Raw genomic sequence first — 53,882 nt, 5'->3', positions numbered from 1 at the left:
CCTGACGGGCGTGGGGCTGCGCAACACCGGCCTGGTGCATCCCTTCCTGGAGCTCTCGCGCCGGCTGCCTGAAATCCAGATTCCCACCCTCTGCCTGGGGCTGGCGTCCTGCGTGTTCCTGGTGGCCGTGAAGCGCTGGCGGCCCGCCTGGCCCGGCCCCATCCTGCTGGTGGTCGGCGCCTGCCTGCTGTCCTGGATCTTCAATTTTCCCGGCCTGGGCATCGCGGTGGTGGGCGAGGTGCCCGCCGGCCTGCCCGCACTGAGCCTGCCGATGCGCCTGGAAGGCCTGGACGGCATCCTGTTGGGCGCGGCGGGTGTCCTGGTGGTGAGCTTTTCCAGCGGCATCGTGACGGCGCGCAGCTTTGCCGCGCGCACGGGAGACCATGTGGACCCCAACCGGGAACTGGTGGGCTTTGGCGCAGCCAACGTGGCGACCGGCCTGTTCCAGGGCTTCGTCGTGACGGGCGCCGATTCGCGCACGGCCGTGGGGCTTGTGGCCGGCGGCTCGTCGCCGCTGGTCAGCGTCAGCGCCGCGGCCGCGCTGGCGGTCGTGGTGGGCCTGCTGAGCGCGCCCCTGTACTGGTTGCCGCAGGCGGTGCTGGCCGCCATCCTGTTGCTGGCGGCGGCCAGCCTGTTCGACGGCCACGCCTTCTTGCGGCTGGCCCGCATCTCGCGCATCGAACTGGCGTTCGGGATACTGGCAGCGGTGGGCGTGGTGGGGTTCGGCGTGTTGCAGGGCGTGGCCGTGTCGGTGGGCGCGACCCTGCTGTACGCCATGTACGTGTCGGGCAATCCGCGCGACGCCTTGCTGGGCCGCCTGCCGGGCGAATCGGTGCTGGGCAAGCTGCACCTGAATCCCGACGCGAAGCCGGTGCCGGGCACGGTGGTGTGGCTGTTCGAGTCGTCGGTGTGGTTCTTCAATGCCGACGCCTTCCGCCGGCGCGCGCGCGAAGTGATCGCGCAGGCCGGCGACGCGCAGTGGTTCGTGCTGGACGCCGAGGCCATGACCCAGGCCGATGCCGATGCGGTAGAGGCGCTGTATGAACTCAAGCGCGAGCTCGACAATCGCAACATCACCTTGCTGGTCGCGGGCGGACACGGCAAGTTCCGCACGGCGCTGGAGCGCTCCGGCCTGGTCAAGAAGATAGGCCGGGAGAAGATCTTCGGCAGTCCCGAGCAGGCGGTCGACGCCATCGAGCGCTGGCGCCTGGCCCCGCCGGACACGCTGGGCTAGGGCGAACAGCCCTAATCGATGATGTGGTATCCGCCGTCGATGTACAGCGTCTGCCCCGTCATCAGGCGCGCGGCGTCGGTGGCCAGCCAGGCGGTGGCCTCGCCCACGTCGTCGATGGAAACCAGGCTGCGCGCCGGCGCCTTGGCCTGGGCGCGGTCCAGCATCGCGTCGAACTCCGCGATGCCCGAGGCGGCGCGGGTTTTCAGCGGCCCCGGCGATATCGCATGCACGCGGATGCCTTGCGGGCCCAGTTCCGCCGCCAGATAGCGCGTGGCGGATTCCAGCGCCGCCTTGACCGGCCCCATCATGTTGTAGTGTTCCACCACCATCTGCGAGCCGTAGTAGCTCATGCAGAATAGGGCGCCGCCCTTCGGCATCAGCGGCTCGGCCAGCTTGGCCATGCGGATGAAGGACCAGCACGACACGTCCATCGCCTGCAGGAAGCCCGCGCGCGAGCAATCCGTCACGCGGCCGTGCAGGTCGTCGCGCGGCGCGAACGCGATGGAATGCAGCACGAAGTCCAGCGCGCCCCATTCGCTCGCGATGCGCTCGAAGACGGCTTCCAGCTCGCCCTCGTTCAGCAGGTTCAGCGGCATCAGCAGCGGCGCGTCCACCTGCCGCGCGAGCGGCTCCACGTGCGGTCGCGCCTTGTCGTTCAGGTAGGTCACGGCCAGCTCCGCGCCCATCGCGCGAAACGCCTTGGCGCAGCCCCAGGCGATGGAGTCGGCATTGGCGATGCCGGTCACCAGGCCGCGCTTGCCGGCCAGCGGAAGCAGCGCGTTCATCGCTGGCGCACCAGGGCCAGCGTGTGCTGCGCGATGATCAGCTCTTCGTTCGTGCGCACCACGTAGACGCCGACGCGGCTGTCGTCGCTGGAGATGCGCGGCCCGTGGCGGGCGTTGCGCTCCGGATCCAGCCTGATGCCCAGCCAGCCCCAGTGTTCGCTGATCGCCTGGCGGATGTCGGCGGAGTTCTCGCCCACGCCGGCGGTGAAGACGATGGCGTCGATGCCGTTCATGGCGCAGCCCAGCCCGATCATGCCTTCGGCCACGCGCCAGGCGAAATACTTGAGCGCCAGCTTGGCCGAGGGCGCGTCGCTGGCCAGCAGCTCGCGCATGTCGTTGCCGATGCCGGACAGCCCCTTCATGCCGCAGTCGTGATACAGCATGTGCTCGATCTCGTCGTGGCTCATGCCGCGTTCCATCATCCACAGCACCACGCCGGCGTCCAGGCGGCCGGGGCGCGTGCCCATCGGCAGGCCTTCCAGCGCCGTGAAGCCCATGGTGCTGTCCACGCTCTTGCCCTGATGCATGGCGCAGGCCGAGACGCCCGAGCCCAGGTGCGCGGCGATGATCTTGCCCATGGCGATGTCCGGCAGGGCCTGGCGCAGGCGCTGCGCGATGTACTCGTACGACAGCCCGTGAAAGCCGTAGCGGCGCACGCCGTCCTGGTACAGGTGCTCGGGCAGCGCGTAGCGGTCGGCCACGTCGGAGTGGCTGCGGTGGAATGCGGTGTCGAAGCACGCCACCTGCGGGATCCAGGGCCGGCGCTCGCGGATGACGCGGATCGGCGCCAGGTTGTTGGGCTGGTGCAGCGGCGCGAGCGGGGTGAAGGTGTCGAGCTTGGCCAGGACGGCGTCGTCGATCAGCACCGGCTCGGACAGGTCGGGGCCGCCATGCACGACGCGATGGCCCACCGCCAGCGGGGCGCCGCCCAGGTGGCCGCTCAGCCACGTGCCCACCACTTCCTGCCCGTTGGGCACGTCGGGGGCGTGGCTGGGCGCGATGTCGCGCTCGACCAGGGTCTGGCCGCCCGCGTCGCGCACGCGCAGCCTGGGGTGCGTGGTGCCGATGCCTTCAAGCTGGCCGCCCAGGCGCGGGGCGAGTTCCTGCTTGTCGTCGATGTCGTACAGGTAGAACTTGATGCTGGAACTGCCGGCGTTGATGACGAGGATGGTATCGCTCATGGCGTTGTGATTCCACGTTGAGACACTGCGGTTTCCCTTCAAGGGCCTTGTTCCCCCAATGCGTGCCGTATTCAATCCGGGGCACCGTGGATCCGGCTTCGCTGGTCCGCCCGTGCCGTCCCCTTGAGGGGGCCCGCGCAAGCGGCTAGGGGGAGGTTCCATACTTTAGGCCAGCGGGCGGGCCTGCTGCTGGTCCAGGTGATGGGCGTAGATCGCCGCCACCGCGCACGAGGCCAGGCGCGAGCGCGGGCTGTCGGCGCGGCTGGTCAGGATGATGGGCACGCGCGCGCCCAGCACGATGCCGGCCGCTTCCGCGTTGGCGAGGAACGTCAGGTTCTTGGCCAGCATGTTGCCGGCTTCCAGGTCGGGCACCACGAGCACCTGGGCCACGCCCGCCACCGGCGAACGGATGCCCTTGATGCGCGCTGCGTCGGGGCTGATGGCGTTGTCCAGCGCCAGCGGGCCGTCCAGCACGCCGCCCGCGATCTGGCCGCGGTCGGCCATCTTGCACAGCGCGGCGGCTTCGATGGTGCTGGGGATGCTGGGCGTCACCTGTTCCACGGCGGACAGGATCGCCACGCGCGGCTCGCCCAGGCCCAGCCCGTGATGCAGATCGATCACGTTGCGGATGATGTCGGCCTTGGTTTCCAGGTCGGGGAAGATGTTGATGGCGGCGTCGGTGATGAAAAGCGGCTCGGCATAGGTGGGCACTTCCATGATGAACACATGGCTGATGCGCCGGCCGCTGCGCAGCCCCGTGTCGCGCGCCACCACTTCGTGCATCAGTTCGTCCGTATGCAGGCTGCCCTTCATCAGCAGCGTGGCCTTGCCCCCGCGCACGAGGGCCACGGCGGTCGCGGCCGCCGCGTGGCTGTGCGGCGCGTCGACGATGCGGGCGTCGCCCAGGTTCAGCTCGTAGCGGGCGGCCGTATCCCGGATCTTGCCCTCGGGGCCGACCAGGATGGGCTGCAACAGGCCCAGGTCCCGCGCTTCCAGCGCGGCGGACAGCGAGGGCTCGTCGCAGGGATGCGCGATGGCGCAGCAGGCGGGCGCCAGCGTCTGCGCGCGGGCGATGAGCTTGTCGTAGTGCGTGGAGGTGGGCAGGCTCATGAGGTCTTGACCTTGGCGGGTTGGCGGGAAGAGGGCTTCCTGGCCGCGCGCTTGGACGGGGCCTTGGCGGCGGCCTTCGCCGCGGGCTTGCCGGCCTCGGCCTTCCTGGCCGCGGCGGGATGAGGCTTGGCGGTCTTGGCGGGCACGTCGGCGGCAGCCTCGACCAGGTCCTTTACCTGCCTGGCCGGCGTGGCCGACGTTGCGGGCGCCTCGTGCTTGGCTGCGGCCACCCGCAGGCGCTTGGGCGACGCGGCGGGCGTCTGGGCCTGCTCGCGCTTCTGCGCGCGGCGCTCGGCCGATTCAAAGATGCGCTCCATCTCGGCCAGGCTTTCGAGCGCCGCGTCGCTCAGCGGCTCGGCAGCTTCCAGCACGCCCTTCATCGCGTTCAGGGTGTGGCGGATCTCGGCGGCGGAGGACTCTTCCAGCAGGCGCGGCATGGCCTGGATCGCGGCGGCGGAGTCCAGCGTCATCATCAGGGCCTGGTCGCGCGTGACGTTCTTGAACTGCTGCAGCGTCAGCGCGTTGTCGGCCTCGGCGCGCATCTTGCGGATCAGCGCGAAGCTGCGTTCGTCCAGGCCGCCCTCGGCGCCCGAGACATACAGCAGCATCCGTATCGCGGCCACGCGCAAGCCGCCTTCCTGCATCAGCGAACGCAGCTCGGCTGCGCGCTCTTCCATGAAGCGGCGGTGTTCCGGCGATACGCCCGGATGCTTGCGCGGGGGGCCGGACTGCGCGCCCAGGCCCGCCAGGTCCTGCACCAGCGGCGAACCATATATGCCCATGAAGGCGCGTTCGTCGGCCGAGTCGCGCAGGTCCTGCCAGATGTTCAGGCTGGTCTCGATCATGTTCGAGAACATCTCCTGCGCCATCAGGAAGGGATTGGCGGGGGAGGCCTGCTGGCGGTTCTCGCGCACCTGTTCCGCCGCCTGCGCGATCGGGGCGATCAGCGGGTTGCGGTCGGAGATCAGTTCGTAGGGCAGGCGCAGCGGATGCAGGCGCTGCATCCATTCCGCCGATTGCGGCGTCGCCAGGGCCTGCACCCAGGGCTGCACAAAGCTGCGGTATATGCCCAGGTTGATGTCGGAGATGCGGGCGACGGCGGCAAAGCGGCGGTCGTCCTCTTCCTTGCGGTCCACGATGGCGCGCACGTCGTCCAGGCTGCGCTGCTCGAACGACAGCACATAGTTGCCGAAGGCCAGGTCCGCGTTGGGCGTGTCCGGCGTCTTGTCGGCGATCTCGGCCTGGTAGATGCCCGGGGGCAGCACGTCGATCATGTCGATGTTGGACGTGAATTCCTGGTGTTCCTTGCGGGCCACGCTGCCCGACACGAAGATGCCCAGGTGGCCGATGCTTTCATGCACGGCGTAGACGATGGTCTGGCCGTGGGCCAGCACCTCGGCTTCGTTCTGGTAGAGGTCGGGGATCCAGCCCAGCGCCTGCGGCGGCGGGGTGATGTTGTCGCCCTTGGAGCAAAACACCACGATGGGCGAGCGGATGTTGCGCAGGTCGATGCGGATGCCGTCGGAGGTCACCAGGCCCGCGGTGGCCAGGCGGTTGCCCACGAACAGGTTGTCGACGATGTACTGGATCTCGGGGCCGTTCAGGAAGACGTGGCCGCCCCACCATTTCTCGAAGCTCAGGTAGCGGCCGGCTTCGGTGTCCACCTTGGAGTACAGGTTGTACTGCTTGGACCACAGCGTATTGGCCGGATTCAGGTTCTCGAAGTTCTGCACCAGCCAGGCGCCGTCGAACTTGCCGTTGCCCAGGTCGCTCGTCATCGCGGTGAGCCAGCTGCCGCCCAGGAGGCCGCCGGCATAGCGCATGGGGTTCATGCCGCGCCAGCCGGCCCAGTACGACAGCGGGGCGCCCGCCACGATGATGGGGCCGAAGAGCTCGGGACGGATCGCGGCGGTCATCATGATCTGCCAGCCTGCCTGGCAGTTGGCCACCACCACCGGCTTGCCTTCCGCGTCGGGGTGCAGCGCGATGATCTCTTCCAGGAAGCGGGCCTCGGCCATCATCACGTCTTCGACGGTCTGGGTCGGCATGGGCTGGGGCAGGAAGGTGGCGAAGTAGCAGGGATGTCCCGCGCGCAGCGCCACGCCGATCTCGCTTTCCGGCTTGAAGCCGCCGATGCCCGGGCCGTGGCCGGCGCGCGGGTCCACCACCAGGAAGGGGCGCTTGATCGGGTCCGTTTCGACGCCGGCCGGCGGCTTGATGCGCAGCAGGCCGTAGTTGACGGGGCGCGGCAGCTCGCGGCCGTCCAGCACCAGCTCGGACTCCATGCTGAGCACATTGGGCGCGCGCTTGGCCATGTGGGCGTGGTATTGGTTGCCGCGCTGGCGCATCACATCCGCGTACAGCACGCCGCGCTGCCAGGCATCCACGGCGTATTCGTAGGCGGCCGTCCAGGGGTTGAAGGACGGGGCGGGTGCGTGATCGGTGCCGGATCCGGCCATGGCGATCTCCTGTTAGTTGCTGCCGGCGGCGAAAAACCGCCGGGCCGGTCCCAGAGTGGAACCGGCTGAGTTGACCTCCCCATTACACCGCAATGGATGCTGCGGTGCAACAAACGCAGATTTCAGGCAGGGCCGTGCCAGACGGCTTCGATGCGGTTGCCGTCGGGATCGAGCAGGAACGCGGCGTAATACTGCGCGTGGTAGTGCGGCCGCAGGCCCGGCGCGCCCCCGTCGCGCCCGCCGTGGGCCAGGCCCGCGGCGTGGAACGCGTCAACGGCGGCCCGATCGGGCGCCTTGAAGCACCAGTGGCGCCGGGCGCCGGACGCGGCATCCGGCGGCGCGCCGCCGGTGGCGAAGACGGACAGGTAGGTATGCTGGCCGCTGCCGGGACCGCAGCGTTCGCCGTAGCCCAGGGCGTCGGGACGGTCATAGACCTTTTCCGCGCCCAGCGCCTGCATGACGGCGTTGTAGAACGGCCGGGCGGCAGCCAGCCCGGAGACGGTGATGGAGACGTGATCAAGCAGTTGCATCGCGGCTCCGGAACGCGGCTAGGAGCGCGCGGTCGCGTTGTGCTCCAGCCATTTCTGGACGGAGGGCCGCTGCCATTGCACATCGGCATAGATGCGCAGGTGGTCGGGCAGGTCGTCGTGGGCCAGGCGCTTGAGCATGACCGCCAGGTCCGTGTCGGCGATGCACCACTCGTCGAACAGGCTGGTCTGGCCGATGCCCACGAGATAGCCGGCCACCTGGATCAGCTTGGCCGCGGCGGCATGGGCGGCGTCGGACAGCGGCTGGCCGACCTCGCCGTAGAAGACGGTTTCCGTGGGGCGCTCCTGGCGCAGCGCGCCCAGGTCGCTGCGCAGCCACGCTTGCAACTGGCGGGCGCGGGCGCGTTCGCGGGCGCCCGACGGGTACAGGGCGGCATGCGCGGGGGCGGGAAATATTTCGTCCAGGTATTCGGCGATGACGCTGGATTCGGTCAGGTTGAAGTCCGCGTGCGTCAGCGCCGGCACCCGCCCGGTGAGCGCGCGGCACTGGTAAGGCTGCATGCGCTGTTCGCCCGCCGCCAGGTCGATGGGGCGCACTTCGAACGGCAACTGCTTTTCGGTCAGCGCCACATACACCGACATGGCGTACGGACTGAGGAACAGGGAATCGACGTATAGCGTAAGCGGGGCGCCCAAAGCTTTTCTCCGGTCAGGCGGGGTAATGAATCGACAGGCGGCGCGAGGCCGCTTGAATTGCAAAGCGTAACGCAACTGCAATTCAGCGTGTCGCGCCGACGCGTCAGTCCACGATGAAGAGCTTGGCGCCGGTGGCGGTGGACGAGCGATGCGGCTCGGCCTGGTCGGCCACCTGGTAGCTCATGCCGGGGGTCAGCACGAACTGCCGGCCGTCGTCCAGCTCGGTGTGCAGCTCGCCTTCCAGACAGAACAGGATATGGCCCTTGCTGCACCAGTGGTCGGCCAGGTAGCCGGGCGTGTATTCGACCATGCGCACCCGCAGGTCGCCGAACTGCCGGGTCCGCCAATAGGCCATGCCGGTGTCGCCGGCGTGTTCGGTGCGTTCCACCTCGGACCAGTCCGTGGTGCCGAAAGGGATGTTGCTCATCTTCATCGTGAATCCTGCATCCTGGAAAAAAGCGCCCCTAGCTGCCCTGGGACGGCCCGGCGGCAAAACACAAATACTACGCCACTCAGGCGGCCAGCTTCTTCTGCCAGAACATGGCGCGGCCGGTGGCCTCGTCCAGCGCGTAGCCCTCGAAGCCCTGCTTGCGGTACAGGCCCTGGGCAACCGCGTTGCCTTCCAGCACTTCCAGCGTGATCTTGCAGCAGCCCAGCCGGCGCGCCCGCTCTTCCAGGGCGGACAGCAGGCGCTTGCCCACGCCCTGGCCCTGGAATTTCGCGGCCACGCCCAGGTCGTGCAGGTTGATCAGGGGGCGGCAGGCGAAGGTGGAGAAGCCCTCCAGGTAGATCGCCACGCCGGCGGCCTCGCCGTCGACGCGCGCCAGCAGCGCGTGCGCGGTGGGCCGGCGGGCCAGTTCGGCGATCAGGTTTTGCTGGGCATGGGCGGACAGGGGCGCGTTGCCGCCCATGGGACCGCTGGCGTATTCGTTCAGCATGGCCAGCACCTGGCTGCCGTGTTCGGGGTTGTTGAAGTCGGCGTCGATGATTTCCAGCACGGTCGGTTCCAGGAGGGGTTAGGCCTGCGGCGCAAGGGCCGGTCATGCGCGCGGATTTGCGGCAACCCGACATTATGCGCGCCCCGGATGACACGGCAAAGCGCATTGAAAAATCGGTCCATAACCCCTATCTTCTTGATATTCAAGGCCGAATCCGGCTCCGCCGGGCGCGGCCCCAACCCTAAAGGTGAGCTGGAACATGGAGTTCAAGGACTACTACAGCATTCTCGGGGTGGAGCAGAGCGCGTCTGACGACGAGATCCGGCGCGCCTACCGCAAACTCGCCCGGAAGTATCACCCCGACGTCAGCAAGGAAAGCGACGCCGAGGTCCGCATGCGCGACGTGAACGAGGCCTACGACGTGCTGCGCGACGCGGAAAAGCGCCAGGCCTACGACAACCTGGCGGCGGGCGTATCGCCCGAAGGCGGCTTTCAGCCGCCGCCCGGCTGGGACGAGGGCTTCGAGTTCCATCGCGGCGCGGCGCCCGGCGACGAGGCGCAGTTCAGCGAGTTCTTCTCGTCGCTGTTCGGCGGCCGCGGCCAGCGGCACGGGACGCGGCAACAGGAGTTTCGCGCGCGCGGCGAAGACCATCACGCCGCGATCGAGGTGGACCTGGAAGACGCGCTCCAGGGAGCCACGCGCGACATCAGCCTGCGGTCGATGGAGATGGACGGCCAGGGCCATCCCCATATGCAGACCCGCACGCTCAGCGTGAAGATTCCGGCCGGCGTGCGGGAAGGCCAATACATCCGGCTGGCAGGGCAGGGCATGCCCGGCTATGGCGGCGCCGAAAACGGCGACCTGTACCTGGAAGTGCGCTTCAAGCCGCATCCGCGATACCGCGCCGAAGGCCGCGACCTCTACATGACGCTGCCGGTGGCCCCCTGGGAAGCCGCCCTGGGCGCCAGCGTGAAGGCGCCCACGCCGGGCGGCACGGTCGAGGTGTCCGTGCCGGCGGGATCGGGCAACGGCCGCAAGCTGCGCCTGCGCGGGCGCGGCATCCCGGGGGATCCGCCGGGCGACCTGTATCTGGTGCTGGACCTGGTGCTGCCGCCGGCCGATAGCGAAGCGGCCAAGGCGGCCTACCGGAAACTGCAGCAGGAACTGCCCTTCAACCCGCGGCGCCACTTGGGGGTCTGACCATGAAGAAGATTGTCATCACCAGCGCCACCGTCGTGGGCAAGGCTCAGCCCCTGAGCGCGGACGACCTGGCCCGCGCCTGCGGCGCGGAAGTGGAGTGGGTGGCGCGGCTGGTCGATGTCGGCATCGTCAACGCCAGCGGACGCGGCCCCGCGGAATGGCGCTTCTACAGCGTGGACCTGCAGCGCGCGCTGCATGCGCGCCGCCTGGAGCACGATTTCGGCGCCGGCCTGGACGCCGTGGCGCTCATCCTGGACCTGAGCCAGGAGGTCCGGCGGCTGAAGTCGCAGCTGCGCGCGCTGGGGGCCCTGGACAAGCCGTAACGGGGCGGCCGGGGGTAGGTAAAATGGGCGCCTGCCGCAACACCAATAAGCGAAAAGCACCTTGGAGACTCCCCCCGCCGCCGCGCCCGTTCTGCCCGGCTCCGCGCGCATCGATGGCCTGAAATCCTGCCTGCCCGTGATGATCGGCTACTTCCCGGTGGCCGTGACGTTCGGCATTGCCGGCATCGCCGCCGGGCTGACCCCGCTGCAGGTCATCCTGATCTCCGTGCTGGTCTATGCAGGCGCCAGCCAGTTCCTGCTGCTGGCCTCGATCAAGGCGGGCACGCCCTGGCTGTGGGTGGTGGCGCTGTGCTCCCTGCTCAACGCCCGGCACCTGCTCTACGGGCCGCTCCTGTCGCGCTTTCTGCCCGCCGCGCTGCATGGCCGGCTGAAGGTGGCGTTCCTGCTTACCGATGAAGTCTTCGCCACTGCGTTCAACCGCCTGCAGAGCGTGGCGCCCGACCGGCGCCAGGGGTGGATGATCGCCCTGGGCCTGGGCGCCTGGCTGACCTGGATCGCCGGCACCGCGGTGGGCGTGTACGCGGGCGACGGCCTGGAACGCCACTACCCCATGCTTTCCCGGGTGATGCGCTTTGCCCTGCCGGCGCTGTTCATGGCGCTGGTGTGCCAGAGCGCCAGGCGCGGCATGGGCCTGCCCATCGTGGCCGCCGTGGCGGGCGCCGGGGTAATCGCCGCCCTGGGGCATACCAGCCTGGCCATCCTGGCCGGCGCCGTCATCGGCTGCGCGGCTTATCGCTTGAGGAGGCCCGCATGAACGCCGATGGACTGGGATTCTGGGGCGCGGTGATCGCCATGGCGGTCATCACGTACCTGACCCGCGCGCTGCCTTTCATGCTGTCCGAGCGCAGCCGCCTGCTGCGCCACCTGTCGCGGGAAGGCTCGGCGCTGGCCGCGCTGGGGCCGTCCCTGCTGGCGGGGATCGCGGCGGCGGTGATCGTGCCCGACCTGCTGGACGCGGGCGAGCAGGCCGCCCGCATCGCGCCGTACGTGGGCGGGCTGGTCGTCACGGGCGTGGCGGCGCGCCTGGTCAGCAACACGGGCGTCGCCGTGCTGCTGGGCATGGGCGGATACGGGATATTGCTGGCCTTGGCGGCATAGTGGCCCCAAGGCAAAATGGTCGGACCCCACAGGAGGCCGACCATGCTTACGCTCTACCATGCGCCGCGCTCGCGGTCGTTCCGGATTCTCTGGCTGCTTGAGGAACTGGGCGTGCCTTACGACACCGAGATGGTGTCGATCCGCGGAAGCGACAGCGCGGGCCACATGCCCTCGGACTACATCGACATCCACCCCCACCGCAAGGTGCCGGCGCTGGTGCATGACGGCGTCCCCGTGTTCGAGACGCCCGCCATCGCGCTGTACCTCACCGACCTGTATCCGCAGGCAGGCCTGGGGCCGCTGACGGGCGATCGCCAGCGCGGCCCCTACCTGACCTGGCTGGCCTATTCCACCGGGGTGTTCGAGCCCGCCATGGTCGAGCGCGCCTTCAAGACCCCGCACCAGGCCGCGCTGGGATGGGGCTCGGCGGACGAGGTCGAACAGGTGCTCACCCGGGTGCTGATGGCGCGTCCCTATTTCCTGGGCGACAAGTTCTCCGCCGTGGACATCGTGCTGGGCGGGTCGCTGCAGTACATGATGCAGATGAAGATTGTTCCCGAGACGCCTGTCTTCAGCGCGTATGCCGAGCGCCTGGGCGACCGTCCGGCCATGCACCGCGCCCTGCAGCGGGACGGCGACATCGAAGAGTCATGACGCGCCTCGCCCGGCCTCAGGCTCCCGGATGCGTTCCCGCAGGTGCGCCTGCCATTGCTCGGGGCGGCCCAGATAGCGGCTGGGCTCCAGCAGCGTGCGCACGCCGTCGCGCTCCAGCGCCAGCGTGGGAAAGCCCGTGCCGCCCACCTGGGCCAGCAGCTTGCGGCTGGCCGCGATGTGCGCGGCCGTCTCGGGGCCTGCCGCCGCCGCGTAGGCGGCGCCGAACGCTTCCGTGTCCAGGCCGATCTCCGCCGCCAGCGTCCTGAGCACGGCGGGATCGGCAATGCGCAGGCCCTGCACGTAATGGGCCTGCTGCAGGCGGTGGAGCAGGTCCAGGCCGCGGCCGGCCAGCGTTTGCGCGGCCAGGATGGCGGTGGTGGGCGGCTCGGAATCGAAGACGGCGCCGCTGTCGCGCAGCAGGCCGTCGAAATAGTCCGCGCCGAAGGGCTGGCCCGTCAGGCCGGCGATGCGTTCGTCATGCGGCATGACGTAGCGGCGTAGGGCCTCGGTGACCGGCTGGCGGTTGCCGCCCGTCATCATGCCGCCGCCATGGGGCACGACGGTCAGGCCGGCGATGCCGCGAGCGGCCGCGACGAGCGGCGCGGCGCCATAGCACCAGCCGCAAAGCGGATCAAAGATGTAATGCAGGGTGGGGGTTTGAGTAGCCATGGCGTCATCGTAGACGCGGGCCGGCGCAAGAAACAGCCTGGCGCGGTAGCCAGAGTGTTGCATCGGCCGTGCGGATTGCCCGCACGGCCGCGGAGACGTCAGCCGGCGATCTGCACGCCGATCCAGAACAGGCCGGCCGCCAGCAGCATCGAGGCGGGCAGCGTCAGCACCCAGGCCAGCAGGATGTTGCGCACCGTGTTGCCTTGCAGCCCGGTCTTGTTGGCGATCATCGTGCCGGCCACGCCGGAGGACAGCACATGGGTGGTCGATACCGGCAGGCTGAACACGTTGGCCAAGCCGATGGCGGCCACGGCGGTCACCTGCGCCGACATGCCCTGGGCGTAGGTCATGCCCTGCTTGCCGATCTTCTCGCCCACCGTCAGCACCACGCGGCGCCAGCCGACCATGGTGCCGGCGCCCAGCGCCAGCGCCACCGCCACGATCACCCAGAAGGGCGCGTATTCGGTAGTGGCGGTCAGGTCGGCGCGCAGGCGCTGCAGGTCGGCGCGCTCGCGCGCGGGCAGGCCTTCAATGCGCGCGACCTTCTTGGCGGTATCGTCCAGGCACAGCAGGTAGCGGCGCACGGCCACGCGCTTGTCGGCCGACAGGTCGGAATAGTTGTTCACGCCATGCAGGGCGGTTTGCAGCGCGATGATGGTCGGCACCGTCAGCGCCGGATCGCAACGGAAATTGGCCGGCAGCTCTTCCTGGATATCGATGCGCTTGAGCGCCAGGTAATCGCCCAGCATGGCTTCGTTGCGCTGGTAGAACACCAGCAGGTGGTTGGCCGCGTCGCGGGTGCGTTCGATCTGGTAGGTGGTGCTGTTGGTGTCCAGCACGAAATTCGCGGGCACGATGCCGATCAGCACCAGCATGATCAGGCCGATGCCTTTCTGGCCGTCGTTCGAGCCGTGCACGAAGCTCACGCCCATGGCGGACAGCACCAGCACCAGGCGGTTCCAGAAGGGCGGGTGCTTCTTGTTGTCGATGGCGCGGCGCTGCTCGGGCGTCTTGTGCATCTTCGACAGCGGCAGCCAGCGCTTGAGCGCCAGCAGCAGCCCGCCCGCCACCAGGAAGCCGGCCACAGGCGAGGCGACCAGCGACAGGCCGATATCGATGGCCTTGCCCCAGTTCACCCCTTCGCCCAGCGGCAGGTCGGTGATCAGCGCGTTGGCCAGGCCCACGCCCAGGATCGAGCCGATCAGCGTGTGCGAGCTGGACGCCGGGATGCCGAAGTACCAGGTGCCCAGGTTCCAGGCGATGGCCGCGGCCAGCATGGCGAACACCATGGCCAGCCCGCGGCCGGTGTCCACATTGATCAGCAGTTCGACCGGCAGCAGATGGACGATGGCGTACGCCACCCCCACGCCGCCCAGCAGCACACCGAGGAAATTGAAAATGCCGGACAGCACCACCGCCAGATGCGGGGGCATGGCCTTGGTGTAGATGACCGTCGCCACGGCGTTTGCCGTGTCGTGAAAGCCGTTGATGAATTCGAAGGCCAGGACGAATGTCAGGGCCAGCGCAAGACTGAGGCCAACCCAGAGGTCTAGGCCGTGGAAGAGGTCGAACATGGAGGCGGGGGGCGAGGTTCCGGCGAGAGGTGCCGATTATTGCAGATTTGTGACCTGTCCCCGGTTGCGTTCGGCTACTAGATGCCCCCACGCTTCCCGCGCTTCGTGCGCTCTCTGCCCCGAGGGGGCTCTTTTGTATGGGCCGGACGCTTCGCGGCCTAAAACTTCGAATACTGAAACTCGATCTCCATCGGCTTGCCCAGATTGGCGGCCGTGTCCGCCTGGATCAGCATGACGGCCAGGAGGCCCAGGTACAGCAGGCAGAGCCAGAGCGTTTTCTTCATGGACGGAACACCTCGGCGATTTTCTGGTTCACGCGCAGCCAGCCCAGTTCGCCCAGGTGCTGGACGTCGCGCAGCGTCCCCACTTCGAAGGGGGCGCCGTACATGTCCATGCAGGTCATGGCGTAGCGCCGGCACAGCTCCGCGACCTCGCGCTGGATGGGCTCGAAGCGGTCCAGGTCCTTGAACACCATGGGGTGCAGCGGCTGCATGACAAACAGCGCATTGACGTCCCGCTGGCGCAGCAGCGCCATCAGGGCGGCGAGTTCGCGCAGTTCGTCGCGGCCGGTCAGCGGCTGGGGCAGGTAGGCGGTCTTGCCGCCCTCGGGGATCGTCCGCAGGTATTTGTTGAAGAACTCGTCGCGCACGGCATAGCGGTTGCCGGCCATCAGGGTCTGCTCCGCGCTTTGCGCCTGGCTGGCCAGCGCGTCCCAGTCCACCACCCGGGCGGCGGCGGGCGGGCCCTCGCGTTCCGGCTCGGGGGCGGGCGCGGCAAAGGCCGGCGTCCACAGGTCCACCAGGCGCTGGCGAAGGACATAGGCCTGTTCGGCCGCCATGGACCACAGCACGCCGGCGTCGCCCTTGTCGCCCAGCCAGCGGACGACCTCGGCCCGGCCCTCGGGATGCTTGAGCAGGCGGGGCAGCAGGGGGTTGGCGTGTTCCTTGAATTCGTCCGGGCCCAGCCCGCCGTCGCCGTCGAACCACCCGGGCGACAGCATGACCACCACCCGCGAGGCCGGCGACAGGTCTTCGGCCAGCGCCGCCAGCACCAGCTGCATGCCCAGGGACTGGAAGCCCGAATGGCCATAGGCCAGCACCGGCATCTGCAATTCCTCGGCCAGGTAGCGGTAGGGCACGAACCGCAAGTCGTTGCTGGTCAGTTCCGATGAGCCCAGGATCACCAGGCGGTCCCCGGTGCGCAGCGCCTGGCTCAGCCGGGACAGGTTGCGCGTCTGCTCCTGCAGCGTGTTGCCCAGGTTGGGAATGTAGATGCCCGGCGCGGCGGCCGGAACCGGTCCGGTCTTCAGGGCCAGCGCATGCAGGGCGCCCCAGCCGGCGGCGGCGGCGGCGGACAGGGCCAGCGCCGCGGCCAGCGCATGCTGCCGGAGAGTGCGTTTGAACATGGGGGAACCCGAAAATGCGCGTCATGCCTCTCGCGGGAGGCCTAGATTGTTAGCGGATGTTATCGGCCGTCCATGACCGAAACAAGCGCGGGAAACCCGGGGCCGCGCCCGATTCGCTTTTTTGCCACACGGCGCAGGCCGCCGGCGGCTTGCGCCGCCGCGCTTTCTCGGGGGAAAGAATGCGATAGCATCGTTGTCGCGGGGTTCTTCTGGATTTCCATGATTGACCGCGCCACGAGCCGCTCGCGCGGCGCCCGCCTGTCCACTCCTATCCAGCCGCCCATGACCGCCGTTACCCGTATCGCCCGCAGCCACCCCGATGAACTGATCGTGGGGCTGGTGTCCGTCTCCGACCGCGCCTCGACGGGCGCCTACCAGGACCAGGGCGTGCCCGCGCTGCGCGAATGGCTGGGCGGCGCGCTGGCATCGCCCTGGCAGGCGGTGGAGCGGCTGATCCCCGACGAGCCCGCCCGCATTTCCGAAACGCTGATCGAGCTGGTCGACGCCTGCGGCTGCGACCTCGTCCTGACCACCGGAGGCACCGGTCCGGCCCGGCGCGACGTCACGCCCGAGGCGACGCTGGCGGTCGGCACCAAGGAAATGCCCGGCTTTGGCGAACAGATGCGGCAGATCAGCCTGCGTTTCGTGCCCACGGCCATCCTGTCCCGCCAGGTGGCGGTCATACGCGAAGCCGATGGCCATGCCGCCCTGATCGTGAACCTTCCCGGCCAGCCCAAGTCCATACGCGAGACTTTGGAAGGGCTGAAGGGCGAGGACGGCGCCGTGCTGGTCCCGGGCATCTTCGCCGCCATCCCCTATTGCATCGACCTGATCGGCGGCCCCTACGCCGAAACGTGGCCGGAAGTCATTGCGTCCTTCCGCCCCAAGTCCGCCCGCCGCGCGCCTCAGGCCTAGCGGACCGCTGCGTTATAGTTGGCCGCCCCCATTAATTTCCACCTGTTTGAGAGTCCCATGGTCATGAAGGTTCGCCTCGTTCTGTCCCTTGCCGCGCTGGCCGTCTTGTCGGCATGCGCCAACGTCAAAGACGTGCGCGCCCGCGATCCGGTCTTTTACGGTTCCACCCAGCGCACGGCCGAGGACTACACCCAATGCGTCGCCGACGCCTGGAAGAACATGGGCGTCAACTTCCAGCAAAAGGCGGTGCGCAACGGCTTCGAACTCATCCAGGAAGACAGCCTGGGCGTCGAGGCCGTGCTGTCGACCACCCACTGGAAGGGCAAGACGGAAGTGCGCCTGTCCACGCGCATCGCCCGCCGGGACCAGAGCATCATCGAGCCCGCCAACCTGTGCCTGTAAGCGCCATGCGTCAACGCCGCGACATCCTGCGCCTGGGCCTGGCCGCAGCCGCCGTCTGCCTGGGCCTGCCCGCGCGCGCGCAGCAGGAAGGCTTCATCACCCGCAAGCTCAATGCGCCCGTGCCGGGCGGCGTGGCCGTCTTGAACCTGGGCGACGCCGACCGCGCGCCCGAGGTCGCCTTCCTGGGCCGGCGCGTGCTGGTGGTGCGGGAAGAGGGCAGGCAATGGATCGCGGTGGTCGGCATTCCGCTCACCGTGAAGCCAGGCCGGCAGCAGGCCGAAGTTAAGGACGCGAAGGGCCAGCGCAAGGTGGCCTTCACGGTCGGCTCGAAGGAATACGTGGCGCAGCACATTACGCTGAAGAATCCGCGCCAGGTCGACCCGAATCCGGACGACATGAAGCGCATCGAGCGCGAGATGGCCGAGCAAAGCGCGGCCAACCGCGGCTACCGCGCCGGCGTCACGCCCAGCAATCTGCTGCTGGACCGCCCGGTCAACGGCGGGCGCCTGTCCAGCCCGTTCGGCCTGCGGCGCTTTTTCAACGGCCAGGAGCGCAACCCCCATTCGGGGCTGGACTTCGCCGTGCCCGCGGGCACGCCCATCAAGGCGCCGGCGGCCGGGGTGGTCGTGCTGGTGGGGGATTACTTCTTCAATGGCAAGACGGTGTTCCTGGACCATGGCCAGGGCTTCGTCAGCATGTTCTGCCATATGTCGGCCATCGACGTGAAGGTCGGCGACGAGGTGGCGCGCGGGGGCGTGGTGGGCAAGGTGGGAGCGACGGGCCGGGCGACCGGTCCGCATCTGCACTGGAACGTCAGCCTGAACGACGCGCGGGTCGATCCCGCCATCTTCATCGGGGCGTTCAAGCCCTGATGCGGGGCCCGGGCAGGGCCCCTGCCGCGCTTCAGGCCTGCGCGGCCTGCAGCGCGATCCGGTTCAGCACGTACTGGTGCATGCGTTCCGCGTACTCCATCTGTTGCCGGACATGGAGCTGTCCGGCTTCCTGGTCATCCAGGCAGTTGTCGTATTTGGTCTTGGCTTCGGCGTAGGTCAGGCCGGTATTGCGCAGGCTGTTGATGAACGCCTCGCGCGACTGATTCAGCAGGCGCAGGCCTTCCTCGCCCTTCACGAATCTTCTTCGCGCCAGGGCAAGCTGGTCTGCGGCGGCTTGCAATTCTTCTTTCAGATCCATCTTGCTTCATGCGTATGCCGCCGGGCGTCGCGCCAGGCGGGGAGCCATTCTTTCATGAACAGGCGTTCCACGCATTACGGCATTTCGCGATACGGGCTTAAGGCTCGCGCGAATGGGGGGCAGGGAGCCGGCGCCAGGCCGGCCCTGGAGCCCAGGCTTAACGGCGGTACTGCTGGGGACGATGCGGCGCGGGTGCGCGCTCGTCCTTGTGACGGAAGTTGATGCGGCCCTTGGTCAGGTCGTACGGCGACATTTCCAGGGTGACGCGATCGCCCGCCAGGATGCGGATGCGGTGCTTGCGGATGCGGCCGGAGGCGTAGGCGCCGACTTCGATGCCATTGTCCAGCTTCACGCGGTAGCGGCTATCGGGCAGCACTTCGTCAACGATGCCATCCAATTCGATGAGTTCTTCTTTAGCCATTTTCTACTCCTTGATCAATACGCGCAGCCACGCCGGCGGCATGACGCGCCGCGCAAGGCGGCAAGCGCGTTGGACACAGATAACCAGGTCCAGCGGTGTGAACGTAAAACGCCCGGGCAAGCGCGGGTTAGGGCCACGGCATCCCAAGCGGATGTCTGAAATGACGGATACTCGCGCCGCGAGGGCAGTGAGCGCGCGATGCGCGGCTTGGTCGCGGCCGTGGCGCTATGCGCGCATTGCCGGAAGAAGCGGGTTGGAGCGTCTGCTGCAATGCCGGGCGCCGCGGTTGTTGAGGGTGCGGCGCGCTTGGCAGTGACGGGTTTCGCCCAAAAAAACCGGATGCAGCCTGGATTGCTGGCAGTGCTGCGGCTGACAGCCCGAAGGCTGCTAGCCCCCGCTGGCGGTACAGGTTGGCACACAGAGTGACCGAAGCCCGGTTTTTGCGGAAAAATCACGGACTTATGTTACTTCAAAGCGCGTCGATTAGCCAGTTTTTATCCGCCGCCTGGCCGCGATAGTTGCTGTCGGACGACTCTAGGAGCGCGGGATGCGCGCCTGGTAATCGGCTTCCCAGGCGGCGTTGGCGGACCAGAAGGGGCCCGGCTCACGCCCGGCCAGCCTAGCCGCGAGCACATTCAGGTGGGTGTGCCAGCCGCCCGCCACGTCGACCATGTCGTCCCGGCTGGCGAGCTTGCGGTGCGTCAGCACCAGCAGCGTGCCTTCCTCATGGGGGGACAGTTCAAAAATCACCTCCGAGGGCGCGCCCTGCGATCCGCCCCAGGTGTAGCCCAGCAGGCGGGGCGGCTCGCAGCGGGTGATCAGCCCCTGGGTCGTGACGCCGTCTTCATAGGCCTTGTAGGCCTGGGGCGTCGGCTCGGGCACGGAAGAGAGGTCGGCGTGCAAGAACCGCAGGGTGACGCCGCCGCCTTCGAGCAGCTCCATATCCCCGGTCGCCAGCCAGCGGCCACGTTTGTCCGATTCGGTCAGCCAGGCCCAGACCTCTTCGATGCCGGCGGGCAGCACGCGCGTAAAACGCAGGGAGGTGGGGTCCAGTACGACACCGTGGTCATTCATGTTGATCTCCTGGGGCGTCCGGAGCCGGACGTTTGTTCATTTTCCGTGAGAAAAGGTCAGCGGGGCGATCTGCCGGCTGTGCTCGGGCGCGTCGTCCAGCGCGCCAGGGTGCTGCGGCAGCGTATCGGTGATGTCGAACCACGGCGCCTTGCTGGACACGTGGTAGTGCGCCTCGGGCTTGACGCCCGGGTCGTCGTCCAGCGCGCCCAGCGGCAGGCCGTAGACGTCGGGCGTCTGGTCGAAGCGGCTGAGCAGGGGCGTGCCGCAGGCCTCGCAAAAGCCCCGGTAGCTGCCGGGCGACGAGGCATACCAGGTGACGTGATTTTCCCCGCGAGTCCAGGCGAAGTCCTTGGCTTGGACGGTTGCCCGGCTGCGGAAGGCCGCGCCATGCGTCTTGCGGCACATGACGCAATGGCAATTGAGGGCGTTGGTAAGCGGACCGTTGATCTCGTACGCAATGCGGCCGCACAGGCAGGAACCTTTGATCATGATGAGCGCCAGGCGAGTGAGGGGAATAGTTTGAATATACCCGTGGCGCCGTTCGGGCGAGCCGCCTTTTTTATGACGAAGTTCTTTCAGTCCGGTCCCGTGTCCCTATTTTCCGCCAAATGTTTCGATCCTCGGGTCATCTCGCTGTCATGCCGCGAAAACAGAATGCGGCAATGAACACATCCAAGGGGATCCAACGATGACTTACGCCATCGAAGTACAAGGGCTCTGCAAAACGTTCCGCGCCGGCGCCAAGGCGCTGGACGGCGTCAACCTGCAGGTCGCCGACGGCGAGATGGTCGCGCTGCTCGGCGCTTCGGGTTCCGGCAAGTCCACGCTGCTGCGCCACCTGGCGGGCTTCGTGGCCGGCGACCCGGGCGCCGGCAGCGTGACCGTCAATGGCCAGTTGATCCAGCGCCATGGCCGCTTGAGCCGCAACGTGCGCGGCGCGCGGGCCGGCATCGGCTTCGTGTTTCAGCAGTTCAACCTGGTGGGCCGCCTGCCGGTCATCACCAACGTGCTGACCGGCATGCTGCCGCGGGTGCCGCTGTGGCGCAGCCTGACGCGCTGGTTCCTGCGCGACGAGGTGCGCCAGGGCCTGGACGCGCTTGCCCAGGTTGGTATAGACGACTATGCATTTCAGCGCGCCTCCACGCTGTCCGGCGGCCAGCAGCAGCGGGCGGCGATTGCCCGCACCCTGGTGCAGAACGCCCGCGTCATCCTGGCCGACGAGCCCATCGCCTCGCTGGACCCCGAATCGTCGCGCCGCGTGATGGATACGCTGGCCCAGATCAACCGCAGCCGCAAGGTGGCGGTCGTGGTGTCGCTGCACCAGGTGGACGTGGCGCTGCGCTATTGCCCGCGCGTGGTGGCGCTGCGCCACGGCAAGGTGGTCTACGACGGCCCCTCCGCCGACCTGACGCCTTCCATGCTGCGCGACCTGTATGGCTCCGAATTGAGCGAGCTGCTCCCCGAATACGCGCCGCAAGCCCCGGCCATGCCGGGAGTGGCGTCGCTGTCCCAACTGGCGCAAGCCGCCTGAATCCTGGCCCCACCCTTCCCCGGAGCTTTCCATGCTACGCAGAACTTTCTTCACCCTGATCGCCGCCGCGGCCCTTACCGCCCAGGCCTACGCGCAGGACGCCAAGACGCTGAACTTCGGCATCATCTCGACCGAGTCGTCCACCAACCTGAAGTCCGTCTGGCAGCCCGTCATCGACGACCTGAGCCGCTCGATCGGCGTGCCGGTCAAACCGTTCTTCGCCTCCGACTATGCCGGCATCATCGAAGGCATGCGCTTTAACAAGGTGCAGATGGGCTGGTTCGGCAACAAGTCGGCCATCGAGGCCGTGGACCGCGCCAAGGGCGAGGTGTTCGCCTCGGTCATCGACAAGGACGGCAACCCCGGCTACTGGTCGCTCCTGATCGTCAACAAGGACAGCAACCTGAAGACGCTGGACGATGTGCTGAAGAACGGCGCCAAGCTGAGCTACGGCGCGGGCGATCCCAATTCCACGTCCGGCACCGCCGTCCCCGGCTACTACCTGTGGGCCGCCAACAAGATCGAACCCAAGACCTTCTTCAAGACGGTGCGCGCCAGCAACCACGAAGCCAATCTGCTGTCGGTCATCAACAAGCAGGTGGACGTGGCCGTCAACAACACCGAGGCGCTGGAGCGCTACCGCCTGAGCACCGGCCGCGACGCCAACGACAGCGTGCGCGTGCTGTGGAAGTCGCCGCTGATTCCGGCTGATCCGCTGGTCGTGCGCAGCGATCTGCCGGCCGACCTGAAGGCCAAGATCCGCGACTTCTTCATCAACTACGGCAAGGGCAAGGACGGCGAGCGCGAACTGGCGAACCTGAAGGCGCTGACCTACCAGGGCTTCCGCCCGTCCGACAACCAGCAGCTGGTGCCCATCCGCCAGATCGAGCTGGCGCGCGAAAAGGCCAAGGTCGAGGCCGACTCCACCTTGGGCCTGGCCGAAAAGCAGAAGCAGCTGGCCGACCTGGACAGCAAGCTGGCCAGCCTGGGCCAGCCGGCCGTCGCCAAGCAGTAAGCCTTGCCGCAGCAGGCCGGCGCGTCAGCGGACGCGCCGGCCTTTACTCAAAGCACTTTCCCTAGCGGATCTCCATTGAAAATGAATCTGGCCACGCACTCTTCCCGCCTGCCCGCCGCGCCGCGCTCGTCGCTGCCGGTCCTTCTCGTCTGGGCCGTGGTGCTGGCGCTGCTTGTCATGTCGTGGCAAGGCGCCGACATGCGGCCGATGGACCTGCTGCGCGACTCGGGCAACATGGCCCAGTTCGCGGCCGACTTCTTTCCGCCCAACTTCCGCGACTGGCGCATGTACCTGGACGAGATGATCGTCACGGTGCAGATCGCGGTTTGGGGCACGTTCCTGGCCATCGTGGTGGCGGTGCCGCTAGGCCTCTTGTGCTCGTCGAACATGGTGCCCGCCTGGGTCTACCAGCCGATGCGTCGCCTGATGGACGCGTGCCGCGCCATCAATGAAATGGTGTTCGCGATGCTGTTCATCGTGGCGGTCGGCCTGGGGCCCTTCGCCGGCGTGCTGGCCCTGTGGGTCCACACGACGGGCGTGCTTGCCAAGCTGTTTTCGGAAGCCGTCGAGGCGATCGATCCGCGCCCGGTGGAAGGCGTGCGCGCGACCGGCGCGAATGCGCTGGAGGAAATCGTCTACGGGGTGATCCCGCAGGTGCTGCCGCTGTGGATCTCGTACTCGCTGTACCGGTTCGAGTCGAATGTGCGGTCGGCCTCGGTCGTCGGCATCGTCGGAGCCGGCGGCATCGGGACCGTGCTGTGGGAGATCATCCGCAGCTTCCGCTACGCCGAAACCTGCGCGGTGATGATCATCATCGTGGCCTTCGTGGTGATGATCGACATGGTGTCTTCGCGGATCCGCAGCGCGCTGATCTGAGGACGCGGGGCCCGCGCGGGCGGGCCCTCACGCCTCATTGCGGCGGGCGCAGCGCCTGGAACGCCGGCAGCGCCAGCAGGCCCGCCAGGCGCGCGATGTGGACATCGGCGTCCGACACTTGGGCGCGCGGCATCAGGAAGTTGACGGTGCCCAGGCAGACGCCGCCATGCACCACCGGCACATTGATAACCGAGCGCAGCCCCAGGTCCCGGATCGCGTCGTGGTCGTTGAAGAACTCGCGGATCGCGTCCTCGCCTTCGCCCACGAACACCTGCTGCTCCAGCAGGACATGACGGCCCCAGGGCGTGCCGGTCTTGTCCTTGCTGCCGCCGGGCGGATAGGCTTCGGGGTTTGAACTGTACAGCCGCACCACGCGCATGGCCTGCGCATCGTAGCGATTGACCGTGCACAAGGCGTGCGCCAGCCAGGCGCGGGCGTAGGCGTCGATGGCCTGCAAGGCCGCCTGCGCGTCGGCGGCGGCATAGGCCTGGGCAATGGCCTCTATGCCGGCCAGCGCCGGCTTCAGGGGCTGGGCTGCGCTGAGGGTGGCCGTCATTCCGCGGTGATCCCCAGTTCCTTGATCAGCTTGCCGTACTTGTCGGCGTCGCGCGTCAGGATCTGGCCGAACTGTTCCGGCGTGGTCTCGGTCAGCAGCACGCCCATGTCGGCCATCTTCTTGATCACCTCGGGACGCTTGAGGATCAGGTTGATCTCGCGGTTCAGCCTGGCGGTCAGCTCGGGCGGCATGCCCGCGGGGCCGAACGCGCCGTACCAGACCGCCAGTTCATAGCCCGGCAGCGTTTCGGCGACGGTGGGCACGTCCGGCAGGAAGGGCGAACGGGAGTCCTCGGTGACGGCCAGCAGCTTCAGCTTGTTCGTCTGCACGTGCGGCAGGGTCTGCGTGCCCGCGCTGAACAGCACCTGCGTGCGGCCGGCCACGGTGTCCAGCACCGCCGGCGCGCCGCCGCGGTAGGGGATGTGCATCATCTTCACGCCGGCGGCCTTCTCGAAGAGCGCGGCGCTCAGGTGGTTGGTGGAGCCCTGGCCCGCGGACGCGTAGGCCACGGCGTCGGGGTTCGCCTTCACGTAGGCGATGAACTCCTTCAGGTTGGACGCCGGCACGGACGGGTTCACCACCATGGTGTTGGTGACGAGCGCGAGTTCGGCGATGGGAGTGAAGTCCTTGACGCCGTCGAACGGCATGTTGGAGTACAGCGCCTGGTTCATCGTGTGCGTGCTCATCGAGCCCACCAACAGCGTGTAGCCGTCGGGCTTGGCGCGGGCGACGAAGGCCGTGCCGATGTTGCCCGATGCGCCCGAGCGGTTTTCCACGATGACGGGCTGGCCCAGCGACTGGGTCAGCCCCTCGGACAGCACGCGCGCCAGGATGTCGGTGGATCCGCCCGCGGCCCACGGCACGATCAGCGTGATGGGCTTCTCGGGCCAGGCGGCGTGGGCGAGCGCGGGCGCCGCGAGGGCCAGGCCCAGCGCGCACGTGCGCAACAGTCGTTTGAATTGCAGCTTCATGGTTTACCCCTTGCGTAGTGTCCGGTCTGTATGCCGGTTGATAGAAAAAGCTTCAGCGGCCGACGGCATAGCCCTGCATGCCGCGCGGATTGGCGCCGGCGCGCAGCAGCAGGCCGCCGCCGGCGGCAGGTTCGCGGGTGCAGGCGCTGATGCGGCCCTCCGACCAGTCGGGCCCCACCTTGACGTCGTGTCCCGCGGCGCGCAGCGCGTCCAGCGTGGCGGCGGGCATGCGGGACTCCACCGTCAGGCGGTTCAGCGTCTGCGCGCGCGGCCAGAACGAGCCGGGGAAATGATCGATATGCCAGGACGGCGCTTCGATCGCCTCCTGCAGGTTCATGCCCATCGCGTGGCGCAGGAAGAACGCCACGGTCCATTGGTCCTGCTGGTCGCCGCCCGGCGTGCCGAACGCCATGTAGGGCAGGCCGTCGCGCAGCGCCAGGCCCGGCGACAAGGTGGTGCACGGGCGCTTGCCGGGCTGCAGCTGGCCCGGCACGCCCTCGTCCAGCCAGGTCATTTGCAGGCGGGTCGTCAGCGGAAAGCCCAGAGCGGGCACGACGGGGCTGGACGACAGCCATCCGCCCGACGGCGTGGCGGCCACCATGTTGCCGTCGCGGTCGATGACGTCGATCTGGCAGGTGTCGCCCACGAAGATCTCGCGCGCGGCCCACTCGGCCACGGGCGGCAGCGCCGCGAAGGTTGGCTCGCCCACGCCGAAGCGGGTATCGGACGCGGCCAGGGTGCGGACCGCGGCGTCCAGGTCGGGCAGGCGCGGCGCCAGGCCGGCGGGACTGCCGGGCTGCAGCGCGGTGGCGGCGCGGGCGCCGATGCTGGCCGCGCGCGACTTCGCATAGGCGTCGCTCAGCAATTCCGCCAGCGGCACCTGCACAAAGTCGGGGTCGCCGTACCAGGCGGCGCGGTCCGCGAACGCCAGCTTGGCGGCCTCGGCCGCGCGATGCACGAACTGCGGCGAGGTCGGGTCCAGACCGTCCATGTCCAGATGGCGCAGCATCGCCAGTTGCTGCAGGTGCACGGGGCCTTGCGACCAGACTCCGCATTTGGCCACGGTGTAGCGGCCGTACTCGACAGTCAGGGGTTCGTCGTAGGCGGCGCGCCAGTCGGCCAGATCGGACTTGCGCAGCAGGCCGCGATTGCGCTGCCCGGTGGTGTCGCGCACCGCCTCGTGGGTGTAGTAGGCGTCGATCTCGTCGGCGACGAAGCCGCGGTACCAGACGTCCAGCGCGGCATCGATGCGGCCGCGGCGTTCCGTGCTGGCGGCATGCGCCTCGTCCAGGATGCGGGTGTAGGTGGCGGCGATGGCGGGCGTGCGGAACAGGGCGTCCGGGGCCGGCACGCGGCCGCCGGGCAGCCAGACATCGCGCGAGCTGGTCCATTCGTCTCGGAACAGCGCCTGCACCGCGAGGATCGCCTGCGAGATGCGCGGCACCAGCGGAAAGCCGTTGCGCGCATAGTCGATGGCCGGGCGCAGCACGTCGGCCAGCTCCCAGGTGCCGTAGTCGCGCAGCAGCGTCAGCCAGGCGCCGAACGCGCCCGGCACCGTGGCGGGCAACAAGCCGATGCCTGGCACCAGGTCCACGCCCAGCCCCCGGAAATACGCCGGGGTGGCCAGCGCGGGCGCGGGCCCCTGGCCGCACAGCGCGCGCATGCGCTGTTCGCTTTCGCTCCAGAACAGGATGGGCACTTCGCCGCCGGGCCCGTTCAGGTGCGGCTCCACGATCTGCAGCGCGAAGCCGCCCGCCACGGCGGCGTCATAGGCGTTGCCGCCGCGCTCCAGCACGCTCATGGCCACTTGCGAGGCCAGCCAGTGGGTGGAGGAGACCACGCCGAAGGTGCCGCGTAGTTCAGGGCGAGTGGTGAAGGATGCGCTCATGGGGCCGTTCCGGGCAGCAGGGGATGCCTGCAGTATAGGATCGAGAAATAACTGTTTTTACGTTTGTTGGCATAATTGAATAACCAATCGGTTATAGGAAAACGCTCATGAGCTGGGACGCGGTCCGTCTGGCGAACCGTCTGAAGCACCGCCATCTGGCGCTGCTGATCAACATCGCCCGGCATGGCTCGCTGACGCGCGTGGCGGCGGCGGCCGGCATCAGCCAGCCCGCGGTCACCAAGGCGCTGGCGGAACTTGAGGACATCTTCGGCGCGCCGCTCTTCATGCGCACCGGGCGCGGCCTGCAGCCCACGCCGCTGGGCAAGCTGGCCCTGGTGCGCGCGCGCCACATGCTGAGCGACCTGGACCTGTGGGCGCGCGAGGTCGAAGCGCTGCACGCCGGCCATTCCGCGCACCTGCAGGTGGGCGTGGTGCCGTATGTATCCAGCGCCTTGCTGACGGCCGCCATCAGCCGGCTGCACCAGCGCCACGGCGTGACGCTGAGCCTGCACCGCGCCACCACGGACCACCTGGTGCCGATGCTGCGCCAGCACGAACTGGACTGCGTCATCAGCCGCGCCACGTCCATCGTGGCGCTGGACGACCTGATGCATCGCGTGCTGTATCGCCAGCGGCCCCGCCTGATCGCGCATGGCCGGCTTGCGCAGCGGCTGGCGCGGCGCAAGCCGGACTGGGCCGCCGTGGCGGAGATGGACTGGATTTTGCCCGCGGCCAACACGCCCACGCGCCAGTTGATCGTCGAGCACTTCATCCGCGCCGAACTGCGGCCGCCGTCGCCGGTGCTGGAAGCCTATTCGACGGATGTGATCGAAGGCATGCTGACGATGAACGAGACCTTCATTTCCGTTGTGCCCGAGGACATCGCGCGCGAGCTCTGCCAGCGCGGCAAGCTGGGCATGGTGCCGTGGGATTTCGGCTGGGAGCTGCCGCCGATCAACCTGATCCGCCGCAAGCGCGAACAGCCGCTGGCGGCTGAAGAGTGCTTCTCGGAAATCCTGCTGGATCTGTGCGGCGACGCGGCCGCGCCGTGGGGCCAGGGCGCGGCCGATCCGGGCTGATCCGCGCCAAACGGCCTTATGCGGCCAGCTTCCCGCGCGCGATGTCCAGCAGGGCTGCCGCCGCGGTCTCGGGCGCTTCGTTATTGCTCACCCGCATCAGCCGGCAGCGTTCGGGCACCGGGAACGCCTGGGTGGCGCGCGCCAGCCGTTCCGATATCTGCGTCGCGCTTTCGCGGCCGCGGCCGGCCAGGCGCAGGGCCAGCAGGGCGGGGTCCACGGACACTTCCACCGCCGTCAGCGCGGGGTAGCGCGCGTGCGCCTGCTCCAGGTGCGCGCGCGATCCGTTGATGATGACCGCGGCGCCCCCGCCCAGCCAGGCATCGATCTCGATGCCGATGCCGTAGTGCAGGCCGTGGCTGGCCCAGCGCAAGGCAAAGCAGCCCAGCGCGGCGCGGCGCGCGAAATCCTCGGGCGTCAGGCGCAGCGCATCCTCGCTGTCGCCGCTGTCGCGAGTGATGTAGCGGTGCGCGACCAGCACGGGCTCGTCGCCGCGCAGGCGCGTGCGCATCAGGCGCAGCAGGGTGTCCTTGCCGCTGCCCGATGCGCCCATCAGGTAGATCAGGCGGGCGCCGTCGGCGGGGACGGGGTTCATGGCGCGGCGGGGCCGTCGAGATAGCCGGCGCCGGCGGCATCGGCGTGGCTGCCGTCGAAGCGATAGTGCCGCGCGGCGACAAAGTCCGCGCCCGGCGCCGCCTGCACGTAGACGCTGACGCCCGGCACCGGCATGGCCTGCCCGCGCAAGGGATCGGCGAAGGCCGCGATGCCGGCTTGCGCCTGTTCCAGCGCATCGCCCTCCAGCTTGCCGGTCAGGGTGATGTGAAAGGTATAGGTATCGAAGACGTAGGGGTAGCCCCAGCGCTCCAGCATGGCCTGCTGCGCGGGCGTGAGCGATTGCGGCTGGCGGCGCGCGGTTTCCTCGGGCGTGGGCGGCGCGCGCAGGGGATCGAGGCCGCGCACGGCGGCCTCGGCCAGCGCCTGCATGCGCGCGTGGCCCTGCGTGTCGGACGCAGCGATGCGCCAGGCCAGAAAGCCTCGCAGCGGCTCGCATTCCAGCTCGACGGAAAACGGGCTGCCCAGGCGGGCCAGCTCGCGGGCGGCGGCGTCGATGTCTTGCGGACGGCTGCCCTGCCGCAGGCGGAAGGGCGGCTTGAGCGTGGCATGCAGGCCGTAGTGGCGCGGCGCCTGGGTCCATTCCAAAGATTGCGCGGCCTGGCCGGGCAGCGGGGGCAGCGGCGCGCCGGTGTCGGCGCAGCGGCCCAGCCAGCGGCTGCCGTGTTCGCGCCACGGGCCGGTGGGCGACAGGTACAGGGCGTATCGGTGGGCGAGCGGCATGGTCAGGCCGCCATGCGCTGGCTGTGGTCGTCGCCAAAGGCGCGGGTGGCGTAGCGCAGTTCGCCGCCCACGATGGCCGCGCAGACGCGCGGCAGGCCGGGCACCTGGTCGTCCACCACGATGGCGTCGGCGATCAGGCCCGGCGTCAGGGCGCCGCGGTCCTTCAGGCCGGCGGCGCGCGCGGGATTCAAGGACACCAGGTTCCAGGCCAGGTCCAGCGGCAGCACGCCGTCGTGGGCCAGCCGCATGACGGCCGCCAGCGGGGCGGGGTAGTAGTAGTCGGAGGTCAGGATGTCGCACAGGCCGGCGCGGATCATCTCGGTGGCGCTGGGCGCGCCGGTATGGCTGCCGCCGCGCACCACGTTGGGCGCGCCGAAGACGACGGAATCGCCCAGGTCGCGCGCGACGCCCGCGGCCTCGCGGGTCAGCGGAAACTCCGCCACGCCGCAGCCCAGCTGGTGGTAGTAGCGGCGCGTGGCGGCGTCGGGGTCGTCGTGCGAGGCGACCCGCAGTCCGGCCCGCTGCGCGCAGAGCGTGAGCTCGCGCATGGCGTCGGCCACGGCGTCGGCCGCAGACATGGCGGCGCGGATCCGTTCCTGGAAGACGTCCAGGTCGCATTCCGCGCGGTTGGCGTACTGCATCAGCTTGCGTTCGTCGCCCAGGCGGCGCGCCATGCTGGGCAGGTGGTCGTTCAGGGCCAGGAAGCGGACGCGGCCGTCGCGGATCCATTGCTGGGCGATTTCCAGACCGCCCACGTGATGCGTTTCAAAGCGCAGATGCACATAGTGCCGTGCGCCCAGGATGTGCCGCATGCTTTCCAGCGCGTCGAACATGCGCTCGGCATAGGCCTCGCCGCGCAGCCCGCCTTCCCACGACAGCGTGACGCCGTGGAATTCGGTGGTGATGCCGTTGGCCAGCAGCTGGCGGTCCACGTCGAACAGGGCGTTGCCGTACGGGAAGGTCACGCTGGGCCGGGGCATGATGGCGCGCTCGAAGGCGTCGCCGTGCAGGTCCACGATGCCGGGCAGCACCAGCAGGTTGCCGGCGTCGAACCAGGAGGCGCCTCTTGCGGGCGTGGCGCCGGCGTCATCGATCAGTCCGCCATGAAAGCGCAGGCTCGCCTGGGCGATGCCGTGCGGCGTCAGGATGCGTTGGCCTGTGACGCCGGCCAGGGGCGAGGGAGCATGTGCGTGTGAGTTCATGATGAGACGTTATCGATGTTGCATTACAACCAGATGTCTAGATGTGTGGTGTTGCCTGCCGATTGTCTTTCCATCGCCGCCGCGCCGGTTCCGGCCGGCGGCGTTCCCGCGGTCATGCGTCGTCGGCCACCATCAGCTGCACCAGGTCGCCGACGAAGCGGGTGATGCTGTACTGCAGCGGCGCGCCGTCCTGGTCGACGTTCAGGGCTTCCACCTGGAGGATCGGCCGCGTCTTGGGCTGGCCCAGCAGGCGGGCGATCTCGGGCGAGGGCAGGGCGGCCGTGATGCGCGACCACTTGCGCGTGTAGTCCCCGATGCCGTAGTGCGCGTACACCTTGGAGACCGAGCGCAGCGCCGTGAGGCGTTCCGCGAAATCCGGGAAGCGCTTTTCGTCGAAGTAGTGTTCGGAGGCGCTGATGGGCCGGTTCTCGGCCTTGCCCACGATCTGCACGCGCAAGAGCGGCGCGCTGCGGGACAGGCCCAGGTGCTTGGCGACGTCGGCCGCGCGCAGGGTCTGGCTGCCCAGGGCCTCCAGGTGGCCCAGCACGCCCTGGCTGCGCAGGTTCTCGGAAAAGCGCGTGCGCTTGCCGATGGCGTAGTCGATGGCGTGCTCCTGCACGAAGGTGCCGCGCCCCTGCTCGATCCTGACCAGTCCGCTTTGCTCCAGTTCGCCCATGGCGCGCCGGATGGTGTGGCGGTTGACGGAGAACTTGGCGGCCAGCTCCGGTTCGGAAGGAAGCTGTTCGCCCGCCCCATAGAGCTTGTTGCGGATGTCGTCCGCAAGCGATTCGCCGATTTGCCGCCAGACGGCGATGCCGGAACCTCGTTCAACCATGGGTGCGCTCGTGCTGTCACATCAAGTTCATGAAGAATGGCTGTGATTGTGCATCATGTGGCCGCTGCCGGATAGGCGCTGCGCACAGGCTGCAACTGTCATCAAAAATTCACGCCAGGCTGTTGAACTTCGGATTCGGAGCGATCATACTCCATCCGGTCGTCTAGACGTTTAGAGGAAATTATGGATCACCCACAAGCAGGGCAGGACGCGGCCAGCGCACAGCGCGCCGCCTGGATGCGCGTGTTGGCGCTGGCCGATCCGGCCGCGCTGGACGGGGCGTTCGGCGCATTGGGCGGGGTGCCCGCGCATCGGATGCTGCGGCCGGCCCAGACGGGCATGGCCATGGTGCGGGCCCGCAGCGGGGGCACCGGCGCCCGGTTCAACCTGGGAGAAATGACCGTGACACGTTGCGCCGTGACGATGGAAGAGGGCGTGGTGGGCGTGGCCTACGTGCAGGGACGGTCGCTGCGCCACGCCGAGCAGGCCGCGGTCGCCGACGCGCTGCTGCAGCTGCCCGGCTGGCATGAAACGGTGCAGGCGCAGCTGATCCAGCCGCTGGCGCGCCAGCATGCCGAACGGGTGGAGCGCCAGGCGCGCGTGGCGGCCCAGACCAAGGTGGAATTCTTCACGATGGTGCGAGGCGAGGACTGACATGCAAAAAGAGACAATTGCCGCCGCGGCCGCCAACCGGGCCCTCCTGCCCGGCTTCGCGGACCCGGTCAACGACGCGCAGACCACGTTCCGGGCCGCGCTCAACGCGCTGGCCCACCCGGGGCGCATCCACGACATCGTGGCCGAAAGCGGCGTGCCCGAGGGACTGTCGCCCGCGATGACGGCCCTGCTGCTGACGCTGGTGGACGTGGACACTCCGCTGTGGCTGCCCCAGTCCGTGGGCGCCGACGTGCTCGCCTTCCTGCGTTTTCATTGCGCCTGCCCCGTCGTGCCGTCGCCGTCGCTGGCCCGGTTCGCCGCCGTGCCCGCGGGCTGCGGCGCGCCGGCGCTGTCCGGCTGCCATCAGGGCGACCCGGCCTACCCCGACCTGTCGACCACCTTGCTGATCGAGGTCGAGTCCTTGTCGGAAGGCGGCGCCGTCAGCCTGAGCGGTCCCGGCATCAAGACCCGGCAGGCGCTGCGCGCGGCCGGCCTGCCGGAAGATTTCTGGCGCGAATGGCGCCTCAATCATCAACGGTTTCCGCTGGGCGTCGACGTCATCCTGACGCAGGGCCGGCGGATTTGCGCGCTGCCCCGCAGCACGCGCGTGGAGAACTGATATGTATGTGGCCGTGAAAGGGGGCGAACGCGCCATCCTGAATTCCTACCGCATGCTGGACGACTACCGGCGGGGCGACCGCGAGGTGCCCGAACTGAGCCTGGAGCAGATCCGCGGACAGATGCCGCTGGCGGTGTCGCGGGTCATGGCGGAAGGCTCGCTCTACGATCCGCAGCTGGCTGCGCTGGCGATCAAGCAGGCCGCCGGCGATGTGATCGAAGCCGTGTTCCTGCTGCGCGCCTATCGCACCACCTTGTCGCGCTATGGCTACACCCAGCCGATCGACACGGGCCGCATGCGCCTGCAGCGCCGCATCTCGTCCACGTTCAAGGACGTGCCGGGCGGCCAGATCCTGGGGCCGACCTACGACTACACGCAGCGCCTGCTGGACTTCTCGCTGGAGGCGCAGCGCGAGGCCGACGCCTTGCCCGCGGGCGACGAGGCGCTGGACAGCGCCATGCCGCGCGTGACCGACCTGCTGGCCCAGGACGATCTGATCGACGCCGAGCCCGTGCCCGAGGGCGACCCCGAGCCCTTCGACCTGACGCGCCAGCCGCTGGACTTTCCCGCCTCGCGGGCGGCCCGCCTGCAGAACCTGGCGCGCGCCGACGAGGGCTTCCTGCTGTCCATGGGCTATTCGACGCAGCGCGGCTACGGCAACACCCATCCGTTCGCGGCCGAGATCCGCTACGGCGCGCTGGAGGTGGAGATGCACATCGAAGAACTGGGTTTCGCCGTGACGGTGGGCGAGATCGAGATCACCGAATGCCAGATGGTCAGCCAGTTCGCGGGCAACGCCGAAGAAGGGCCGAAGTTCACGCGCGGCTACGGCCTGACCTTCGGCTATGGCGAACGCAAGGCCATGTCGATGGCGCTGGTGGACCGCGCCCTGAAGGCGCGCGATCTGGGCGAGCGCGCCGATTCCCCGGCCAACGACCACGAGTTCGTGCTGTACCACAGCGACAACGTCGAGGCGTCGGGTTTCGTGCAGCACCTGAAGCTGCCGCACTACGTGGACTTCCAGGCCAACCTGGAACTGCTGCGCCGCATGCGCGCCGAGCGCGGCCCGGCCGAGCGCCGCGCGCCCGATGTCGCGCACAACGATCTGATGGACGAGGCGGTATCCCCATGACCAAGACCAGCGCAACGGTCGAACGCGACGACCACTACAACTTCGCGTATCTGGACGAGTCCACCAAGCGCATGCTGCGCCGCGCCTTGCTCAAGGCCGTGGCCATTCCCGGCTACCAGGTGCCGTTCGGCAGCCGCGAAATGCCGCTGCCCTATGGCTGGGGCACGGGCGGCATCCAGGTCACGGCGTCCATCATCGGCCGCGACGACGTGCTCAAGGTCATCGACCAGGGCTCGGACGACACCACCAACGCCATCAACATCCGCCGCTTCTTCGGCCGCGTGACCGGCGTGGCCACCACGGAATCCACGCCCGCGGCCACCATCGTGCAGACGCGCCACCGCATCCCCGAGACGCCGCTTGCCGAAGGCCAGGTGATGGTGTTCCAGGTGCCGATCCCCGAGCCGCTGCGGTGGCTGGAACCCAGCGAGACCGAGACCCGCACCATGCACGCGCTGGCCGAGTACGGCGGCATGCACGTCAAGCTGTACGAGGACATCGCGCAGCACGGGCACATCGCCACCACCTACGATTACCCGGTCATCGTGAACGACCGCTACATGATGCGGCCGTCGCCCATCCCCAAGTTCGACAATCCCAAGCTGGACGGCAGCCCGGCGCTGATGCTGTTCGGCGCGGGCCGCGAGAAGCGCGTCTATGCGGTTCCGCCGTACACACGGGTCAAGAGCCTGGATTTCGAGGACCATCCCTTCACCGTGGAGAAATGGACCGAGTGCTGCGACCTGTGCGGATCGGCCGACAGCTATCTGGACGAGATCATCCTGGACGACGCCGGCGCGCGCCGCTTCGTCTGCTCGGACACCGAATACTGCAACCACCGCCAGGCGCAAGCGCGCAACGAGGCCGCCGCATGAATGCTCAACCTTTGCTCTCCGTGCGCAACATGACGCGCACCTGGGACGGCGCCCACGGCTGCCGCAACGTCAGCTTTGATCTGTATCCCGGCGAGGTGCTGTGCGTGGTCGGCGAGTCCGGCTCCGGCAAGAGCACCCTGCTGTCCGCGGTGTCGTATCAGACGCAGCCCGATGCGGGCAGCGTCTGGTACGACACCCGAGACCAGGGCTTCACGGACCTGGCGGCGCTGCCCGGCGCGCGGCTGCGCCTGCTGTCGCGCACCGACTGGGGCTTCGTGCGGCAGAACGCCCGCGACGGCCTGCGCATGCAGGTCAGCGCGGGCGCCAACATCGCCGAGCGGCTGATGGCCGTGGGCGACCGCCACTACGGAGACCTGCGCCAGGCGGCGGGCAGCTGGCTGCGCAAGATGGAGATCGATGAAGGCCGGCTGGACGATACGCCGGTGTCGTTCTCGGGCGGCATGCAGCAGCGCCTGCAGATCGCCCGCAACCTGGTGACGCATCCGCGCCTGGTCTTCATGGACGAGCCCACCGCGTCGCTGGACGTGTCGGTGCAGGCGCGGCTGCTGGACCTGCTGCGCCAGCTCGTCACCGATCTGGGGCTGGCGGCCATCGTCGTCACGCACGATCTGGCGGTGGCGCGGCTGCTGGCCCACCGCACGCTGGTCATGCGCGGCGGCCAGGTGGTCGAAAGCGGGCTGACCGACCAGATACTCGACGATCCGCAGCATCCCTACACCCAGTTGCTGGTGTCTTCCATTTTGCAGAGCTGAACATGAGCGCAACCAAACCCATGATCGAGGTGCGGGGCCTCGGAAAGATGTTCACCCTGCACAACCAGGGCGGCATGCGCCTGCCCGTGCTGGAGGCTGTCGATTTCGACGCCGCCGCGGGCGATTGCCTGGTGCTGGCGGGGCCGTCAGGCACCGGCAAGAGCACCTTGCTGCGCTGCCTGTACGGCAACTACCTGGCCACCGAAGGCAGCATCCGCGTGCGCGCCGGGGACCAGTGGGTGGAGCTGGTGGGCGCGCCGGAGCAGCGCATCCTGGCGCTGCGCCGCGATGTGATCGGGTATGTCAGCCAGTTCCTGCGGGTAATACCGCGCGTGTCGGCGCTGGAGGTGGTGGCCGAGCCGCTGCGCATGGCGGGAGTGGACGGCGTAGAGGCCCGCGCCCGCGCCGCCGCGCTGCTGCAGCGCCTGAACGTGCCGCCCCGGCTGTGGGGCCTGGCCCCCGCCACCTTCTCGGGCGGCGAGCAGCAGCGGGTGAACATCGCGCGCGGCTTCATCGCCGGCCATCCCATCCTGCTGCTGGACGAACCCACCGCATCGCTGGATGCGGACAACCGGCGCGTGGTGATCGAACTCATCCACGAGGCGCGGGCCGCCGGCCGCTGCCTGCTGGGCATCTTCCACGACGCGCAGGTGCGCGACGCCGTCGCCACCCAGACGCTCGCCCTGCGCCCGGCGCTGCCCGCCACGGCCGACATGGAGTAAACATGCAAAGCACATATCTCACCCATGCCCGCGTGGTCTTGCCCGACCGCGTCCTGGAAAACAGCGCCGTGCTGATTGACGACGGCCGCATCGTCGCCATCGAGCCGGACGGCGCGCAGGCGGACCGGGAGATCGACCTGCAGGGCCAGACCCTGATGCCCGGCCTGATCGACCTGCATTGCGACGCCATCGAAAAGGAAGCCGAGCCGCGCTCGCGCGTGCTGTTCCCGCTGGACTTCGCGGTGGCGCAGGTGGACCGCCGCAAAGCGGCGGCGGGCATCACGACTCCCTATCACGCCTTGTCGTTCGCCAACAATGAATGGGGCGTGCGCAACAACCAGACGGCGGCGCAGGTGGTGCGCACGGTGCGCGCCTTCCGCGACCACAGCTTGGTGGACAACCGCGTCCATTGCCGCTACGAAGTCACCGACGAGACCTCGGTCGACGTGCTGCGCGCCCTGATGGACGAGGGCGTGGTCGACCTGCTGTCGGTGATGGACCATTCGCCTGGCCAGGGCCAGTTCAAGACGCTGGAGTCCTATCTGCAATACATGATGGGCAATCACGCGATGAGCCGCGAGCAGGCCGAGGAAGCGGCGCACTCCAAGACGCGCGCCAAGGACGGCGCGGTCGCGCGGGTGGAATCGCTGCTGTCGCACGCGCAGGCGCTGGGCATCCCCACGGCCAGCCACGACGACGATTCAATCCAGCGCATCGCCACGATGCGCAACCTGGGCGTGGCGATGAGCGAATTCCCCATCACCCTGGATACGGCGCGGGCGGCGGTGTCTTGCGGCCTGCCCACCATCCTGGGCGCGCCCAACGTGCTGCGCGGCCAGAGCCAGAGCGGGTCCATGCGCGCCATCGACGCCATCCGGGCGGGCGTGGCGAGCTGCCTGTGCTCGGACTACCAGCCATCCACGTTGATCGCCGCCGCGTTCGCGGTGGCGGCGCAGACGGACCTGACTTTGTCGCAGTCCATCGCACTGGTCACCCGGAATCCGGCGGACGCCTGCGGGCTGGCGGACCGGGGCCGCATCGCGGTCGGCCTGCGCGCGGACCTGGTGGCGGTGGCCCAGGTGGGCGCCCAGCCCCTGATCAGCCACACCTGGTCGGCCGGCCGGCTGGTATTCTCAACCCACTATCCGCCGGTGCGCTCGCATGAGGGCAGGGTGGGCGAACCGCAGAGCCTGGCGGCCTGAGTCGATTCCTGGAGACGCGCGATGAATCCGATCGTGACTGCCGTGGCGCTCAGCCAGGCGCACACGTTCAGCAAGGCGGTGGCGCCCGCCATCATGCTGTTGGCGGGGCTGGGCGTCGAGGGCGACGCCCATCTGGGCGTCACCGTCAAACACCGTTCGAGGGTCCGGGCCGATCCCACGCAGCCGAACCTGCGCCAGGTCCACCTGATCCACGGCGAGCTGCACGACGAACTCCAGGAAGCGGGCTTCAACGTGGCCGAAGGCACGATGGGCGAGAACATCACGACTCGCGGCATCGACCTGCTGGGCCTGCCGCGCGGCGCGCGGCTGCATATCGGTGGGGAGGCGGTGGTCGAAATCACCGGCTTGCGCAACCCCTGCGCGCAGCTGGACAACTACCAGAAGGGCCTGACCGCCGCCGTGCTCGGCCGCCATGCCGACGGCAGCCTGATGCGCCGCGCCGGCGTGATGGCCATCGTGGTGACGGGCGGCGCGGTATGCGCGGGCGATGCCATCCGCGTGGCGCTGCCGGAGCTTCCCCATTTGCCGCTGGAACGCGTCTAGGGCGACGTGCCCCGGAGGAAGCCTCGACCTGGGTTCCATGCGCAAAAACATCCCCTGGAGTGACAGACGGAGGGGCTGGCATCTGGTTAAATGGCGGGAAGGCGTAACGGCCTAAGGCGAAGCCGCATCTTCCGCGGCTCGCTACCCCCTTTTCCGGAGCGCACGATGGCACGATTCAATTTCACGCAGGATCCCGAAGAGCCCGATCTGTGGGCGGCCGAAAACGTCGCCGCGGGCGAAGGCCGCCCGCCCATCCACGTCATGATCCAGACCGACGGCGAAGAGCCCGACGGCGCCGCGTCCAAGGTGGTCAAGGCCATCATCGACAATCTGGACGAGCAGATCCTGGCGGCCGCCGAGTTCCTGCTGGACAACTATTCGTACGAGCAATACAAGAAGCTCGGCATCGAAGACGACCAGCTGCTGAAGGAAGAAACCGCCGAAGCCATGGCTGAAAAGGCCGTGCTGCGCGCCTTGTGGCTGTTCGACGAGGACGGCGACGGCTATGAGCTCTGGTTCACGCTGCCCTGGGATCCGGTGCACACCTATGACGTCGAATTCGAGGACGGCACGCCCGTGTCCTGCTCGGTCAACGATTAAGCCTGCCTCATCCGCGAGCCGGCCCTAAGGGGCCAGCTCGTACTTCGTCGCCTGGCTCTGCCCCAGCGATTCGTCGTAGCGGTAGCGCACTTTCAGGGGCTTGCCCTTGTGGATCGCGCGGGCGGCGACATTCTCCAGCACCACGTCCACGTCCCGGTTCAAGAACTGGGCGCAGTCGCCGTCGGCGCGCTCGCCGTCCGGAATGTCCGCGGCTTTCACTTTCAGCCTGAACATCACCTGCGCCAGTTCCGTGCCATCAGTGCGGAACTGGCGCATCGTGGCGGGCAGGTTGGACACGATGCCGGACAGGTCGCAGGAAATGAGGGTCCAGGCGTGCGCGGCGGGGGCGGCGGCAAGGGCGCACGCGGCAAGCGCGGCGGCCGCCAGGGCGCGAGGAATGGGCAGGGGGCTCATGGCATTGGGGGCAAGGCAAGGCGCCCATGCGCGCCGCGCCGGTATGTGGAAAAAGGGCTTTTATGTTGCGCCCGGCGCCGCCGCCGGTCAAGCTTGCGGAAAGCCAGAAAAAACGGGCCTTGCGGCCCGTTTTTCTTATGCGTTCTGGGTGGCGGGCGGACTGGCCGGCGCGCCTTCCCCGGCGGCGTCCGCGGGCAAATCCTCTTCCTTGCCTTCCAGCTTGGCGATGACGGCCGTGGCCAGGCTGTTGCCCACCACGTTGGTCGCGGTTCGGCCCATGTCGAAGAACTGGTCGATGCCCATGATCAGCAGCAGGCCGGCTTCCGGCAGGTGGAACATCGGCAGCGTCGCGGCCACCACGACGAGCGAGGCGCGCGCCACGCCGGCCATGCCCTTGCTGGTCACCATCAACACCAGCAGCAGCGTCAGTTGCTGCGCAAAGCTCATCTCGATGTTGTAGGCCTGCGCGATGAACAGCACCGCGAAGGACTGGTACATCATCGAGCCGTCCAGGTTGAACGAATAGCCCAGCGGCAGCACAAAGCCCGAGATGCGCTTGGATACGCCAAAACGCTCCAGGGCCTCGATGGTCTTGGGATAGGCCGATTCGCTGCTGGCGGTGGAGAAGGCCAGCAGGGTCGGTTCCTTGATCAGGCCGCCCAGGCGGCGCGTGGACTTGCCCAGGAACAGGTAGCCGACGCCGAACAGAATGGCCCACAGCAGGGCCAGGCCCAGGTAGAACTGGCCGATCAGCTTGCCGTAGCTGACCAGCACGCCCAGGCCTTCCGTGGTGATGGCCGCGGCCATGGCGGCGAACACGCCCACCGGCGCAAAGCGCATCACATAGTCGGTCACGCGGAACATGATCTTGGCCAGCTCGTCGATCATGTTGTAGATGGTGTTGTGGCCCTTGCCGCGGATGAACGACAGCGCCGCGCCGAAGAACAGCGAGAACACCAGGATCTGGAGGATCTCATTGTTGGCCATGGCTTCGGCGATGCTCTTGGGGAATACGTGCGCGATGAAGGCCTTGAGCGTGAAGTCGCCCGTCTTCAGGCCCGAAGTCAGGCCCGCGTCCGGAATCGCCAGGTTCATATGCGCGCCCGGCTGGAAGATATTGACCAGCGCCAGGCCCAGCAGCAGCGAGATGGCGGAAGCGGCGATGAACCAGATCATGGCGCGCATGCCGATGCGGCCCACGGCGCTCGCGTCGCTCATGCTGGCCAGGCCGGTCACCAGGGTGGCGAACACGAGCGGCGCGATGATCATCTTGATCATGCGCAGGAAGATGTCCGTGATGAGGCTGAAGTACGAGGCGATCTGCGCCGCCTCCTGCGGGTTCTGCGCGTACTTGTTGCAGAAATAGCCCACCACGATGCCCAGCACCATGGCGATGCCGATATAACGCGTCAGCTTCTTAGTGTTCATGTTCAAAACGGATAACGGGGAGCCGCCGCTGCGCCCCGAGGCGGGGCTGGCCCGCCGGCATGGGGCGGGGCAAGACGGTCCGGTGACGGACATGCCAGGGCGCCGGAAACTACGCGGGTTAACCCTTGGGGCGCGATGTTAACGCCGCGAACCTGACAGTTAGTTGTCAGTTTGGGGACGGATTGAGGGGAGGCGGCAGGGCGTCCGGCCATCTGGCGGTATGCAATCCGTGTCGCGCCGCCGCCTGCCCGCAACGGCGGCAGGCATGCCAGAATGGGCGCGCCGGCCTTCGCCGCCGGCGTCCGGCCGCAACCCCAAGAACCGGCCCCGTCCGGGGCGACCGAAGGAGACTAAGCAATGCCGAATCGCGAACTGTCCGTGCTGGCGTCTGGATACACCTATCTGGAAGGGTTGCGCTGGCGCGAGGGCCGCCTGTGGGCCTCGGACTTCTATACCGGGCTGGTCATCGCCGTATCGCTGGAAGGCGCGGTGGACCGGATCTGCCTGGTGCCGCAGCAGCCGTCGGGCCTGGGCTGGCTGCCCGATGGCCGCTTGCTGATCTCGTCCATGAAAGACCGCAAGGTGATGCGCCGCGAGACGGACGGCACGCTGTCGGTCCACGCCGACCTGTCCGCGCTGACCGGCGGGCACATCAACGACATGGTGGTGGATGCGCAGGGCAGGGCCTACGTGGGCAATTTCGGCTTCGACATCATGGCCGGCGCGCCGGTCCGGACCACGACCCTCGTGCGGGTGGATCCGGACGGCGTGGCGCAGGTGGTGGCGGACGGGCTGTGCTTTCCCAATGGGTCGTTCATCACGCCGGACGGCAAGACCCTGATCGTCAACGAAACCTTCGGCAACCGCATTTCCGAGTTCGACATCCAGCCCAACGGCGCGCTGGGTCCGCGCCGGGACTGGGCCAATTTCGGGGAGTTGCCGGCCAGCGACGACCTGTCCGCGGTGATCGCCGCGTCGGCCATTGCGCCGGACGGCGGCGCGATGGACGCGGAAGGGGCGATCTGGGTGGCCGACGCCATCGGCAAGCGCATCGTGCGCGTGGCGCGCGGCGGCAAGATCCTGGAGCAGATCGACACCGGCGAGTTCGGCATCTTCGCTGCCGCCCTGGGCGGACCGGACGGCCGGACCCTGTTCATGGCGGCCGCGCCGGACTTCATCGAGGCCAACCGGCGGGCCAAGCCCGAGGCCCGGATACTGATGGCGCGGGTGGACGTGCCGCACGCCGGCAGGCCCTAGGCTTCCGGGGCCTGTGGACCCGCCCCGCCGCGGGCCTGGCGGGTCCACAGGCCTACTTCGGCGCCAGCCAGGCGTCCGCGTAGGTATCCACGGCGCCCAGGCCCGTGGCGATGGCGCCATGCACGCGCTTGTCCAGGAAGGTGGAGTAGTTGGTGTCGTCGATCCAGGCTAGCGGCACGTCCTCGGCCAGGATTTTCTGCACTTCGGTGTACAGGCGCTGGCGCTCCTCGTCCGTGGGGGCGGTGGCGGCCTGGTCGAACAGCTCGTCCACCTTGGGGTTGCGGTACTGCGAGGTGTTGGTGAACGCCAGCCCCTTCTTGATATTGCTGCTGACATAGGTGCGCGACACGCCGATGGCCGGGTCGCCATACTGGAACACGCCGTTATAGGCCATGTCGAAGTCCCAGTTGCCCATGCGCGAGGTCCAGCCGCCGACGTCCGTGCTTTCGATGTCGATGGCGATGCCCACCTTGCCCAGGCTTTGCTTGGTGTATTCGGCGATGCGGCGCTGCATTTCGCCATAGGGATTGGGTATCAGCCCCAGCTTCACGCGCACGCCCTTGGCGTCCGGCTTCAGGCCCATTTCGTCCAGCAGGGCGATGGCCTTCTTCGGATCGTAGGGGTACTGCTTGATGTTGGGATCGTAGAAGCGCGTGTTGCGATGGAACGGGCCGGTCGACACGGCGCCCATCCCGAACATGATGCGCTTGGCAATGAATTCGCGGTCGATGGCGTACATGACCGCCTGCCGGAAGCGCTTGTCGTCCATCGGCTTGCGCGCCTCGTTCATTTCGATCCAGTGCAGGGTGGACCAGTATTCGTAGCCCTTTTGCGTGACATTGATGTGCGCCAGCTTGGCCACGCGCGGCATGTCGAAGGGTTCGATGTCCTGCAGCCAGGCCTGCTGCACCGTGCGCTGCTCCAGCGCCAGCCGGCGCGAGGCCGCGTCCGGAATCACGCGGTAGGTGATGCCGTCCAGGTAGGGGCGGCCCTCTTTCCAGTAGTGCTCGTTCCTGACCAGTTCGATGTAGGACCCGCGCTCCCAGCGCTTGAACTTGAAGGGCCCCGTGCCGACGGGCGCGTTGTTGTGCGGGTTCTGCGCCAGCGGCGTGTCCACGTCGTACAGGTGCTTGGGCAGGATCACCCCGCCGCCGATATCGAACGCATACAGAAAGGCGGAATAGCGCTCCTTCAAGTGGAACACCACGGTGTGCGCGTCGGGTGCCGCGATGTCCTGGATGTAGCGCATCAGCGAACGCGTGCGCGGCGTGTTGGCCAGGATCTGCTTGTACGAGAACAGCACGTCGGCCGACGTGAAGGGCTTGCCGTCGTGCCATTGCGCATTGGGCTGCAAGTGGAACGTGTAGGTCAGCTGGTCGGCGGACACGTCCCAGGACCTGGCCAGGCTGGGCATCGGCTTCAGGTCGAAGGAATACGTCAGCAGGCTCTCGTAGACTTTCCCCGCCACCATCTGCGTGGTGCCCACCTGCTGCATGGCCACGTTCAGGTTAGGCGGCTCGGGATTCAGGATGGCGGTCAGGACGCCGCCGTACTGCGGTTGGGGGTCGGCGGCGGAGACGACGGGAGCGGCGGCGATCGCGGCGGCGGCCAGCAGACCCTGCACCAGGGCGCGGCGGACGATATTGCACTTCAAGGCAAACCTCCTTGGGTGGCGGCCATGTCTTGCCTTGGGCCGCTATTTCGTTAAGTCTTCAGTATCAAATATTGATACTAAAGAATCCAAGCGGCTTATGGTGCAGCAGCGCGCCCGCCCGCGCAAGGCGGCGGGCGCTAGGGATTTCCCGCGAACGGGACGAGGGCCGCGCCGTCAGTTGCGGTTGGGCCGGCCGCTGAGCGCGCGCGCGGCCGAGACGGCCAGCGAGCTGAAGCGTTGGGTAAAGGACTCCAGCGTCCATTCCGCCAGCAGGCCGGAAATGTGGATGGCGGCCAGCGGGCGGCCGCTGTGGTCGACCACGGCGCTGGCCAGCACGATCTCGCCCACCATGCTTTCTTCCAGGCAGATGGCATAGCCCTGCACCCGCGCGTCGTGCACGCGCTCGCGGATCAGGTCGGGGTCGGTAATGGTCTTGGGGGTCAGCGGCCGCAAGTCGCTGCGCGCCAGGATGTCGTCGACTTCGGCGTCGGCCAGGTGCGACATGATCGCGCGGCCGCCCGACGACGAGAACGTGGGCATGCGCCGGCCCACCAGCGTGGCGTAGAAGGTCTGGCGCTTGGTCTGGCGGCGCAGCGCGTAGACGATGGTCAGGTCGTCGAACAGGCTCAGGTCGACGCGTTCGCCGCATTCCTGCTGCAGTTGCTCCAGGATGGGGGTGGCGCGTTCCAGGAGCGGATGGCTGCGCAGGAAGTCGAATGTGCGGTCCAGGATCTTCTTGCCCAGCACATAGCCGCGCTGGTTGCTGCCGCGTTCCAGGTAGCCCAGCGCCACCAGCGTGTGCAGCATGCGCTGGGTTGAGCTGCGGTCCAGCCCCGACAGTTCCGTGAGCTCGTTCAGGCTGAGCGGCCCGGGGTGGCTGGAAAAAGCCTCCAGGATGCCGAAGCCTTTCGCCAGGGATTGGTTGAACCGGGTCTCGGTTGTGGCCATGTTGATCTACTCCAGTTCTTTTAGTTTTGCGGCCTAGGCAATCGGCGCGCGATCGGCGCGCGGATACGCAATGTAGCGGCAAGTGTTTTCCGGCAGGGCTAGGGAAATCACCCATGTTTCCGTATTGCCCCGCGCTTTCGCGAACTCTATCATGCCAAATATAGATATCTAAGTATCAACTATTGATACTCAAGATATTGAGGATTTCATACTCGACAAGGGAAGCGCAATGACCGCCGTCGCAGCAGCCAGCCTGGACCAGACTCAAATCGCCGAAGCCGTGGGCAAACTTCGCCAGTACATGACCGACACGCTGACGGGATTCGTGCAGTGCCGCAGCCTGCCCGGCCAGGAAATGTCCGCCGCCCAATTCCTGGAAGACGCCCTGGCCGACCTGGGCCTCGCGTCCGAGCGGATTGCGCTGCGCACCGAAGAACTCAAGAACCTGCCGCTGTATTCGCCCGCCTGCTGCCCCGACGGCGGCCGCTACAACGTGCTGGCGCGCCACGAGCCGCGCGGCGCCGGCGGCCGCGCCGTGCTGTTCAACGGCCACCTGGACGTGGTGCCCACCGGCCCGCATGAACTTTGGGACCCCGCGCCCTTCGATGGCGAGCTGCGCGACGGCTGGCTGTACGGCCGCGGGGCAGGCGACATGAAGGCGGGCATCATCTGCGCGCTGGCCGCGTTCAAGGCCCTGCGGGACCTGGGCATGCAGCCGGCCGGCGCGGTGGGCTTTAACGGCGTGCTGGAAGAAGAGAACACCGGCAACGGCACCCTGGCCACGGTCTCGGCGCTGCAAAGCGCCATCGCCGCGGCCAAGCTCAGCGCGTTCGACGCCGTGGTCATCCCCGAACCCACGCATGAGCGCATGATGAGCGCCCAGCTTGGCGTGTACTGGATGTATGTGGACATCGTGGGCCGGCCCGCGCACGCGGCCTACATGACCACCGGCGTCAACCCGGTCGAGACCGGCCTGCGCATCGTCGACGCGATGAAAGCGCTAGAGCACGAATGGAACCTGCCGGAAAACCGGCACCCGGCCTATCGCGAACACGCGCACCCCATCAATTTCAACCTGGGCCAGATCCACGCCGGCGACTGGAACTCGTCGGTGCCCAGCGTCTGCACGCTGGGCATGCGCATCGCCTGCTACCCGGACATGACCATCGAGGCCGCCAAGCAATTGGTGGAAGCGCGCATCCGCGCGGTCCAGGCCAGCCTGACCGACAGCGATGTGCGCATCGACATCCGCTACGAAGGCTTCCATGCGCCCGGCTGCGAATACGACCTGGACGTGCCCGCCATGCAGTTGCTGGCCGACGCGCACCGCCGCGTAGCCGGCGAATTGCCGCAGCCCACGGCGCTGACCGCGACCACCGACGGCCGCCATTTCCGCCTGATGATGGATGTGCCGGTGACCTGCTACGGCCCCAAGGTCCAGAACGTGCACGGCTTCAACGAATGCGTGTCGGTGGACAGCATGGTGCGCGTGGCGACCTCGCTGGCGCTCTTCATCCACGACTGGTGCGGCGTCGAGCCGCTGCAAGCCTGAGCCGGTCCTCGGCCCTCTTTTCCAATACGGAATTCCAGCCATGAAATCCCATACCGCCCGGCGGGTCCTGGCGCGTTGCGCCCTGGCCGCCGCCAGCCTGCTGTCCCTTGCCGCGCCCCTGGCGCACGCCGCCGAAACGCCGCAGTACGGCGGCATCCTGACGGCCATCCTTAGCCCGGAACCGCCCACCTTGAACGTGGCGGTCCAGCAAGTGGCCAGCACGCAATTGGTGGCCGGAAAAATCTTCGAAAGCCTGCTGACCTATTCCTTCGACCTGAAGCCGCAGCCAGGCCTGGCCAGGTCCTGGGACGTGTCCGCGGACCGCCTGACCTACACCTTCCACCTGCAGCCCAAGGTGCAGTGGCATGACGGCAAGCCGTTTTCGTCGGACGACGTGGTGTTCACCTACACCAAGGTGCTTGCCAACACGCCGCGTACGCGCACCCTGATGGCCAATGTGCAGGAGGTCTCGGCGCCGGACGCGCAGACGGTTGTCTTCAAGCTGAAGCAGCCGTATTCCGCCTTCCTGTACGCCTTCGACATCGGCGGGGGCGCAATCCTGCCCAAGCACCTGTACGACGTGGATACGCCGATCGGACAGAACCCCAACAACAACGCGCCCATCGGCACCGGCCCGTTCAAGTTCAAGCGCTGGGAACGCGGTTCCTATGTCGAACTGGTCAAGAACGAGCACTACTGGAAGGAAGGCCGCCCGTATCTGGACGGCATCACGTACCGCGTGATTCCCGATTCCGCGTCGCGCCGCGTGGCGCTGGAGCAGGGCACGGTGCTGCAGGCCTGGCTGCAGGACATCGAGCCCGTGGACGTCGCGCGCGTGGCCAAGCTGCCCGGCATCACGCAGACCCACAAGGGCTATGAATACTGGTCCACGATGCAGTGGATAGAGCTGAACGGCGGCCGCCAGCCGTTCGCGGACAAGCGTTTCCGCCAGGCGCTGATGTACGGCATCAACCGCCAGTTCATCGCCGACAAGATCATGTTCGGCTCGGGCACGGTCGCCACCGGCCCCATCCATCACAACACGCGCTTTTATGACGGCAACGTCAAGCAGTATCCGTACGATCCCAAGAAGGCCATCGCCCTGCTGGACGAGATGGGCCTGAAGCCGGACGCCAAGGGCGTGCGCGCCTCGGTCGGCCTGATCCCGCTGCCCTACGGCGAGATGCAGCGCCGCGTCGCCGAATACATCAAGCAGAACCTCGCCAAGATCGGCGTGGCCGTGACGCTGGAGAACACCGACGTGGGCGGCTGGACCAGCCGCGTGGGCAACTGGGACTTCGACATGGGGTCCAACGGGGTCTTCCAGTACGGCGACCCGGCCATCGGCGTTTCGCGCACCTATCTGGGCAGCAACATCAAGAAGGGGCTGATGTTCACCAACACCTCCCAGTACAACAACCCCAAGGTCGACGAACTGTTCAATGCCGCCGCCACGGCCGCCACCGACGAAGAGCGCCAGACGCTGTATAGCGAAGTGCAGCGCATCCTGGTGGAAGACGTGCCGGTGCTGTGGCTGGCCGACACCAACTATTCGACCCTGCTGAACAAGCGAGTGCATGACGCGGTGACGACCGCGCTGGGCGTGGTGGACACGCAGAGCGACACCTGGCTGTCCAAAGAATGAAGAAGATCGCCAAATTCCTGGCGAACCGGGTGGTCAAGAGCGTCCTGGTTCTGCTGATGATCGCGCTCTTTAACTTCTTCCTGGTGCGGGCCGCGCCGGGCGACCCGGCCGAAATCCTGGCGGGCCAGTCGGGCGCGGTGGACGCCGAGTTCATCGCCAAGCTGCGCCAGGAGTTCGGGCTGGACAAGCCGATCGCGGTGCAGCTGGGGCAGTACCTCAAGAACGTCGCCACGTTCGACCTGGGCTACTCCTACCGCCAGCAGGCCTCGGTCTCCAGCCTGATCCTGCAGCACCTGCCCGCCACCCTGCTGCTGACCCTGTCGGCCTTCGCCTTTGCGCTGCTGGCGGGGGTCAGCCTGGGCACGCAGGCCGCGCTGCGGGTGGGGAAGTGGGGCGATACCGTCATTACGACGCTGTCGATGCTGGCCTACGCCACCCCGCTGTTCTGGGTGGGGCTGATGCTGGTGCTGCTGTTCTCCGTGAACCTGGAATGGCTGCCCGCCTTCGGCTACGAGAGCGTCGGCGCCAACCTGACCGGGCTGGCCCGCGTGGCCGACGTGGCCAAGCACCTGCTGCTGCCGGCGCTGACCCTGGGCATGTTCTACATGGCGGTCTACGCCCGGCTGACGCGCGCCTCCATTCTTGAGATCAGCCAGCTGGACTTCGTGAAGACGGCGCGCGCCAAGGGCCTGTCCGAACGCACGGTGATCGTGCGCCACGTGCTGCGCAATGCGCTGCTGCCGGTCATCACCTACGCGGGCATCCAGGCGGGCGGGCTGATCGGCGGGTCGCTGCTGGTGGAAACGGTCTTTGCGTGGCCCGGCATCGGGCGGCTGGCGTTCGACGCGCTGATCCAGCGCGACTACAGCGTGCTGCTCGGCGTGTTCTTCATGGCCTCCCTGATCGTGGTCGTGGTCAACCTCGTCACCGACATTCTGTACACGGTGGCGGATCCCAGGATCGAACTCAAATGAAAGCGTTCATGCAATCGTTTTGCCGCAACAAGGGCGGCATCATGGGCCTGGCCGTGCTGGCCCTGGTGACGCTGGTGGCGATCACCGCGAGCTGGATCTTTCCCGACAGCCCGTGGGACATCATCAATGGCCCCTTCATGCCGCCGCTGTCCGAAGGCGCCTTGCTGGGCACCGACACGCTGGGCCGCGACATCGCCACCGGCATCGCCTATGGCTCGCGCATCACCCTGATGCTGGCCGCGGTGTCCACGGCGGTGTCCATCCTGCTGGGCATCACCGTCGGCGCGCTGGCCGGGTTCTACGGCGGGCGCGTGGACCAGGCCATCGTGGGCTTCATCGAGCTGTTCCAGACCATCCCCAGCTTCTTCCTGGCCGTGGTGCTGGTGGCGATCCTCACGCCCAACATGGCCACGGTCATCTTCGCGATCGCCGTCGTGTCCTGGCCGCCGCTGGCGCGCCTGGTGCGGGCGGAATTCATGAGCCTGAAGAACCGCGAGTTCGTGCAGGCCGCGATGCTCTCCGGCCAGTCGAACCTGCGCATCATCCTCACGCAGATCCTGCCCAACAGCCTGTCGCCCGTCATCGTGTCGGGCTCCCTGATGATCGCCAGCTCCATCCTGCTGGAATCCGCGCTGAGCTTCCTGGGCCTGGGCGATCCCAACGCCATGACCTGGGGCTACATCATCGGCGCCTCGCGCAGCGTGCTGCGCGACGCCTGGTGGATGAGCGTGTTTCCCGGCGTGGCGATCCTGATGACGGTGCTGTCGCTCAACCTGATCGGCGAGGCGCTCAACGACGCCCTCAATCCCAAACTGGCCCGCAGGAGGACGACGTGATGAGCGCGCTGCTTGAAATCCGCGATCTCAGCGTGACGGCCGCGCATGGCGGGCCCACGGTGGTGCAGGGCGTGTCCTACACCGTGAACCGCAACGAGATCCTGTGCGTGGTGGGCGAGTCGGGCTCGGGCAAGTCGGTGACGGCGCACGCCATCATGGGCCTGCTGCCGGCGGACCAGCTTGGCGTCACGCAGGGCCAGATCCTGTACGGCGGGCGCGACCTGGTCGGCCTGTCGGCCACCGACTGGCATGGCCTGCGCGGCCGGTGTTTCGGCATGGTGTTCCAGGAGCCCATGACGGCGCTCAATCCCATCATGCGCGTGGGGCGCCAGGTGGACGAAGTGCTGGAGCGCCACACCACGCTGAGCGTCGCCGCCCGCAAGCAGCGGGTGCTGGAGCTGTTCGGCCAGGTGCTGCTGCCCGATCCGCTGGCCATGTACGACGCCTTTCCGTTCCAGCTCTCGGGCGGACAGCGCCAGCGCGTCGTGATCGCGATGGCGCTGGCGCTGGAGCCCGATGTGCTGATCGCCGACGAGCCCACGACCGCGCTGGACGTCACCACGCAGGCGCAGATCCTGGACCTGATCAAGGACATCCAGCGCCGCATGGGCATCGGCGTCATCTTCATCACCCACGATTTCGGCGTCGTGGCCGACATCGCCGACCGCATCGTGGTGATGCGCAAGGGCGCCGTGGTGGAGTCGGGCGTGGCCGAAGACATCCTGAACCGCCCGCGGCACCCGTATACCCGACAGCTGATCGCGGCCGTGCCGCACAAGCCCGAGGGCAAGGACGAGGCCGCCGCCGCGCCGCCGCTGATGGTCGTGGACAGGCTGTGCAAGACCTTCGCCACCGGCGGGCGACGAGTCGACGCGCTGCGCGACATCTCGCTGGAGATCCGGCAGGGCGAAACCCTGGGGCTGGTCGGCGAGTCCGGCTCGGGCAAGTCCACGCTCGGACGCACGCTGATCGGGCTGATCTCGCCCGACAGCGGCAGCGTGCGCATGGAAGGCCGGGAACTGGTGGGCATGAAGCCGCGCGACTTCCGTCCCTACCGCCGCCAGATTCAGATGGTGTTCCAGGACCCGTATGCGTCCCTGAACCCGCGCCACCGCGTCATCGAAGCGGTGGCGCAGGGGCCGATCGCCTTCGGCGAGAACCGCAAGACCGCGCTGCGCGAGGCGCGCGAACTGCTGGAGCTGGTGGGCCTGGGCGGGGATGCCGGCGACCGCTATCCGCACCAGTTCTCGGGGGGACAGCGCCAGCGGGTCGGCATCGCCCGCGCGCTGGCGCTCAAGCCTAGGCTGCTGGTGGCCGACGAGGCCGTCTCCGCGCTGGACGTGTCGATCCAGGCGCAGGTGCTGGATCTGCTCAAGACCGTGAGCGGGCAGTTCGACCTGTCGGTGCTCTTCATCACGCACGACCTGCGCGTCGCGGCCCAGATATGCGACCGCATCGCCGTGATGCGGCAAGGCCAGCTGGTGGAGCTGGACCGCGCCGCCACGATTTTCTATCACCCCCAACATGAATACACGCGCCGCCTGATCGATTCGGTGCCGGGCAAGGCCTGGAACAAGCCGGACCTGGAGGCGCTGACGGACCCCTCAACCTGGAGCAAGCAGTATGCGTGACACCGAGTATCAGATGCTGGACGGGCTGGCGCTGGCCGACTTGCTGGCGCGGCGCGAAGTCAGTGCTGAGAACCTGATGGCCTGCGCCATCAAGCTGGCGCAGGAACGCGCGCCGGCGATGAATGCGCTGTGCTATGAGCGCTATGAAGAATCGCTGGACGTGGCGCGCGGCTGGCAGCCCCGGGGGGCGTTCGGCGCCATCCCCTTTCTGTTGAAGGATTCCGGGCTGGCGCACACGCGCTTTCCGTCCAGCCTGGGTTCGCGCCTGCTCAACGATACGGCCTACACCCGCAACGCCACGCTGGCCGACCGCTTTGAAGCCGCCGGCCTGATCCCGTTCGCGCGCACCACGGTGCCGGAATTCTGCATGGCGCCCACCACCGAAGCTGCGCGCAACGGCGGCCCCACCCGCAACCCCTGGGACCCGACCCGCTCGTCCGGCGGCTCCAGCGGCGGCGCGGCGGCGGCGGTCGCCGCGGGCATCGTGCCGCTGGCCCATGGCAGCGACGGCGGCGGCTCGATCCGCATCCCGGCGGCCGCCTGCGGCGTCTACGGCCTGAAGGTCTCGCGCGGGCGCGTGCCCATGGGGCCGTTCCGCGGCGAAGGCTGGGGCGGCCTGGCGACCGATGGCGTGCTGTCGCGCTCGGTGCGCGACACTGCGGCGGCGCTGGACGCCATCGGCGGCCATGAACCGGGCGCGCCCTATGCGGCCCCGCCCGCGCCCGCGTCCTATCTGCAAACCCTGGCCGAGCCGCCGCGCAAGCTGCGCATCGTGGTCTGGCGCAGCGCCTGGAACGGCGTTCCGGTGGCGCTCGAATGCGTCGCCGCCGTCGAACGCGCGGCGGCGCTGTGCCGGGAACTGGGACACGAGGTTGTCGACGGCGCGCCGCCGGACATCGACTACGAGGCGTTCGTGCTGGCCCATGCCAATGTGCTGGCCGGCAATATCGTGCTGTCGGTGGACACCCGCCTGGGACTGACCGGCCAGGCGCTGCGCGACGATGACCTGGAACCGGTGCTGCGCCAGGGCTACGAACATGGCAAGACGCTGCCGGCGGCGCAGTACATCGGCAGCGTGAACCGCTTCCATGCCATCGGCCGCATCCTGGACGGTTACATGGCGGGCTACGACGCCATCCTGTCGCCGTCCTTGACCCAGTTGCCCGTGAAGCTGGGCGAGCTCTCCACCGCGAAGGGCTCGTTCCTGGACTTCCGCCGCAAGGTCGCCACCTACGGCACGTTCTCCGCGGCGTTCAACGCGTCCGGGCAGCCGGCCGCCAGCCTGCCGCTGGCCTGGACCGCCGCCGGCCTGCCGGTGGGTGTGCAGGTGGTCGGCCGCTATGGCCGTGAAGACGTGGTGCTGGCCCTGTCGGCCCAGCTGGAGACGGCCCAGCCCTGGGCCGGACGGATCGCCGTGCCCCAGGCGGCCTAGGGACGGGGGCGGGGCCCGGCCCCGCCCATCCTCCGTTCGGGGTAGGGCGGCCGCCCATCCCAAGCGGCGAGGACCGGCCCGCCTTGAGCCTTCGGCATCGACTGAAGGGATAGGATACCGGCGGTTGCAAGACCTTTCCGCGATTCCCCCGTAAAATCACCCCATTCAGCAGGACTTCAACCATCTTTCAATAAACAGTACCTAAGGAGGACCACTCATGGCCCTAGTCTCCATGCGCCAGTTGCTCGACCACGCCGCCGAGCACGGCTACGGCATTCCGGCTTTCAACGTCAATAACCTGGAACAGGTCCAGGCCATCATGGAAGCCGCGGCGGAGACCGACAGCCCGGTGATCATGCAGGCCTCGGCCGGCGCGCGCAAATACGCGGGCGAAGGCTTCCTGAAGTACCTGATCCAGGCCGCCGTTGAATCCTACCCCCACATCCCCGTGGTCATGCACCAGGATCACGGCCAGTCCCCCAAGGTCTGCCAAGGCGCCATCGACCTGGGATTCTCCAGCGTCATGATGGACGGTTCGCTCAAGGAAGACGGCAAGACCATCGCCGACTACGACTACAACGTCGAAGTGACCAAGAAGGTCGTGGACATCGCGCACAAGCTGGGCGTGACCGTTGAAGGCGAACTCGGCTGCCTGGGTTCCCTGGAAACCATGGAAGGCGACAAGGAAGACGGCCACGGCGCCGACGGCAAGCTGACCATGGACCAGCTGCTGACCGACCCGGAACAAGCCGCCGACTTCGTGCGCCGCACGCAGCTCGACGCCCTGGCCATCGCCATCGGCACCAGCCACGGCGCCTACAAGTTCACGCGCAAGCCTACCGGCGACATCCTGTCGATCTCCCGCATCAAGGAAATCCACGCCCGCCTGCCCAACACCCACCTGGTGATGCACGGCAGCTCCAGCGTGCCGCAGGAACTGCTGGCCGAAATCCGCGAATTCGGCGGCAACATGAAGGAAACCTACGGCGTGCCCGTCGAGGAAATCCAGGAAGCCATCAAGTACGGCGTGCGCAAGATCAATATCGACACCGATATCCGTCTGGCCATGACCGGCGCGATCCGCCGCTTCTTCGCCGAAAACCCCGAAAAGTTCGACCCGCGCGAATACCTGAAGCCCGCGCGCGCCGCCGCCAAGGCCATCTGTGTGGCTCGCTACACGGAATTCGGCACCGCCGGCAACGCCAGCAAGATCAAGGCGCAGCCGCTGACCGAAATCGCCGCGCAGTACGCATCGGGCAAGCTGTCCCAAGTGGTGCAGTAAGCCATCCGCGCCAAAGCCCCTTCAGGGGCGGCGGCACAGGAAAGAGGGCTGGTCCTTGCGGGCCAGCCCTTTTTTTTGTTGCGGGATGGTCCAAGACCGAACGCTTCTTTGCGGGTTCAAAATCGTTCTGGCAGATAGAACGAGCCAAATTTGACCCGACCGGGTCAAATTTGGCCCGGTGCGGTTCCTTATTTATCAATCACTTAGAAAAAAGCGGGTCAAATTTGGCCCGATTTTTCGTGAAAATCGCGGGTTTTTGACACTCTGGTTTTGATAAGCAACTAGAAAGGGGTTTGTTCGCTTTTCAAGCGCTTGATTTTAATGGGGTTATTTTTTATTCATTAACTTGGCACGGATTTTGCATATGTCGTCGCACCGCCTCCTTCGGGAAGCTTTCCGGCCCTTCGGGGCCTTTACGACGACAACGGAGTCCGTCATGCCTACCCCCGCCTACATCAGCATCACCGGCAAAACCCAGGGCAACATCACCCAGGGCGCCTTCACCGCCGACTCGGTCGGCAACGTCTACGTGGAAGGCCACGAAGACCAGATCCTCGTGCAAGA

At 67.8% G+C, this 53,882-nt stretch carries 57 protein-coding genes and 1 pseudogene (1 of these 58 running past the window's edge); 31 read left to right on the top strand and 27 right to left on the bottom strand.

Features of this window, described 5'->3' with window-relative positions; translation table 11 throughout:
- Positions 1-1,234 carry the 3' portion of a SulP family inorganic anion transporter gene (locus ACFWP0_RS28415; RefSeq protein ID WP_377847956.1) on the top strand. The gene continues 455 nt to the left of window position 1, outside the view, so 1,234 of the gene's 1,689 nt are visible here — the last part of the coding sequence; the start codon falls outside the window, past its left edge; its stop codon occupies positions 1,232-1,234.
- An 11-nt stretch (positions 1,235-1,245) separates the two neighbouring features.
- Here the strand turns inward: ACFWP0_RS28415 and fabI are convergent, their stop codons facing one another.
- From fabI to ACFWP0_RS28375, 8 genes are all read right to left on the bottom strand, one after another.
- Entirely contained in the window at positions 1,246-2,019 is a 774-nt protein-coding gene (fabI, locus tag ACFWP0_RS28410; protein WP_377847955.1) for an enoyl-ACP reductase FabI, read from the bottom strand.
- Positions 2,016-3,200, bottom strand: a complete 1,185-nt coding sequence (locus tag ACFWP0_RS28405) for an acetate/propionate family kinase (RefSeq protein ID WP_377847953.1) — start codon at positions 3,198-3,200, stop codon at positions 2,016-2,018. The genes fabI and ACFWP0_RS28405 overlap by 4 nt, the downstream gene beginning before the upstream one ends.
- A 165-nt stretch (positions 3,201-3,365) precedes the next feature.
- Complete coding sequence (locus ACFWP0_RS28400) at positions 3,366-4,310, bottom strand: phosphate acetyltransferase (protein ID WP_377847951.1); 945 nt, start codon at positions 4,308-4,310, stop codon at positions 3,366-3,368.
- Complete coding sequence (locus tag ACFWP0_RS28395) at positions 4,307-6,769, bottom strand: DUF3141 domain-containing protein (protein ID WP_377847950.1); 2,463 nt, start codon at positions 6,767-6,769, stop codon at positions 4,307-4,309. Before ACFWP0_RS28395 ends, ACFWP0_RS28400 begins: the two co-directional genes overlap by 4 nt.
- A 122-nt stretch (positions 6,770-6,891) precedes the next feature.
- Positions 6,892-7,299 carry a VOC family protein gene (locus ACFWP0_RS28390; RefSeq protein WP_377847948.1) on the bottom strand — a complete coding sequence of 136 codons (408 nt, stop codon included), beginning with the start codon at positions 7,297-7,299 and terminating at the stop codon, positions 6,892-6,894.
- A gap of 18 nt (positions 7,300-7,317) precedes the next feature.
- Entirely contained in the window at positions 7,318-7,953 is a 636-nt protein-coding gene (yfcF, locus tag ACFWP0_RS28385) for a glutathione transferase (RefSeq protein WP_377847947.1), read from the bottom strand.
- Positions 7,954-8,056: 103 nt separating this feature from the next.
- Positions 8,057-8,386, bottom strand: coding sequence for a DHCW motif cupin fold protein (locus ACFWP0_RS28380; RefSeq protein ID WP_377847945.1), 330 nt, complete (start codon positions 8,384-8,386; stop codon positions 8,057-8,059).
- 79 nt (positions 8,387-8,465) lie between these two features.
- Positions 8,466-8,951 (bottom strand): GNAT family N-acetyltransferase, encoded by a 486-nt coding sequence (locus ACFWP0_RS28375; RefSeq protein ID WP_377847943.1) that lies wholly within the window; start codon positions 8,949-8,951, stop codon positions 8,466-8,468.
- 199 nt (positions 8,952-9,150) lie between these two features.
- Between ACFWP0_RS28375 and ACFWP0_RS28370 the strand changes: the two genes are divergently transcribed.
- From ACFWP0_RS28370 to ACFWP0_RS28350, 5 genes are all read left to right on the top strand, one after another.
- Entirely contained in the window at positions 9,151-10,092 is a 942-nt protein-coding gene (locus ACFWP0_RS28370; protein ID WP_377847942.1) for a DnaJ C-terminal domain-containing protein, read from the top strand.
- A gap of 2 nt (positions 10,093-10,094) precedes the next feature.
- Complete coding sequence (locus tag ACFWP0_RS28365; protein WP_377847940.1) at positions 10,095-10,415, top strand: chaperone modulator CbpM; 321 nt, start codon at positions 10,095-10,097, stop codon at positions 10,413-10,415.
- 61 nt (positions 10,416-10,476) lie between these two features.
- Positions 10,477-11,190, top strand: a complete 714-nt coding sequence (locus ACFWP0_RS28360; protein WP_377847938.1) for an AzlC family ABC transporter permease — start codon at positions 10,477-10,479, stop codon at positions 11,188-11,190.
- Positions 11,187-11,534: an AzlD domain-containing protein gene (locus tag ACFWP0_RS28355; protein ID WP_377847937.1), complete on the top strand. Its 348-nt coding sequence runs from the start codon at positions 11,187-11,189 to the stop codon at positions 11,532-11,534. Before ACFWP0_RS28360 ends, ACFWP0_RS28355 begins: the two co-directional genes overlap by 4 nt.
- A gap of 42 nt (positions 11,535-11,576) precedes the next feature.
- A complete protein-coding gene (locus ACFWP0_RS28350) occupies positions 11,577-12,188 on the top strand; it encodes a glutathione S-transferase family protein (RefSeq protein ID WP_377847935.1) in 612 nt (203 codons plus the stop codon).
- Here ACFWP0_RS28350 and ACFWP0_RS28345 read toward each other — a convergent pair.
- The 4 genes from ACFWP0_RS28345 to ACFWP0_RS28330 form a co-directional block, all read right to left on the bottom strand.
- Positions 12,183-12,857, bottom strand: a complete 675-nt coding sequence (locus tag ACFWP0_RS28345) for a DsbA family protein (protein WP_377847934.1) — start codon at positions 12,855-12,857, stop codon at positions 12,183-12,185. The genes ACFWP0_RS28350 and ACFWP0_RS28345 overlap by 6 nt on opposite strands.
- A gap of 98 nt (positions 12,858-12,955) precedes the next feature.
- The gene (locus ACFWP0_RS28340; RefSeq protein ID WP_377847932.1) at positions 12,956-14,431 is read right to left on the bottom strand and encodes an inorganic phosphate transporter; all 1,476 of its coding nucleotides are present in this window, start codon (positions 14,429-14,431) and stop codon (positions 12,956-12,958) included.
- Between the two features lie 158 nt (positions 14,432-14,589).
- Positions 14,590-14,715 carry a hypothetical protein gene (locus ACFWP0_RS28335; RefSeq protein ID WP_377847930.1) on the bottom strand — a complete coding sequence of 42 codons (126 nt, stop codon included), beginning with the start codon at positions 14,713-14,715 and terminating at the stop codon, positions 14,590-14,592.
- Positions 14,712-15,836, bottom strand: coding sequence for a D-alanyl-lipoteichoic acid biosynthesis protein DltD (locus ACFWP0_RS28330; RefSeq protein WP_377847929.1), 1,125 nt, complete (start codon positions 15,834-15,836; stop codon positions 14,712-14,714). Before ACFWP0_RS28330 ends, ACFWP0_RS28335 begins: the two co-directional genes overlap by 4 nt.
- 282 nt (positions 15,837-16,118) lie before the next feature.
- Between ACFWP0_RS28330 and mog the strand changes: the two genes are divergently transcribed.
- From mog to ACFWP0_RS28315, 3 genes are all read left to right on the top strand, one after another.
- Entirely contained in the window at positions 16,119-16,751 is a 633-nt protein-coding gene (mog, locus tag ACFWP0_RS28325) for a molybdopterin adenylyltransferase (RefSeq protein WP_377847972.1), read from the top strand.
- A 63-nt stretch (positions 16,752-16,814) separates the two neighbouring features.
- On the top strand, positions 16,815-17,153 hold the full coding sequence (locus ACFWP0_RS28320) for a hypothetical protein (protein WP_377847971.1): 339 nt from the start codon (positions 16,815-16,817) through the stop codon (positions 17,151-17,153).
- A gap of 5 nt (positions 17,154-17,158) precedes the next feature.
- The gene (locus tag ACFWP0_RS28315) at positions 17,159-18,025 is read left to right on the top strand and encodes a peptidoglycan DD-metalloendopeptidase family protein (RefSeq protein WP_377847927.1); all 867 of its coding nucleotides are present in this window, start codon (positions 17,159-17,161) and stop codon (positions 18,023-18,025) included.
- Positions 18,026-18,056: 31 nt separating this feature from the next.
- Here ACFWP0_RS28315 and ACFWP0_RS28310 read toward each other — a convergent pair whose 3' ends face one another.
- The 4 genes from ACFWP0_RS28310 to ACFWP0_RS28295 all read right to left on the bottom strand — a co-directional run bounded on the left by ACFWP0_RS28310 (position 18,057) and on the right by ACFWP0_RS28295 (position 20,328).
- Positions 18,057-18,344, bottom strand: coding sequence for a hypothetical protein (locus ACFWP0_RS28310; protein ID WP_377847926.1), 288 nt, complete (start codon positions 18,342-18,344; stop codon positions 18,057-18,059).
- Between the two features lie 157 nt (positions 18,345-18,501).
- Positions 18,502-18,765: a translation initiation factor IF-1 gene (gene infA, locus ACFWP0_RS28305; protein WP_006221179.1), complete on the bottom strand. Its 264-nt coding sequence runs from the start codon at positions 18,763-18,765 to the stop codon at positions 18,502-18,504.
- Positions 18,766-19,299: 534 nt separating this feature from the next.
- A complete protein-coding gene (locus tag ACFWP0_RS28300; RefSeq protein WP_377847924.1) occupies positions 19,300-19,839 on the bottom strand; it encodes an SRPBCC family protein in 540 nt (179 codons plus the stop codon).
- Between the two features lie 36 nt (positions 19,840-19,875).
- Positions 19,876-20,328 carry a GFA family protein gene (locus ACFWP0_RS28295; RefSeq protein ID WP_377847923.1) on the bottom strand — a complete coding sequence of 151 codons (453 nt, stop codon included), beginning with the start codon at positions 20,326-20,328 and terminating at the stop codon, positions 19,876-19,878.
- A 199-nt stretch (positions 20,329-20,527) separates the two neighbouring features.
- Here ACFWP0_RS28295 and phnC point away from each other — a divergent pair, with 199 nt between their 5' ends.
- From phnC to phnE, 3 genes are all read left to right on the top strand, one after another.
- On the top strand, positions 20,528-21,370 hold the full coding sequence (phnC, locus tag ACFWP0_RS28290) for a phosphonate ABC transporter ATP-binding protein (RefSeq protein ID WP_377847921.1): 843 nt from the start codon (positions 20,528-20,530) through the stop codon (positions 21,368-21,370).
- A gap of 31 nt (positions 21,371-21,401) precedes the next feature.
- Positions 21,402-22,385: a phosphonate ABC transporter substrate-binding protein gene (phnD, locus tag ACFWP0_RS28285; RefSeq protein WP_377847920.1), complete on the top strand. Its 984-nt coding sequence runs from the start codon at positions 21,402-21,404 to the stop codon at positions 22,383-22,385.
- Positions 22,386-22,466: 81 nt separating this feature from the next.
- A complete protein-coding gene (phnE, locus tag ACFWP0_RS28280; protein WP_377847969.1) occupies positions 22,467-23,261 on the top strand; it encodes a phosphonate ABC transporter, permease protein PhnE in 795 nt (264 codons plus the stop codon).
- 34 nt (positions 23,262-23,295) lie between these two features.
- On the opposite strand, the gene ACFWP0_RS28275 is transcribed toward phnE, so the two are convergent.
- From ACFWP0_RS28275 to ACFWP0_RS28265, 3 genes are read right to left on the bottom strand one after another with little or no spacing between them, the layout of a single operon-like run.
- Positions 23,296-23,817, bottom strand: a complete 522-nt coding sequence (locus tag ACFWP0_RS28275; protein WP_377847918.1) for a GAF domain-containing protein — start codon at positions 23,815-23,817, stop codon at positions 23,296-23,298.
- Positions 23,814-24,788, bottom strand: a complete 975-nt coding sequence (locus tag ACFWP0_RS28270; RefSeq protein WP_377847916.1) for a Bug family tripartite tricarboxylate transporter substrate binding protein — start codon at positions 24,786-24,788, stop codon at positions 23,814-23,816. Before ACFWP0_RS28270 ends, ACFWP0_RS28275 begins: the two co-directional genes overlap by 4 nt.
- Before the next feature lie 52 nt (positions 24,789-24,840).
- Positions 24,841-26,676 carry a gamma-glutamyltransferase family protein gene (locus tag ACFWP0_RS28265; RefSeq protein ID WP_377847914.1) on the bottom strand — a complete coding sequence of 612 codons (1,836 nt, stop codon included), beginning with the start codon at positions 26,674-26,676 and terminating at the stop codon, positions 24,841-24,843.
- A gap of 107 nt (positions 26,677-26,783) precedes the next feature.
- On the opposite strand from ACFWP0_RS28265, the gene ACFWP0_RS28260 reads away from it, so the two are divergent.
- Positions 26,784-27,755 (top strand): LysR family transcriptional regulator, encoded by a 972-nt coding sequence (locus tag ACFWP0_RS28260; protein WP_377847912.1) that lies wholly within the window; start codon positions 26,784-26,786, stop codon positions 27,753-27,755.
- Between the two features lie 16 nt (positions 27,756-27,771).
- Here ACFWP0_RS28260 and phnN read toward each other — a convergent pair whose 3' ends face one another.
- From phnN to phnF, 4 genes are all read right to left on the bottom strand, one after another.
- The gene (phnN, locus tag ACFWP0_RS28255; RefSeq protein WP_377847911.1) at positions 27,772-28,347 is read right to left on the bottom strand and encodes a phosphonate metabolism protein/1,5-bisphosphokinase (PRPP-forming) PhnN; all 576 of its coding nucleotides are present in this window, start codon (positions 28,345-28,347) and stop codon (positions 27,772-27,774) included.
- Positions 28,344-29,087, bottom strand: coding sequence for a DUF1045 domain-containing protein (locus ACFWP0_RS28250; RefSeq protein WP_377847909.1), 744 nt, complete (start codon positions 29,085-29,087; stop codon positions 28,344-28,346). Before ACFWP0_RS28250 ends, phnN begins: the two co-directional genes overlap by 4 nt.
- Before the next feature lie 2 nt (positions 29,088-29,089).
- Positions 29,090-30,289, bottom strand: coding sequence for an alpha-D-ribose 1-methylphosphonate 5-triphosphate diphosphatase (locus tag ACFWP0_RS28245; protein ID WP_377847907.1), 1,200 nt, complete (start codon positions 30,287-30,289; stop codon positions 29,090-29,092).
- Positions 30,290-30,401: 112 nt separating this feature from the next.
- Positions 30,402-31,124, bottom strand: coding sequence for a phosphonate metabolism transcriptional regulator PhnF (gene phnF / locus ACFWP0_RS28240; RefSeq protein ID WP_377847906.1), 723 nt, complete (start codon positions 31,122-31,124; stop codon positions 30,402-30,404).
- 183 nt (positions 31,125-31,307) lie between these two features.
- On the opposite strand from phnF, the gene phnG reads away from it, so the two are divergent.
- From phnG to ACFWP0_RS28195, 9 genes are all read left to right on the top strand, one after another.
- Positions 31,308-31,778 (top strand): phosphonate C-P lyase system protein PhnG, encoded by a 471-nt coding sequence (gene phnG / locus ACFWP0_RS28235; RefSeq protein WP_377847904.1) that lies wholly within the window; start codon positions 31,308-31,310, stop codon positions 31,776-31,778.
- A 1-nt stretch (position 31,779) separates the two neighbouring features.
- A complete protein-coding gene (gene phnH, locus ACFWP0_RS28230) occupies positions 31,780-32,397 on the top strand; it encodes a phosphonate C-P lyase system protein PhnH (protein ID WP_377847902.1) in 618 nt (205 codons plus the stop codon).
- Between the two features lies 1 nt (position 32,398).
- Positions 32,399-33,529, top strand: a complete 1,131-nt coding sequence (locus ACFWP0_RS28225; protein WP_377847900.1) for a carbon-phosphorus lyase complex subunit PhnI — start codon at positions 32,399-32,401, stop codon at positions 33,527-33,529.
- Positions 33,526-34,404, top strand: a complete 879-nt coding sequence (locus tag ACFWP0_RS28220; RefSeq protein ID WP_377847899.1) for an alpha-D-ribose 1-methylphosphonate 5-phosphate C-P-lyase PhnJ — start codon at positions 33,526-33,528, stop codon at positions 34,402-34,404. Before ACFWP0_RS28225 ends, ACFWP0_RS28220 begins: the two co-directional genes overlap by 4 nt.
- Positions 34,401-35,177 (top strand): phosphonate C-P lyase system protein PhnK, encoded by a 777-nt coding sequence (phnK, locus tag ACFWP0_RS28215; RefSeq protein WP_377847897.1) that lies wholly within the window; start codon positions 34,401-34,403, stop codon positions 35,175-35,177. The genes ACFWP0_RS28220 and phnK overlap by 4 nt, the downstream gene beginning before the upstream one ends.
- Before the next feature lie 2 nt (positions 35,178-35,179).
- Positions 35,180-35,899: a phosphonate C-P lyase system protein PhnL gene (gene phnL, locus ACFWP0_RS28210; protein WP_377847895.1), complete on the top strand. Its 720-nt coding sequence runs from the start codon at positions 35,180-35,182 to the stop codon at positions 35,897-35,899.
- Between the two features lie 2 nt (positions 35,900-35,901).
- Complete coding sequence (locus ACFWP0_RS28205) at positions 35,902-37,101, top strand: alpha-D-ribose 1-methylphosphonate 5-triphosphate diphosphatase (RefSeq protein WP_377847894.1); 1,200 nt, start codon at positions 35,902-35,904, stop codon at positions 37,099-37,101.
- Between the two features lie 21 nt (positions 37,102-37,122).
- Positions 37,123-37,665 (top strand): MOSC domain-containing protein, encoded by a 543-nt coding sequence (locus ACFWP0_RS28200; RefSeq protein WP_377847893.1) that lies wholly within the window; start codon positions 37,123-37,125, stop codon positions 37,663-37,665.
- A gap of 165 nt (positions 37,666-37,830) precedes the next feature.
- Complete coding sequence (locus ACFWP0_RS28195) at positions 37,831-38,265, top strand: hypothetical protein (RefSeq protein WP_377847891.1); 435 nt, start codon at positions 37,831-37,833, stop codon at positions 38,263-38,265.
- A gap of 24 nt (positions 38,266-38,289) precedes the next feature.
- On the opposite strand, the gene ACFWP0_RS28190 is transcribed toward ACFWP0_RS28195, so the two are convergent.
- Complete coding sequence (locus ACFWP0_RS28190) at positions 38,290-38,679, bottom strand: hypothetical protein (protein WP_377847890.1); 390 nt, start codon at positions 38,677-38,679, stop codon at positions 38,290-38,292.
- A gap of 135 nt (positions 38,680-38,814) precedes the next feature.
- Positions 38,815-40,107: a dicarboxylate/amino acid:cation symporter gene (locus ACFWP0_RS28185; protein WP_377847888.1), complete on the bottom strand. Its 1,293-nt coding sequence runs from the start codon at positions 40,105-40,107 to the stop codon at positions 38,815-38,817.
- Positions 40,108-40,464: 357 nt separating this feature from the next.
- Between ACFWP0_RS28185 and ACFWP0_RS28180 the strand changes: the two genes are divergently transcribed.
- Positions 40,465-41,364 (top strand): SMP-30/gluconolactonase/LRE family protein, encoded by a 900-nt coding sequence (locus ACFWP0_RS28180; protein ID WP_377847887.1) that lies wholly within the window; start codon positions 40,465-40,467, stop codon positions 41,362-41,364.
- 52 nt (positions 41,365-41,416) lie between these two features.
- Here the strand turns inward: ACFWP0_RS28180 and ACFWP0_RS28175 are convergent, their stop codons facing one another.
- The gene (locus ACFWP0_RS28175; protein ID WP_377847885.1) at positions 41,417-43,018 is read right to left on the bottom strand and encodes an ABC transporter substrate-binding protein; all 1,602 of its coding nucleotides are present in this window, start codon (positions 43,016-43,018) and stop codon (positions 41,417-41,419) included.
- Between the two features lie 174 nt (positions 43,019-43,192).
- The gene (locus tag ACFWP0_RS28170) at positions 43,193-43,966 is read right to left on the bottom strand and encodes an IclR family transcriptional regulator (RefSeq protein ID WP_377847884.1); all 774 of its coding nucleotides are present in this window, start codon (positions 43,964-43,966) and stop codon (positions 43,193-43,195) included.
- A 229-nt stretch (positions 43,967-44,195) separates the two neighbouring features.
- Between ACFWP0_RS28170 and ACFWP0_RS28165 the strand changes: the two genes are divergently transcribed.
- The 8 genes and pseudogenes from ACFWP0_RS28165 to ACFWP0_RS28130 form a co-directional block, all read left to right on the top strand.
- The gene (locus tag ACFWP0_RS28165) at positions 44,196-45,518 is read left to right on the top strand and encodes an ArgE/DapE family deacylase (RefSeq protein WP_377847882.1); all 1,323 of its coding nucleotides are present in this window, start codon (positions 44,196-44,198) and stop codon (positions 45,516-45,518) included.
- A 40-nt stretch (positions 45,519-45,558) separates the two neighbouring features.
- Positions 45,559-47,163 carry an ABC transporter substrate-binding protein gene (locus ACFWP0_RS28160; protein ID WP_377847881.1) on the top strand — a complete coding sequence of 535 codons (1,605 nt, stop codon included), beginning with the start codon at positions 45,559-45,561 and terminating at the stop codon, positions 47,161-47,163.
- Complete coding sequence (locus ACFWP0_RS28155) at positions 47,160-48,137, top strand: ABC transporter permease (RefSeq protein ID WP_377847879.1); 978 nt, start codon at positions 47,160-47,162, stop codon at positions 48,135-48,137. Before ACFWP0_RS28160 ends, ACFWP0_RS28155 begins: the two co-directional genes overlap by 4 nt.
- Positions 48,134-48,973, top strand: a complete 840-nt coding sequence (locus tag ACFWP0_RS28150; protein WP_377847878.1) for an ABC transporter permease — start codon at positions 48,134-48,136, stop codon at positions 48,971-48,973. The genes ACFWP0_RS28155 and ACFWP0_RS28150 overlap by 4 nt, the downstream gene beginning before the upstream one ends.
- Positions 48,973-50,604 (top strand): ABC transporter ATP-binding protein, encoded by a 1,632-nt coding sequence (locus tag ACFWP0_RS28145; RefSeq protein WP_377847876.1) that lies wholly within the window; start codon positions 48,973-48,975, stop codon positions 50,602-50,604. The genes ACFWP0_RS28150 and ACFWP0_RS28145 overlap by 1 nt, the downstream gene beginning before the upstream one ends.
- Entirely contained in the window at positions 50,597-52,036 is a 1,440-nt protein-coding gene (locus tag ACFWP0_RS28140; protein ID WP_377847874.1) for an amidase, read from the top strand. Before ACFWP0_RS28145 ends, ACFWP0_RS28140 begins: the two co-directional genes overlap by 8 nt.
- A 217-nt stretch (positions 52,037-52,253) precedes the next feature.
- Entirely contained in the window at positions 52,254-53,318 is a 1,065-nt protein-coding gene (gene fba / locus ACFWP0_RS28135; RefSeq protein WP_377847873.1) for a class II fructose-bisphosphate aldolase, read from the top strand.
- Between the two features lie 436 nt (positions 53,319-53,754).
- Positions 53,755-53,882, top strand: a pseudogene (locus ACFWP0_RS28130) (type VI secretion system tube protein Hcp); the annotation flags it as partial.

The sequence above is a fragment of the Achromobacter sp. NPDC058515 genome, from assembly GCF_042721735.1.
In the GTDB taxonomy this organism is placed as follows: domain Bacteria; phylum Pseudomonadota; class Gammaproteobacteria; order Burkholderiales; family Burkholderiaceae_B; genus Achromobacter.
Note: the sequence above shows the minus strand (reverse complement) of the source record. Positions and strands in the feature narration are given on the sequence as shown.

What these genes read in the sequence shown, in the direction of transcription:
- fabI (WP_377847955.1), bottom strand. Translation starts at nt 2,019, where the DNA reads ATGAACGCGCTGCTTCCGCTGGCCGGCAAGCGCGGCCTGGTGACCGGC.
- ACFWP0_RS28220 (WP_377847899.1), top strand. Translation starts at nt 33,526, where the DNA reads ATGACCAAGACCAGCGCAACGGTCGAACGCGACGACCACTACAACTTC.
- ACFWP0_RS28165 (WP_377847882.1), top strand. Translation starts at nt 44,196, where the DNA reads ATGACCGCCGTCGCAGCAGCCAGCCTGGACCAGACTCAAATCGCCGAA.
- ACFWP0_RS28160 (WP_377847881.1), top strand. Translation starts at nt 45,559, where the DNA reads ATGAAATCCCATACCGCCCGGCGGGTCCTGGCGCGTTGCGCCCTGGCC.
- phnH (WP_377847902.1), top strand. Translation starts at nt 31,780, where the DNA reads ATGCAAAAAGAGACAATTGCCGCCGCGGCCGCCAACCGGGCCCTCCTG.
- ACFWP0_RS28405 (WP_377847953.1), bottom strand. Translation starts at nt 3,200, where the DNA reads ATGAGCGATACCATCCTCGTCATCAACGCCGGCAGTTCCAGCATCAAG.
- phnD (WP_377847920.1), top strand. Translation starts at nt 21,402, where the DNA reads ATGCTACGCAGAACTTTCTTCACCCTGATCGCCGCCGCGGCCCTTACC.
- phnC (WP_377847921.1), top strand. Translation starts at nt 20,528, where the DNA reads ATGACTTACGCCATCGAAGTACAAGGGCTCTGCAAAACGTTCCGCGCC.
- ACFWP0_RS28350 (WP_377847935.1), top strand. Translation starts at nt 11,577, where the DNA reads ATGCTTACGCTCTACCATGCGCCGCGCTCGCGGTCGTTCCGGATTCTC.
- ACFWP0_RS28265 (WP_377847914.1), bottom strand. Translation starts at nt 26,676, where the DNA reads ATGAGCGCATCCTTCACCACTCGCCCTGAACTACGCGGCACCTTCGGC.
- ACFWP0_RS28330 (WP_377847929.1), bottom strand. Translation starts at nt 15,836, where the DNA reads ATGTTCAAACGCACTCTCCGGCAGCATGCGCTGGCCGCGGCGCTGGCC.
- ACFWP0_RS28190 (WP_377847890.1), bottom strand. Translation starts at nt 38,679, where the DNA reads ATGAGCCCCCTGCCCATTCCTCGCGCCCTGGCGGCCGCCGCGCTTGCC.
- ACFWP0_RS28225 (WP_377847900.1), top strand. Translation starts at nt 32,399, where the DNA reads ATGTATGTGGCCGTGAAAGGGGGCGAACGCGCCATCCTGAATTCCTAC.
- ACFWP0_RS28195 (WP_377847891.1), top strand. Translation starts at nt 37,831, where the DNA reads ATGGCACGATTCAATTTCACGCAGGATCCCGAAGAGCCCGATCTGTGG.
- ACFWP0_RS28320 (WP_377847971.1), top strand. Translation starts at nt 16,815, where the DNA reads ATGAAGGTTCGCCTCGTTCTGTCCCTTGCCGCGCTGGCCGTCTTGTCG.
- ACFWP0_RS28200 (WP_377847893.1), top strand. Translation starts at nt 37,123, where the DNA reads ATGAATCCGATCGTGACTGCCGTGGCGCTCAGCCAGGCGCACACGTTC.
- ACFWP0_RS28295 (WP_377847923.1), bottom strand. Translation starts at nt 20,328, where the DNA reads ATGATCAAAGGTTCCTGCCTGTGCGGCCGCATTGCGTACGAGATCAAC.
- ACFWP0_RS28140 (WP_377847874.1), top strand. Translation starts at nt 50,597, where the DNA reads ATGCGTGACACCGAGTATCAGATGCTGGACGGGCTGGCGCTGGCCGAC.
- infA (WP_006221179.1), bottom strand. Translation starts at nt 18,765, where the DNA reads ATGGCTAAAGAAGAACTCATCGAATTGGATGGCATCGTTGACGAAGTG.
- ACFWP0_RS28380 (WP_377847945.1), bottom strand. Translation starts at nt 8,386, where the DNA reads ATGAAGATGAGCAACATCCCTTTCGGCACCACGGACTGGTCCGAGGTG.
- phnG (WP_377847904.1), top strand. Translation starts at nt 31,308, where the DNA reads ATGGATCACCCACAAGCAGGGCAGGACGCGGCCAGCGCACAGCGCGCC.
- ACFWP0_RS28315 (WP_377847927.1), top strand. Translation starts at nt 17,159, where the DNA reads ATGCGTCAACGCCGCGACATCCTGCGCCTGGGCCTGGCCGCAGCCGCC.
- ACFWP0_RS28250 (WP_377847909.1), bottom strand. Translation starts at nt 29,087, where the DNA reads ATGCCGCTCGCCCACCGATACGCCCTGTACCTGTCGCCCACCGGCCCG.
- ACFWP0_RS28155 (WP_377847879.1), top strand. Translation starts at nt 47,160, where the DNA reads ATGAAGAAGATCGCCAAATTCCTGGCGAACCGGGTGGTCAAGAGCGTC.
- ACFWP0_RS28185 (WP_377847888.1), bottom strand. Translation starts at nt 40,107, where the DNA reads ATGAACACTAAGAAGCTGACGCGTTATATCGGCATCGCCATGGTGCTG.
- ACFWP0_RS28335 (WP_377847930.1), bottom strand. Translation starts at nt 14,715, where the DNA reads ATGAAGAAAACGCTCTGGCTCTGCCTGCTGTACCTGGGCCTCCTGGCC.
- ACFWP0_RS28400 (WP_377847951.1), bottom strand. Translation starts at nt 4,310, where the DNA reads ATGAGCCTGCCCACCTCCACGCACTACGACAAGCTCATCGCCCGCGCG.
- ACFWP0_RS28260 (WP_377847912.1), top strand. Translation starts at nt 26,784, where the DNA reads ATGAGCTGGGACGCGGTCCGTCTGGCGAACCGTCTGAAGCACCGCCAT.
- ACFWP0_RS28340 (WP_377847932.1), bottom strand. Translation starts at nt 14,431, where the DNA reads ATGTTCGACCTCTTCCACGGCCTAGACCTCTGGGTTGGCCTCAGTCTT.
- ACFWP0_RS28390 (WP_377847948.1), bottom strand. Translation starts at nt 7,299, where the DNA reads ATGCAACTGCTTGATCACGTCTCCATCACCGTCTCCGGGCTGGCTGCC.
- ACFWP0_RS28245 (WP_377847907.1), bottom strand. Translation starts at nt 30,289, where the DNA reads ATGAACTCACACGCACATGCTCCCTCGCCCCTGGCCGGCGTCACAGGC.
- ACFWP0_RS28355 (WP_377847937.1), top strand. Translation starts at nt 11,187, where the DNA reads ATGAACGCCGATGGACTGGGATTCTGGGGCGCGGTGATCGCCATGGCG.
- ACFWP0_RS28145 (WP_377847876.1), top strand. Translation starts at nt 48,973, where the DNA reads ATGAGCGCGCTGCTTGAAATCCGCGATCTCAGCGTGACGGCCGCGCAT.
- ACFWP0_RS28395 (WP_377847950.1), bottom strand. Translation starts at nt 6,769, where the DNA reads ATGGCCGGATCCGGCACCGATCACGCACCCGCCCCGTCCTTCAACCCC.
- mog (WP_377847972.1), top strand. Translation starts at nt 16,119, where the DNA reads ATGACCGCCGTTACCCGTATCGCCCGCAGCCACCCCGATGAACTGATC.
- ACFWP0_RS28170 (WP_377847884.1), bottom strand. Translation starts at nt 43,966, where the DNA reads ATGGCCACAACCGAGACCCGGTTCAACCAATCCCTGGCGAAAGGCTTC.
- ACFWP0_RS28365 (WP_377847940.1), top strand. Translation starts at nt 10,095, where the DNA reads ATGAAGAAGATTGTCATCACCAGCGCCACCGTCGTGGGCAAGGCTCAG.
- fba (WP_377847873.1), top strand. Translation starts at nt 52,254, where the DNA reads ATGGCCCTAGTCTCCATGCGCCAGTTGCTCGACCACGCCGCCGAGCAC.
- ACFWP0_RS28300 (WP_377847924.1), bottom strand. Translation starts at nt 19,839, where the DNA reads ATGAATGACCACGGTGTCGTACTGGACCCCACCTCCCTGCGTTTTACG.
- phnE (WP_377847969.1), top strand. Translation starts at nt 22,467, where the DNA reads ATGAATCTGGCCACGCACTCTTCCCGCCTGCCCGCCGCGCCGCGCTCG.
- ACFWP0_RS28205 (WP_377847894.1), top strand. Translation starts at nt 35,902, where the DNA reads ATGCAAAGCACATATCTCACCCATGCCCGCGTGGTCTTGCCCGACCGC.
- phnF (WP_377847906.1), bottom strand. Translation starts at nt 31,124, where the DNA reads ATGGTTGAACGAGGTTCCGGCATCGCCGTCTGGCGGCAAATCGGCGAA.
- ACFWP0_RS28150 (WP_377847878.1), top strand. Translation starts at nt 48,134, where the DNA reads ATGAAAGCGTTCATGCAATCGTTTTGCCGCAACAAGGGCGGCATCATG.
- ACFWP0_RS28275 (WP_377847918.1), bottom strand. Translation starts at nt 23,817, where the DNA reads ATGACGGCCACCCTCAGCGCAGCCCAGCCCCTGAAGCCGGCGCTGGCC.
- ACFWP0_RS28270 (WP_377847916.1), bottom strand. Translation starts at nt 24,788, where the DNA reads ATGAAGCTGCAATTCAAACGACTGTTGCGCACGTGCGCGCTGGGCCTG.
- phnN (WP_377847911.1), bottom strand. Translation starts at nt 28,347, where the DNA reads ATGAACCCCGTCCCCGCCGACGGCGCCCGCCTGATCTACCTGATGGGC.
- phnK (WP_377847897.1), top strand. Translation starts at nt 34,401, where the DNA reads ATGAATGCTCAACCTTTGCTCTCCGTGCGCAACATGACGCGCACCTGG.
- ACFWP0_RS28370 (WP_377847942.1), top strand. Translation starts at nt 9,151, where the DNA reads ATGGAGTTCAAGGACTACTACAGCATTCTCGGGGTGGAGCAGAGCGCG.
- ACFWP0_RS28310 (WP_377847926.1), bottom strand. Translation starts at nt 18,344, where the DNA reads ATGGATCTGAAAGAAGAATTGCAAGCCGCCGCAGACCAGCTTGCCCTG.
- ACFWP0_RS28345 (WP_377847934.1), bottom strand. Translation starts at nt 12,857, where the DNA reads ATGGCTACTCAAACCCCCACCCTGCATTACATCTTTGATCCGCTTTGC.
- phnL (WP_377847895.1), top strand. Translation starts at nt 35,180, where the DNA reads ATGAGCGCAACCAAACCCATGATCGAGGTGCGGGGCCTCGGAAAGATG.
- ACFWP0_RS28180 (WP_377847887.1), top strand. Translation starts at nt 40,465, where the DNA reads ATGCCGAATCGCGAACTGTCCGTGCTGGCGTCTGGATACACCTATCTG.